We start from the raw sequence: 57671 nt of genomic DNA, 5'->3' as shown, positions 1-57671 counted from the left end.
ACGGCAGGCAACAATTCGAAGACATCGAGCGTCCTTGCGGAACGGTTAGTTGTCCCTGCCCGCGGGCTTGCGGCCACGAGGAGGGCCGGACCAGACCGTGATCGCGGGTCGGTTCGGCAAGAACATCGAGCTGGTTACGCCGGCGATGGCCCCCTCACCACCACCACCCTTCAGGCAATCGCATCGGCAACCCAACAGAGGACTCTAAGCACCGAGACTGAGGAAGCCCTGCACGTGCTCCACCGGCGAGGATGCCGATTGCGTCTTTTCCAGCAGAAACCGGAATACGATCAGGCCCACGCGGCACAGCGCTGCTGCGGGATGTCATGGCCAAGGGTGCTCATGGCCTGCTGCGCCGCAGTGATCGGTGGTTGCTCGGCCTGCGATCAGAGCGCATGCGGTCTGCCGTCATTTTTCATGTGGCGAACCTCACGCAGCGCTCCGATTACCTCTCTCGGCAAGAACGGTTTTGATAGCCATACCCCCGTCCGGAATATATCCTCTGCGTCGCGCTTTGCAGAGGCGGAACAAACGATAAACGGCACCCCACGTTCCTTGAGTGCAAGCGCAACATCGCTGCACCGGCCATCTTCTAAAAAAATGTCGATCAAAGCAACGTCGGGGGAGTGGGCGGTCAGCCAAATTTTTGCGTTTTGGCGGGTTGTGAAAGTGGAAACGGCCACAAAGCCCGCTTCAGCGACTATCTGCTCGAGATCAAGTGCGATAAGCGGTTCGTCTTCCAAGATCAATATCGAATGTGCACCTGGTCGATCCATGATTTAGCCCATAAGCCGACAAGGCAACCTATCCCCACCGGGGCAACGCAACAATACCGCGGGCGCCAACTGTCCGCTTTCGCACAATTGACGCCGACCGATTGTAATCCACGGATGAGGGTGGTTTGAACTACCGGCCCCTGCTCTGCTGAAATGCTTTTCAGCCGACCGTGTCAGGTAACCGCGCCATGTCAGCGAACACGCCGACCGAATGGCCGCACTTAATCCCACAGAGTTCCTTGAATCATTCAGCCGTCGGTCAATAAGGGAGGTTTGGCGACGTTCAACGATCTGCTGGTTTTGTTGGACTAGTCGTGCCGACGACGATGCCGACGCTTGGCACGATCGTACGCTGCTTCGGCGTGTCGGCAGGCTGGCAAGCCGGCCGAAACAGTTGACGTTCGGCAAGTCCCGCCGGCCAATCACCTTCGCTGACCGCATGGCAGCCGAAGCATCGGCACCGATGCAACCGGCTGCTCTCCGGCTACCGTCCGGTTCGAACCCGTCCGTTCTTCCCGGCACCTGGACGCCGTAACCAATATTGCAAGACGGCGACGGTGTTCGAGGAGGGCCCACGCCTCATCGACGTTTGTTGCCACTGGACATCCGAATCCGCAATCACAAGTAGATGCACCGTTTCACACCGACTGGATGTGGGGGTTCACGCCGCGGTTCGCGCCCCGTCATATTCTTGAAGCGTTTGCCACGAACCGGAGGCAGGCCTAGGTCGTCCATCCGAGGAGGGTTCGCGCGGCAAAGAGTTCGCGGTTTTCCGATGAGCGAACTTCATCGGTTGATTGGCGATTGCTCCCGCTGTAGGGTTTGTTTCGCGCCTAGACATGCCGCAAAGGTTAACGAGGAATTGAGATGGCGACCGGTACTGTGAAATTTTTCAACGATGATAAGGGATTCGGCTTCATTACTCCCGAAAATGGAGGAGCGGACGTGTTCGTTCACGCGTCTGCATTGCAGCGAGGGGGCTCGCTCAGAGAAGGTGACAAGGTCAGCTTCGAGCTAGGCCAGGACCGCAAGACTGGGAAGTCTAAGGCCGAGAACGTCACCGTGCTTTGACTGCGGGTTCCGCGCGCCACCCGGACCAAGAAAATCGATCCGGCTATCGCGTCAGAGATCTGCGGGCTCACTGACGATTCCGGCTTTTGATCTTTGGCTGTTGATGTGCAGGTCGGATTTGCCCGCTTTCGCCATGGCGAGACCAGATTTGAGCGCGGTTGGTTCGCCGGCGACGTTTGGCAACGGCGGCTGCGACACTGATTTTCTCGGGGCCCGCTATGGTCTTGGGCAACTATCAGCTTCCTCCCGCACAACGGGCGCCCTCGGCAATCAACGCTGCGGGTTATCGCGGAGCGCAGAATATCGCGGGAAGCCAAGCGCTGGCGGCTTCCCGCGGCCATGTGTTCCTGCCTCAGGTCGGTTCGAGGAGGCGCCGAGATTCACCTCTAGCTGGCCCAGATTTCGTGCACGCGTGTTGCTGGTGACCCGCGATAACGCAACCTGTGCGGACAAGAAAAACCCACTTCGCGCGCAACCGGGGAAACGGCTTCAGCGATCACCAAGCTGCGCTCCGATAAGGAACGATGTGCGTCGCGGTCGCCATTTTGCGCGACCCATCGATCCGGCCTGCGGCGCACCCAAATCGACGCGGCTGTATTTGGCCGCTGCCGGCGGCGACCAAAAAAACGCGATTGTCTCGATCAATCCTCTAGCGATGATCCCCACCAATATCTGGACCATGTTTCAAGGATTCAACCTCCTCCACCATCCGATCCCTGGCGGCATCATGAACATCTGATGCCACAGCCATCGCCTTCTCAAAAGCTTCTGACGCAGCCTCCTTGCCCTGATCAAATGCATCCACTGCCTGCGTGGTCACATTTTTTTTCAGTTTGTCAGAGGATTCTCCCAGTGCACTGTCTTCCTGTTCGGTGGGAGGAAGGGCCGCGCCAATTGCCGCGCCAACCGCAAACGCCAATGCCCCTCCTACGAGCGGTTGATTGCGGAAGTGGGTGATAATTGTGCGATTAAGGTCATCGACCCGGTGCTGAATTGTCGCGGCAGCGGCTCCGGAACCTTGAGATATCGAGCTTGCGAGGCTCGACGCCTTTGCGCCAGCTTCGCCAACAGCATCCTTGACGCTCGACCAGGCTTGCGAACCCCATCCAGTAGCTTGATCAAGGATTTTTCCTGACTCATCGAGTATGCGTTCGATCTGTCTTCCACCAGCATCAACGAAGCCGCGATACATATTGCCGGCCTCATCCACGAAGTGCCCCGCACGGCGACCCTCGGCATCCGTCAGTGCCTTGAATTGCCGACCGGTTTCATCGGTGAACCGGCTGTATCTCGCCCCATCTTCCAGGACCGCCGGACCGACCCGGCGAACGTCGCCTTTTGCGGGATAGAGTGGATACGCATCGGCGCGCTCGGAGGTGGACGTGTTCAGCGAGGATGACGTACTCCCCTGCTTTGCCATAAGCCAGGCCAGGCTGACACCCATCAATGCGACCGGCAGCGGATTTGACTTTATCGCCCGGCCAAGATTGCTCACATATTCTCCGCCCCCACTTGCCTTTGCGTAGGCAAGCATTTCGTCCAGCATTTGCCCCGGCGACATTCGGTCCTGAATTGCGCCGATACGTTCTTCAATTCGCTGGCGATCGACATCTATTTCTCTCTGGATGTCGGCGGAGGTTTTTTCGACAGAATGGTCCATCACATCTTCTCCTTGACGACGTTCATGTCACGGCGCAGTGATGCGGTCGTCCGATCGAGATTCAAGCTGGATCCCCGCAAAACCGCGAGGCCTCGCGCGACCAGTGCCCAGGCAACTACGGCGACAAGCAAGCCAACAATCACCGCCGCGGCTGCGTCCGCGTTCACCTCGGTCATCCCCTGATTGACCATGACTGCTGCAAGCACCCCGACAAGCGCACCGAGCAGAACGCCAATCGCGCCAATTGCCAGGACAACACCCGCGAGCAGCACTTCAATGCCGCCGATCGCTTTTGAGAGCTTCTCCGAAACCTCGGTTTTCGCGAGGTCTATCTCTTTGCGAAGCAATCCCGTGACGTCGGAAAACAAGCCGGTCACAAGTTGAGAAAGTGGAGCATCGTCATTTGGCTTAACCATTGATTTGCCCTCCCGTTGCGATCTCGGAAGCTCGGCCGGACTGAGTGTCCGATGGTATGATCGTCGGCCCGGTCACATCGGTCTCCTGGCGGGAGCCGCGCTTCGCAGAGGCCATGAGAAACCGACTGGCAGCGAGGCCCGCGATTGCCGCCACACCGAGAAAGGCGAGCGGCTGCCTGCGCCCGAAATCTTCAGCCATGCCGGCAACCTCGCCTATATCCCGATCTTCGATCTCGTTGGCGATCCTTTGAATGCTACCGCCAATTTGCCTGGCGTACCGGCCGACTTGGGGCTGCTCGCCGCGTTCAAGTTCGGCGCCGACTTTTTCGAGTGCGCTCGCGATTCCGCGGGCTTGGCGCGCGGCGAAGTTCGTCTGTGTTGAAACCGACCCCTTCACCTTTGCGACCGCTGCTTCAGTGCCGTCCTTGATCATACCCCGAGCCGCATCAAGGTCGTCAGCGACTTTGTCTTTGAGTTCGCTGAAGCCCATTGTTGTAGCAGCGGAGGGGTCGTCAGAAGTACTGTTTCTGTTTTCGGGGGACGGAGCTGATCCGCCGGCTGGCAAGAAATCCTCAGGCATCGTGTCTTCCTCCACTTTAATTAGCGGCCACTTAACTTAGCTGGCAGAACTTGCACGTGGAGGAATTGTTCCCGAAGGGAGATCAAAGGCCGATCAGAAGAGGCGCGACAGTTGAGACAGGGAGGAATGCTTCCACCTGGGCTTGTTGCAGGGCACTCATTCAGCGTTGCCTGCGCCTTCACTGACAGGTCAACGCGGCAGCGCTGACGCGGGTTGCGATCCCAAGTCCGGACAGAGTCCATCTCTCCTGGAGTCGCCGCCACCAACTCCAGGAAAAGGTGTCAGTCCACCGGCGGCCCGATCGTGTCGGCGACGTATGCCCCCCGTTCGCCCATTGGCAAGGGTGCTCCGGTCGTCGTGTCGCGGGCCGTCTGGTGCTCCAGTTCCGCGTTCAGCTCCGCTCCGACGATCAATGCGATGACCGAGATCCAGGTCCAAACCATGAAGCCGATTAACGCGCCCAACGCCCCATAGGTCGCTTGATAATCCGCAAATGTTTCGAGATAATAGGAGAACAGTATGGAGGCGGCCAGCCAAAGGAGGGTACTGAACACGGCTCCCCAACTCAGCCATCGAAACTTCGCGGGCTCCCGGCTTGGGCCGTAGTGATAGATCAGGCTGATCCCCCCAGCGACCAAGATCAGCAGGACTGGCCACCGCAGGAGGCGAATTAGGGTTTCCTGCCAACGGTCCAGCCATATGTAGGCAAGTACTGCCGGAACACCTCCAATCGCCGCGATGAGAATCGCCGCGAAGATCAGCGCGCCGAGTGTAAAGGTCAGTGAGACCAAATTCAGTCTTACAATTCCTCTTTTTTCGGCCTCGCCGTAAGCAACGTTCATGGCATCGAAGATCGCCTTCATCCCGCTGTTTGCACTCCAAAGCGCTATAGCCAGCCCCACCACAAAGCTAATGCTAAGCGACGATGCCTTCTGTTGGACAAGCACGTTGAGCTGGTTAAGGATGATGTCGAATGCCCCAGGCGGAAGTATATCCGAGATGAACTCTATCTGTTTCGCCATCGTGCTCGGGTCCGCTATGATACCATAGAGCGAAACAAGCGCGCCGAGAGCGGGAAAGAGTGAAAGCAGAATATAGAACGTCACTCCCGCGGCGATCAGCGTGACCCGGTCCTCGCTCACTTCGCTAACCAACCGCCAGAATACGTCTCTAAATCCTTTGGCCGGGATCTCATTTGGTGTGTCGGCGTCCCGCCCCCTCGCCCGGTCTTCTTCGGAAGCGGCCCCGGAAGTGTTTCGGTCATTGACATCCATTGCTTCGGCCTCCTTCACAAGCGAATATAGCGCCATTCGGCTTGGCGGCCATCTTTCGGGCGCCTCCGCTCCCAGGTGATCGCGGGGTGATTGTTCTTCCAGCAGGACCTCCACGCAATTCCCCCGGGCCCTTCGCATCGCAAGCTGAAGGATGTGGGCGCCGGTGGGCATCTCCGGCGAAGAAATCGTGCCTCCCCTCAAGCTTGGGAAAAACAATCAGACGCTTATTGCAACTCCTTTCGGAACTCATCCCGTCGCTCATGGATGCTGGCAACAACCTTACCCATAGGGATGCCCATGCTGATCAGGGTCGCTTCTGACAATTGGAGACTCGCCTCAATTGTTTCCGGCACAGCGTTCGTTACGCCCATAGCGTAAAGATGCCGGGCATGAGTAGCATCCCTGGCGCGCACGACGATTGGCAGGTCGGGTCGCGCTGCCCGAACAATTTCGATTATGCGGTCCGTGGCATGATCATCATTAATCGTCACAATGAGCGAACTGGCTTCTGACAGCCCACATATCCTCAGGAAATTGTTGTTGCGAGCATCGCCGAAAAACACGGCGTTCTCCTTGCGCCTTTCGCGAGAAACCAGCGCCGGATCGGCGTCGATCGCCAGGTATGCCAATCCATGGCGTTGCAACATACCGGCAACCACCCTACCGACGCGTCCGTAACCGACGACGATGCCATGTCCTGTCATTACATCAGGCATTTCGTCTAACTCGGGTCCATGCTCGGTTTTGGAAATCGCTCTCGCCAGATGTTCTCCCAGTGTGGCCAAGAGCGGCGTTAGGGCCATGCTGATTGCCACTACTGTTAAAGCCATACCGGACACATGAGGCGATACGATACCGGCGGCGGCACCCGCTCCAATGCCAACGAAGGCGAACTCTCCGCCGGCGGCCAACAGCATCGCCATCTCAATTGCGCTCGGCAGAGCGAGACTGAATAGCCGAGCGAGCGGCGCCAGCACGATGACTTTGACTATGAGCAATATGCACAACAGTGAAATGATCAAGCCTGGTGTCTTGATGAATTCGACTATGTCGATTGACATGCCGACGGTGAAGAAAAAGACGCCCAAAAGGAGGCCTTTGAAGGGTTCGACAATGGCCTCGACAGCTTTGCGAAATTCCGTTTCCGACAGGAGTATACCTGCAACAAACGCACCCATTGCCATGGGTAGCCCAAATAAGGCGGCCGCGAAGCCGGCCCCCACGACGATGAACAAAACGGCAGCCAAGAAAACCTCTGAGGAATCCAGCGATCCCACAAGATGAAAAAGCGATCTTAGAAAAACTCTGCCAAACAGAACAATCATTCCGAGCGAGGCGGCGGCTTGCAGCAAGGCGATTCCGAGAATGGTGGCAACATTGGTGCCGGTGTCAGAAGCAAGGATACCCACGAGTAACAGCAGCGGTACGACCGCAAGGTCTTGAGCGAGAAGTACCGAGAAGGTGGCGCGCCCCGTGGTCGTGGACATGCGCCGCTTGTTGGAAAGCAATTCAACCACGGCGGCAGTCGAAGAAAGGGCCAGGCTTAAACCGACCACCAATGCCTGCTGTGTACCCACACCGAACAAGACCGCGATCAATGTAAGGATGGCTGCCGTGATCACGATTTGCAGGCCCCCAAGGCCAAATACAAGCCGATGTAGAGCCAGAAGCCGGGACAGCGACAGTTGGAGCCCAATCAAAAAAAGCAGAAAGACAACGCCTAGTTCAGCAATGCCAGCAACGTTGTTCGGTTCAACGATCGTTATCCAGTAGAGAAAAGGCATCTGGTCCATGGCGGCGCCAAGCCCCAAGGGTCCCAAAAGTGCACCCAGGGTGAGATAGCTGATAATCGGATTCGCGCCCAACCTGCTGACGACGGGGACGATCACGCCCGCCGTTGCAAGGACAACCATGACATCGCTGTAGATACTCAGATTGATCGAACTGGCCAACGCCGCCCCATATGTATCAGATTCAGCTGCGGTAACTTTTCAGTAGAGATATTCGGCGTCACGAGAGCAAGAGGTATTTTTTGCCTTTGCCGATCCATTCTTGGTCTCGAGCTGATCTGCGGGAATAGCGCTTTGCTAGCCCCAGGGCCCGCAATGTTCGGGCTTTAGGGCCGCACCGGATTGGATCATCGCCACGTCCCCGGAGGCGGCGAAACCGGTCACGAGCCGCTTCCAATCCCTCATTCGGAACCGTGGACGTTCTCGGTGGACCGACGTCGCAAGGCGCCGCTTGCTCATCCCAGCGGCGGGAAAGAAAGGCAGTTCTATCGAGCGTCCCACATGACTTGGCCTCAAATCGCAATGCGTGCGTAAGCTTCGAGTGGAGCGTCGTTGGCGCGCATGAGATCCTGCATGAGACACGTCATTGCGTGCTCAATCTCGGGAGAGGTAAGGGGCGTAATTTGCCCTGGATCATTGGCGAGATCATAGAGCCGTGTTTCACTTTCAAGGAGCGCTCCGGGGCCATAATTGTCGAACATGGGTGACCGCTCGTTCACCGGTACTTTGAGGACGGGCGCTCCCTTCGTGAAAGGCATGGGCTCTACAAGCAAAGCTCCAGCGAGTTCCTCCGGCGTGAAGCGCTCCCAGATGTGGGTCGGCATCAGTGTGTACTGGTAAAGCTCCTGGGAGCGAGGGTTGGGCGGAAACCGGTGATAGGTATAACGTCCATCCGTCACGTTGATCGCACCGCCGAAATAGCCGAACAGTGCCCCTTGCCGCAGCGAGCGATCGGCGTCGAGCACCGCCAGGAGCGAGTGGCCCTGCATCTCGGCAACGGTCGGCACGTCGAACAAGTCGAGGAATGTCGGCGCGAGATCGATGGTCTGGGTCAGAGCCGACCGCCGGGTGCCCGCGCTTTCCGGCCGGCGCGGATCGTGGACGAAGAGAGGAATGTGCACGATCTCCTCATACATGTTCATCCGGTTCTTCGCCCAGAAATCGTGCTCCCCGAGAAGAAAGCCGTGATCGGTGGTGACAACAAGGGCGGTATCTCGCCAAAGGTCGTGCGCATCGAAATAATCGAGAAGCTGCCCGATGAGGAAATCGCAAAGCGCGACGACAGCGTAGTAGTTGGCGCGCAGTTCCTCGCACTCTTCCGGCAATTCGTCGACGCGGCCGTAGCGTGGCCAGTCGCGAACCGGACCGTTCCAGCCCGTCCTGAATCCCTCGCGAAACCGCTCGGGCGCAGTGAAAGGTTCGTGCGGATCAAACGTTTCGATCTGCAGAACCCAGTTGTCAGCAGCCCGGTTTCGCTCAAGGAACTCCAGTCCGGTGTCGAAGCAACGCACCGACGGGAACTCGCTCTCGTCCTTGATGAATTCGCGGTTTACGATGTTGCGGCGAAACTTGTCGCGTGCGGACTGGCTGAACTGGCGCTCATGATACATCTGGCACAGGCGGTCCCATGGCGGCTGTACCATTGCTTTCCAGGGATCGCCTTCTTGCCCACGGATGAAATCGTAGCTGTCATATCGGGTGTGATACGTGGCGCCGCCGTCCTCGAAATAATGGAAGTGGTCGGTGACGAGGTGGCTGTAAGACCCGGCCCGGCGCAGCAACTCGGCAAAGGAATTGTCGAACGGCTCAAGCGGCCCCCAACTCCGGTGAAGGAAGCTGAGCCGCCCGGTCTGCAGATCGCGGCGCGCCGGCATACAGGGCAGGCTGCCAACATAATGGCGCTCGAATGTTGCGGTGTGCTCCGCCAACCGGGAGAAATTGGGCGTTGGCACCCGCCGTCCCCCGTAGGGGGCGAGCACGTGTCGGTTGAGCGAATCGAAAAGTACGAAGACGGTCTTCATCGATCTCGTCGGTCCATTTTGAATTGCCGAATGCACGTCGGTGCAGCTATCGACCCGCCCCGGGGCTCGAATTATTGGTCCGCGTCCGGGGTCAAGAGCAGCCCTGCCGCCACGCGCCACGCATTCATTCACCGGCAGCCCGTGGCAGCGCGTCGCGAAAGGCGCCTTGCATTTATTGTCGTCAAAAACAACGCAGCCGCAAGCGGCTCGTCAATATCCCACGAGGAGACGTGCCGGGCAATTCCGGCCAGAAAATTGGGGCGTCGATGTTGAACCCAACTCCATTAGTCGAAGCCATCGTCCGGCAAGCGGAAACGAGCCTTGTGCGGACGAGATTTTGGCATTTCGCGACGCGCCTCGATTCTGAGGTCCGGCCGCAAATATGGCCGGGAGTCAACACGTTCGCGCAATGGCTTTCACCGCCTTGACGCGACGGAAGAAGCGGTTGTCGGCTAACTCCAGGAGACTGCGCCGGTGCGGCCCGCGCGCTTGGCGAGCATGGCGATGAACGGCACATCGTCACCCGAGACCGTGTCGATAAGTCCGTCAGCAATCCATTGCACCAGCGCAGGCAAGGGATCGCGTCCTGCGCGCCAGTACGGAGCGAGCGCGTCGGGGCGAGGCACGTGGACGCGATTGCTGAACCCCGCTTCATGCAACGCCCTCGCATCGTCGGCACAGAACATGTCGAGTTCGATCGAGACCGAATTCGCACTGCATGCCCTCAACACTCCGACAAGGTCGGCGTGGCGGGCGTGGGTGATGGCTTCGGTCCTCAGGTGTAGGTGGCGCTCGACCGCCCGTTTCAGCAACACGTGATCGAAGCTGATGACAATAACGCGGTCGAGGGTGCCCGTTGCTCGCAGCAATCCCTCCACGCGATCAACGGCGATGTCAGGCCGCTCCGCCTCCTTGATCTCGAGTACGATCCCCATATTGTCCCGCTTTGCCCAATCGAGCGCCTCCGCTACGGTCGGTATTTTCGTTCCGGCGAAAGCGGGATGAAAGCAAACCCCTGCATCCAGTCTGCGGATCTGCTCGAGGCTGAGGTCGGCTGCAAAACCGTGGCCGTTAGTCGTTCTGTCGACGGTCAGGTCGTGCAGGACGATCGGCTCACCGTCTGCGGTCAGGACGACGTCGATCTCCACCGTGGTCGCCCCCGCAACCTTTGCGGCTTCGAATGCCGGCACCGTATTTTCTGGGTAACGGAGACTGTAGCCGCGGTGTCCACAAACATGGACGCGTCCTGTTTCGCGGGCAAGGAAATTGAAGGCCATTTTCATCCTCCATCAGTTGGTTGGCTTTGCTACCGGCGCGCTTTGATTGTTTCGCGAATGACGAGCTCGACCGGGAAGTGCACGGAGATAGGCGGGGAGTCTGGTTCGGCGAGACGCCGGTTGAGAATCGATATGACATCCCGGGCAATCCGTTGAGGATCCTGCCGCAGAGTCGTTAGACCATAGGAGCTCCATGCGGCCATGGGCACATCGTCGAAGCCAATGACCGATACATCGTTGGGTACGTAAAGACCCGCCCCGCGAATGTAATCGAGCGTGCCGAATGCCATAAGATCATTCACGCAGAAGACCGCGTCGGGAATCGGGCCGCACGCCAGCAGCTGCCGCGCCGCCTCTTTCCCGCCATCATAGTCGGCGCGGCTAGCCCGAACGATTTTCGTCTCGAATCCGGACGCGGTGGCAAATTCAGCGAAGGCGTGCTCGCGGGCGGCGAGACTGAGGCACGGATTTGCCCTGTTGACGACTGCGAAACGAGAGCCTCCGGCCAGCCGCAAGGCCTCAAAGGCCTGCTGCGCGCCGTCCCGGTCATCGCAATGGACGCTGTCGAGGCCGGTCTCGGCCCGATTCACCACGATAAGCGGCTGTCCGTTTCGTCGCGTGAGCTCGACGAGACTGACTGGCGGTGAGCCCGAGAGGAATACGGTCGCTTCCGCGCGATAGCGCAACAGCTGGCGGCTGGCATTCGCAACATCGTCCGCCGTGGACCCGATGCTGATGATCACCGGGACATTGGAGCGCTCGATCAAAGCGTGCGAGATAGCTGCAACCAACTGCGCCTGGAATGGAGCGTCGGCATCGGAGGTGACGAGTCCGACCAGCCGGCTTCGATTGGCGAGAAGCCCGCGGGCGAGATCGTTGACCTGGTATCCGAGTGCCGCGGCTGCCTCCCGCACCTGTGCCAGCGTTGCCGGTGCGATGCTTGCGCCAGGGGTAAAAGCGCGCGAAACCGCCGACCGGGACACGCCTGCACGCTCGGCGACGGCCTGCGCGCTCACGAAGCGGCCCTGGTTGCTGTCTCTGGTATCCGACACCGGCTCAACTCCGCTGGACATTCCCCGAAACGCATTCATAATCGTGTTGCACAGCATTGCAACAATCAATGACGGCACGATAAAAATACGTGTCGCGGCTGGGAGAAACCAAAATGATTCACTGGAAAATCGCACCTGCTGCGCTTGTGAGCGCGGCATTGATCGGTGGCAGCGCGGTCTACCTTTCGGCGACGCCGCTGCTCGCGCAAGAAACCGTTCAACTCGAGCTATGGTCGCGTCAGGATCCTTCGGGGCCGCTGCGTCCCGGCAACGTGATCAAGGCTGCCGAGCGGCTGAACAAGGAGCTCGCGGCTGAGGGCTCTTCGAAGCGCGTGGAGGTTGCCGTGCGCGAGAGCCCCGCCAAGGGCTTCGACGACGACGCACTACAACTTCTCAAGGTATTCGGGATCGGCGAAGGTCCGGATATATTCATCGCCGCGCACGAATGGATCTGCGCCTTCCAGGAGGATGGATTCGTTCTAAAACTTGACGACTATATCGCCAAATACCCTCAGCATTTCGGCACGATCTTTCCGTCGCTTTGGTCATCAGCAAAGTGTCCCGACGGCACCTACGCAATTCCGCAAGACGCGGAGGCGAGGATGTTCTTCTACAACAAGAAGCTGTTGCGCGAGGCCGGTTACGACACTGCCTTTGTCGACGCCATGCCGCAGCGTGCGCTGTCGGGTGACCTGACGATGGATGAGGTGCTTGCGATCGCCAAGCAGGTTGTTGACAAGACAAAAGCGCAATACGGTGTCCTTCACCGGCCGAACAAAGGGCCGGACTACATCATGGTCTTCCAGGCCTATGGCAGCGACTTTGCCGATCCGGAAACCGGCAAACTGCTCCTCGAGCGCGACAAGCTCGCTGCTGCCTTCGGTTGGTTCGAGCGCGGAGTGAAGGATGGGGTCATCCCTGCCAACAACACCGCGATGGAATTTGATGCTCTGCGCAAGGAATTCTACACCGGTAACGCAGCGTTCTGGATGTACGGCATCTGGGATCTGGGGAGCGTGGCATTCCCGACCTACGGGCTGCCGCAAGACGAAAAGGCGTTTTCCGCGGATTGGGGCTGGATTGCAGCGCCGGCACCTGAAAAGGGTGGTTCACCGGTCAGTCTGACCCATCCGATCGTTTATGCGATTGCTGCTGACACGAAGGAACCGGAGCTCGCCGCCCGCCTGGTCGGCCACGCCTCGGCGGCCGACCTGAACACCGATCACGCGGTCACAACGACGCATCTCGGCATCAAGCCCGAGCAACTAGAAGATCCACGCTATGCCAAGGCCTGGCCGCTCGCCAGGGCAACCGAACTGCTAAAGATCACCAAGTTCCTTCCTAACAACTCGCAGTTCGGGGATCTCAACGGCATTATCTATGCCGCAATACAAGGCATAGAATCTGGGCGGTTGTCAGCGCAGAAAGCAGCCGATTTCGTCATCGAGGAGGCGTCGTCCACCCTCGAGGACGTGATCGTCAAATAGGTTCAATCTGTCTCGCGACCGTCGACCTGGCGCGCTGGGTCGACGGCTGCGAAGTCCGCCGGGCGAGCCAAACGATGACGACGATAGAAGAACAACTCATGATCGAGAGGCGCGGCCATGCGGCCTCGGTGGCGCGCAGGCGCACGAATTTTGTGATCTTTCTCGGTCCGGCGATCGTCCTGACTGTCCTCTTCTTCGGTGTCCCCGTGATCATCGATATCGCAGTATCGTTCACCGACCTCAGTCGTTCGCTCCGCATCACCGAGTTCACCACCGAACAGTACGAGAAGGTCTTTCGTACTGACCGCCGCTTGTCGCAGGTCATAGGTCTGACATTCATTTACGTCTTCGGCACGCTGGCGATCTTCAACGTCACCTTTGGCCTGATCCTGGCCATCACCACGACCGCGATCCGGAATGCATCCGGCAGCTTCTTCCGGGGGGTGTGGCTGCTGCCGCGGATGAGCCCGTCCGTCCTTTACATTCTGCTCTGGCTGTGGGCGGTAAGCCCCACCGAAGCCGGTCTCGTAAACCAGGTCCTCATGCAGGCGTTCGGCCTCGACGCGCCGCTCGATCTGCTAACCTCCGCGCCAATCGCGCTTATCATTATCTCAAACGGGTTCATCGGCGCTTCGATGGGCATGATCATTTTTACCGCCGCGATCCGCAGCATTCCCGAGCACCTGTTTCACGCTGCGGCAGTAGACGGCGCGGGAACGTTCGCAACGATCCGCTTCATCACCCTGCCGGCGTTGCGCTGGCCGATCAGCTTTGTGACGATCTACCAGACATTGTCGCTGCTGGTCAGCTTCGAATACATCCTGCTCCTCACCAAGGGCGGGCCATTCTACGACACGACCGTATATGCGCTTTACGTGTACCGTCGCGCCTTCGAGAGCGGACAATACGGCTACGGAGCCGCGCTGGCGCTTTTTCTCATCGTCATTGGCGTAGTTGTCGCACTGCTCGGCTGGCGCTTCTTCGATATGGAGCGACTGCTGCAGCGCCCCCGTATCGAGGTACATTGAGATGGCCGCGCCGGTGATCTCCACTGCGTCCGTGGCGGCATCGGAATCCGCAGTCCATTGGGATGCTTTGGCGGCGCGAGCGCGGGCGGTCCGGCGCAGCAAGGCCGTCGTTCTCTACGCCTTCCTCATTGCCGTGTCGCTGCCGATTGTCCTGCCCTATTTCTGGCTCGTCACGATCGCCTTTTCGGCCAAGACCGGCGTCGCGGAGACGGCGGTTCTATGGCGTTCGATGGCCGTGTTGGTGCCGACCGTCATCGCCTTCTGGCTCACTGCCGCGGTCGCACAAAGCCGACGTCACACATGGATCGGCATTGCGGCAGTCTCCGCGATCGGTGCCTTAGCCTTCGCCTGGCTGGTTGGTCCGGACCTGCACCTTGGCAACTTCATCTTCCTGTGGGAGCCGGACTTTGCCTCGGTGGTGCGGTCTCGGGTCGGGGAAATCAAAGGCGCGGTGCAGTTTCCAAACGTCTGGCATGCATTTGGCAATTCCATCCTGATCGCAGGGGCGCAAACCGCCATTGTCGTTACCGTCGCCTCATTGGCGGCCTACTACCTGTCGCGCTTCCAGTTCCCTGGCCGCTCCTCGATGCTGCGCTCGCTGCTGGTGCTTCACGCTTTCCCCGTGCTGACGCTGATCGTGCCGATGTTCCTGATGCTTTATTGGATCGGGCTCCTCGACACACTTTTCGGTGTCATCCTTGTGCTTGTCGCGTTCGAGCTGCCGTTTGCGATTTTCATCATGAAGGGCTTTTTCGACGCAGTGCCGTGGGACATCGAGATGAGCGCACTGACTGACGGCGCGTCACGGCGACAGGCATTCGCGAGGGTCGTGCTGCCACAGGTGAGGAACGGCATCCTCGCCATCGCTGTCTTCACCTTCATCCGGGGCTGGGAAGAGTACATCTTCGTGTTCACGTTCCTGATCAGAAACAGCAATTGGACAATGAGCCTTTACATGTACTGGGTGCGCGATGACGTCATGGGTGTCGACTACGGCGTCGTATCTGCGGTTGGAGTCTTCTATCTTGTCCCGAGCCTCATCCTCTACATGGCTGCGCAGCGCTATCTGATGCAGATGTCGATCGGCGGCGTGAAGGGGTGATGACAATGGCGAAGATCGAATTCCGCAACGTGGTGAAGCGTTTCGGCGCCGTCGAGGTCATCCCGGAAATGAACCTTGTCATTGAGGACGGCGAGTTCGTAGCACTTCTCGGCCCCTCCGGATGTGGCAAGTCGACGAGCCTGTTCATGCTTGCCGGCATCTACCTTCCGAGCGGCGGCGAGCTCCTCTTTGATGGCCATGTCGTCAACGAGGTCGAGACGCGCGACCGCAATGTCGGTATCGTCTTTCAATCCTATGCGCTCTACCCGCACATGAGCGTACGCGACAACATTCTGTTTCCGCTGCGCTTCAAGAAGACGCCGCGCGACGAAGCACTCGCCCGAGTGAAGGCCGCTGCAGACCTTGTCCGGGTCTTGGAACTACTGGACCGTCGCCCGAGCGAGCTTTCCGGCGGCCAACAGCAGCGCGTCGCCCTTGCGCGCGCCCTCGTGAAGGAGCCGCAGCTGCTGTTGCTGGACGAGCCGCTATCCAACCTCGACGCTTCGCTTCGCCTTTCGATGCGGACCGAGCTCAAATCGTTGCAGGCGCAGCTCGGCGTGACGACGGTTCTCGTTACGCACGACCAAATCGAGGCGACGACCATGGCTGACCGCATTATCTGCATGCGCGCCGGCGAGATCGAGCAGGTCGGGACACCGGACGACCTCTATCTCAGGCCCTCGAGCCTGTTCGTAGCGGGCTTCATCGGCTCGCCGCCCATCAACCTCCTTTCGGGCGAAGCCGAAGGCGGCACTGTTACAGTGAACGGCGCCAGATTTCCGGTCGAGGGCGCGTCGGGGTCGCTGACTATCGGGCTGAGGCCCGAACATCTCAGATTTGGCCATACTGGCTTCAGCGGTCGTATCGCACAGATTGAGCCGATGGGGCGCGAGATCCTCTATGTCGTCGAAACCGGCATGGGCGCCGTTCGTGTGCTTGAACAGGGTTCGTCCCCCGCGCATTCGACAGGCGAGCAGGTAAATATCGGTTTTCTTTCCGAGGATTCGCTTGTCTTCGACACGGCGCGAGAGAAGCTGATTGCGGGGGCGCATGTCCGCGCACCGACTTGACACGACCGAGCGACAGCAATCCCTTAACTCGTGGCGGAGAGGAGAGCGCGGCCGTGCTTAAGACAAGCAACCACACGTCGAGCCCTCCGGTGGCAGTCCAGGGACCCTGCGGCCCCGTCCGGCTCAAGTGGCACAAACTGCGAACGAACCTCTCCGAGGCGCCCTTCAAGCGTTCCAATCTCGCCCTCGGCTGGCAACTCGGCGCTAGCCTCGAGGTTGACATTCTCGCCACAGCCGATGGCCGCTTCGCGGTTCTCCACGATCCGACACTCGGTCCTTCGACGACTGGCCACGGCCGTGTTCCGCGCACGCCGATCGCCGCGATGAGGGGTTTGTTCCACCGGGACGCTGCGGGCACCCCCGACCCCGACGCGCCGGTCTTGTCGCTCGCCGACCTGATAGCCCCGCTGCGGACGCGGCGAAGGGCCCCATCAGCAAACCTTCAACTCGACCTCAAGCTGCTCGAGGGATACTCGCTTCCCGATTCAGCGATCGCCGATGCGGCAGCCGCGGTCGCCGGGCTGGAAGACGCCATCGTCGTCGGATCGCACCATCTGAATGATGCACGTCGTCTCGTCGCCGCCATTCCAGGAGCCCGGCTCGGCTATGACCCGATGCTGGCGGTGTCGCGCCAACCGGGTCTGCGCGATCCGGAGCAGTTGCTGCGTCATTTGGAGCGACGCGGAGCCGGGGTGAGCCTCGCCTACCTCCGGTTCGATGCCATCGTTGCGGCGGAAAAACAGGGCTTCCCCCTCGTTGCTCGCCTGCTCGATCTTGGCATCGAGACGGACGCCTGGACGGTCAATCCCGGCAGGGATATGAATGACGCGATCCTGCGGACACTGGTAGAGGCAAAGGTGCGCCAGATCACAACCGATGTTTCAAGCGCGATCTTCGGCCTGGTCCGTGCGCTTTGAGAAAGTCGCTGCTGTGGGCCGGCCGTGGAGTTAAAACCGTGCACAGTGTCAATCTCGTCCTGACTTACCCACGGGTCATCACCAAGTAGATAGATGCGTTCATTTTGGTCATCATTGTCCAAACGACATTAGCCTGCGGAGCGCGCGTCCAACAACGCACCTTCTGCGTGAAGTGCTTTTACAATGGCATCAGCGTCGGCTGGCTGCATACCGGCCAGGTTCATACGCCCGGAATCCGCCAGGTAAATCCCGTGTTTCAATCGCAGCGCCGCAGCCGTTTCCTTCGACATAGCCAAGTTCGAGAACAGACCACGCTGCGTGGCGATGAAAGCAAGATCTGGATGGGCGGCGGCAAGTTCTGCGCGATTGCCGTTCACGCGAGCGCACATTTCCTGGAGCTCCGTCTTCCAGATTCCAGTCAATTCTTTGCTCTCCAGAATGGCACGAACAATTGCCGCGCCGTGATCAGGAGGCATCGACCAATTGACACGGGCCAAAGAAGCCATGTTGGTGTCGGCAATGTACAGGTCCATGGAATTGCGGCTCGCAAGATAAAGCGCGCCGACGCGCTCGCGGTAGAGGCCGAAATTTTTGTCGCAGGAATAGGCAACCATAGCCTCGTCGACCGAGTCGAGAATGAACCGGGCGGGCTCTGCGTCTTGCTCCAATCCATCGCCAAGACCTTGGTAAGCGAGGTCGATGAAGGGGACGAGCTTCTGCTCGACCAGGAGCGCGGCGACCTGCTTCCATTGCTCGGCAGTAAAATCGATACCCGTAGGGTTATGGCAGCAGCCGTGAATAAGGACGACATCACCTGCAGTGGCCGATGACAGTGCCTCGACAACGCGAGCGAAGTCGATCTTCTGCGTCGCCAGATCGACGAAACTGTAGTCCTTGACGGCCAACCGAGCGGATCGAAAGATCGGCGCATGGTTCGGCCAACTCGGGGTTCCCAACCAGACCTGAGCATTTGGATTGGCAGCAGCAACCAGCTCGGCGCCGATCCGCAAGGCTCCACTTCCGCCAGGCGTCTGAATGCCGACGATACGATCGCCCAAGTTTGGTCCGGCGCCGAAAATAATCGGTTTGAGCAAACTCACGAAAGATAAATCGCCTTGCGGACCGAGGTAGCGTTTGCTGTCCTGCGTTTCAAGCAGATACGCTTCCGCCAGCTTCACGGCGCGCATGACCGGCGTCCGCCCGTGTTCGTCACGATAGACGCCGACGCCCAGGTCGACTTTGTACTCACGCGGGTCAGCGTGAAATGTATTGATAAGTGCCAGAAGGCTGTCGGCTGGTTGCTCTTTGAGTTTATCGAACATCTTGCACCTGTTGAGGATTCTGGTGTGACAATAGCCTTTTGGGGATGACGTTTCCTTGCATATTTTGCCTCTTTGGCGCGCGGTTATGCATGAAATTCGATATATGATGCTCTGATATGCAATAATTTGGCCTGCAATGTGCACCGCCGCGCAATGCTCGTGGAGGCTCGATCGCCTGCGGAACACATCGAAACGATGCTGCCGTCTTGCCCCCCGGGTCACTCACACATTCGCCAGCCCCTCCGGGCCCATGCAGACGAATCCAGCACGCAGTTGCACGCTTGAGGCAAAAATTTGGACAGATTCGCGGGTCCGCTTTCTTCCTGGCCTCCGGGCATTGATGCTGAAAGTATGCGGCGACCATCCTGCGTGAAACGGGGCGGTACAATCGTCATTTCTGCTTGCCCAGATCAACAAACCAGGGCGACTTGCGTCACGCCGGCTTCAGCCCGTCTTGCCCATTCGACCGGACCCCACGCTCGTTCGCATCGGAGTTTCTTTGATCGGGCGCGGGGACTTCGAGGTATCTGCTGATGCCAATGCGGGCGTTGGTGAACATGCGGTCAGTGCCGAGATGATCCGCGAGCCCGGACGATCGGATGTAGTTGAGGACGTCGGGGTTCAGGCCGGCGAGCCAGACCGTCACGCCCGCTTCCGCAAAGCGGCGTTCGCCCTCCATCATTACCAATAGCGCAGAATACTCGATGTCGAAGACCCGACTGAGGTCAAGCATCAGAACCCGAGGCTTGTACTGGGCTACGAGTTCCCGGACTCGATCTCCCACCTGCTCCGCATTGGCGAAGAACAGCCGGCCTTCGGGACGCAAGATTAGGAGGCCGTCAAACGTCTCGTCGTCCGGGTGCTCGGGAGACAGCGGGCGCAGCACGTCCTCGCCCCTCTTTCGGCCGATCACGTGGACCCGCGGGTTTGCCGCCTGGCTGGCAAGCCCCAGCAGCGACAGGATTATGGCCGCGACGATACCCTGAAGCGTGCCGAATACGAGCACGCCAAGGAAGGCCGCGAGCGCCCACCCAAACTCCATGGTGCGGACCTTGCGGATCGCCGCGAACTCGAGGGGCTGGATCAGGCCGATCGAGTAGACGATCACGATAGCGGCGAGCACCGCGTGCGGCAGGAGGCCAAGCGCCGGCGCCAGAACCAGCATCGTCGCAGCCGAGGCAGCCGCAGTAACCAGCGACGCCTTCTGCGTGCGACCGCCGACCGCGCGGACCACAGCCGTCTGCGAGGTCCCGCCGCCCGCCGGCATTGCTCCGAAGAGGGCGCCGGACAGATTGGCCGCGCCGGTAGCCAGAAGTTCGCGGTTGGACCGGATCGGCGGGTCTGACGGGAGGGCGAAAGCGCGGCCGGCGGCGATTGTCTCGGTGAAACTCATCAGCGCGATGCCGATCGCCCCGGGCAGCAACTGCATGACGAGGCCGAGGTCCAGCAGCGTGAGCGACGGCAGCGCCTGCGGAATATGGCCGACCGTCGCGACCCCTCCGGCGGAGAGTCCGACGAGCCAGGAGACAGCAATGCCGGCGCCAACCACCGCGAGCGGGGCCGGCGAATGGGGCCAAAGCCGCTCCATCGCCAGGAGCACGATGAGGGCCACTCCCCCGATCGCCAGGGTGAGCACCGACGATTCAGGAAGATGCTGCGCAACGCTCAGCACATCGCGAAAGAAACCATCCTTGGTGATGTGGATTCCGAATAGTTTCGGAACCTGATCGAGTACGATCACCAGCCCGATCCCGGCCTTGAAGCCTGTCAGCACCGGCGCGGAGATGAAGTTCGCGACGAAGCCGAGGCGCAGGACCGAAGCGGCGACCAGCAGAACGCCCGTCAGCGCGGTAAGCGTCGCGGTCGCGACGACGAGCCCGGAGGGGTTTCCGTCCGGAACGACCAGGGCGAGCTGCGCCGCGACGAGGATCGCCAGGGTCGTCGTCGAACTAACGCTGAGTACCCGCGATGTGCCCAGAATGGCATAGACGATCATCGGGATGAAGGCGGTATAGAGTCCTACGCTAACCGAAAGGCCCGCCACTGTCGCATATGCCATGGCCTTCGGAATGACAACGGCCGCCGCTGTCAGGCCCGCGATGACATCTGGGCGCAATCCCGTCTCGGTCTGGTCACTGGAGCGCGAGGCGTGTGCTGGCTGTGTCATCAAGTCCCCTCCATTGTTCTGCGCGCGGACGCGGGCTTTCGCGACGGGCGGCATGATGCCGTCAGCACCGTGAGAGCGCGCCCACCCTTCGCGTTGCCGCCAGGAAGTCGCGCTCCAGAAGCGCGGCCGGACGGGCGCCGGGAGCGGCTCATCCGCCCAGGGCAATCGCTACAGCGACAAGCATCATGCCGATCGTCACCATCAGAAATCCCGTGCGCCATGGCCTTCCCACTTGCCGGCCAAAGGTGAAACCGGTGAGGAACAGCATCACGACGGCGACGATGTTGGAAAGCCTGAGGGCGAGCGCCACGTCGGTGAGGAGGAAGGGCGCCACGACCGGGAAGACACACAGAAAGACGAGCAGGAAGACGCCGAGGGCGGCCAGATAGTCCTCCCGACCGAACCGGGATTCGAGGGTTTCGGGCGGTAGACCGCTGAGATGAACGCCGATGCGATCCAAGTCGGATGCAGTCAGTGCCGGCAGGACGGCAGGAGGGAGATGATCCGCGACGATCGCGCGCGCAGCCGCAGGGCTTTCGGCATCGCGGATCGCCTGTATGGTCGCGGCCGCCAACCGGTTTTCCCCGCGCACGGCCATCAAGTACAGGATGGCATCGATGATGGCCCAGGCGAGGTTGCAGCCCAGCGCGCCGAGCAGCATGGCCTGCACGTCGGCGCGGCCGACCCCGGTTGCAGCGAGAGACAACGTGAAGGTCAGGACCATGATCAGGCCGAACAGAACTTCGCTGGCGCGCGCCACCGGGTCGAGCACCCGTCGGGATGTGGCGGTCCGCACTGTCGCAATTTCGCGCCTCTTCGCGGCCGCCGGAGGTGGATCATCTTTTACGGTCATGGCGCTGGTGGAAGCAGGAAGAGGGTTAGCGCAAAGATCGCATAGACCATGAGGATCATTACGCCGACGAACCAGGCGGAGCGACCGCCGTTCGTCATCAGCGCAGCCGCCATGGTCGCGATCAGCATCATCACGATGGCGCCCGGCCAGAACTGCAGGCTCATCGGTTCCGGCCCGATGACATAGCTCAGGAGCACAAGGAGCGGCGCCACGAAGAGTGCAATTTGCGCGGCGCTGCCGAGCGCAATGCCGACACTGAGGTCGAGGCGGTTCTTGGAGGCCGCCGAGAAGGCGGTCGTCATCTCGGCGGCGGCGCCGACGATAGCGACGACAACGAAACCGACGAAGGCTGGCGACATTCCCAGTGTTCCGGCCGCGATCTGCACCGAGGACACGAACACCTCGCTTACGAGCGCGACGAGGACCGTCACCAGCGCGAGGGTGAACAAGGCGAATTTGATTGGCCAGGGCTCCTCATCCGCCTCACCATGGCCGGCACTTGCGAAGACCTCCTTGTGGGTCTTCAGGGAAAACACCAACGAGAGCCCATAGCCAACAATCAGCAGGCCCGCGAGCCCCAGGCTGAGGGGCTGGGTGACGGCTTGCCGTCCGTCCATCTGGGCAACGAATGAGGGCACGAGCAGAGCCACAGTTGCGAGGAAGAGCAGGCCGGACTGGACGCGGGCGGTTATGCGGTTGAATTCCTGCTCGTGGTACTTGAGACCACCGATCAGGAAGGACCCGCCGAGCATGAAAAGAGTGTTGGTGACAATAGCGCCGGCGATCGAGGCTTTCACTAAAAGGTATTGGCCGGCCTGAAGGGCCGCCAGCGCGATGACGAGCTCGGTAAGGTTTCCGAGTGTGGCGTTCAGCAGGCCACCGACCGCATCCCCGGTCCGCGCCGCCACCGACTCCGTCGCCCGGCTGAGCAGCGCCGCCAGGGGGACGATTGCCAATACCGAGAGCAGGAACAGCAACGTATGCCGGTCGGGCCAGAGGCGCTCGCCCGCGAGAACGACGGGAACGAACACCAGCAGCCAGAGCAACGGGGACGTTCGCATCTCGTTCAGGGCACGATCCATTGCACGCCACTCCGTTCCCCAGCCGGTCGGGGACGCAAAAGGACCTCGAACCGGGCAACTAGAAGTCTCTGTTCTGAAGCGGTCGGAGCCCCTGAAATTTCAAACAGGCCATCTCCTCGAACGGGAGTTTTGCGTGGCGTTCCAAGGCCCTGACTTGCCGACGAGAAAAGACCCTATCACAAAAGAGCGGGTCCGTCTTGATTGGCACGAGTTCTGCTCCGTCCATCTGTCAGTCTTGATCCGGTGGTTTGGCTCGCAGCGTGGCCTGGGCCAGGGCTGTCACCGCCGCCACGAATATCCCGATCCCCGAAAAGATGTAGCCTATCGTGAAGATCTTCCCGATCGCGGTCTGGGGCGCGATGTCGCCGTAGCCGACGGTGGCGATCGTTACGACCGAAAAGTAGACCGCATCGAGCCACGACCATCCCTCGACCGTCCGATAGAAGACCGTCGCGACCACGATCAGCGTGACGACGAGCTGAGTGCCGCCTTGCACCTCAGGTTGACCGAACGCGTGGCGCATGCCTCGAAACAGGCGGCGCAGGTTGTCGAAGGGACGCAAGATGAGCTCCTGGGTGTTTGCCACGAGGAAAGGCTCGACTGCTGGCAGTGAAGCCCAGTACTGCAGAGAGATCAAGCCCCTTCCTGGCGGTGGCAGAGAACAGATATCAAGATCGACACGCGCGATGGGCCCAAGTCGCATTTGTAAGCCACGCCCGGGCCTCCGGTTTCGCGCGCCAAGCGGCAGACGAGACTTCGTCTCGACCGACAATCCCCGCACAGGAATGTTTTTGCTGTGCGCGAGGGAAGGCTGTCGTCAAGCATGGTGGCGAACTCACCCGCCTGGCGGCTCGACGGGAGCACCGGCCGGTCGCGCTGGCGCAAGAGCGGGCCCACCATTTATGTGCACCCCCTGCTATAGAAGAATTTCTCCACCGCTTCGAGAGCCTGCTGGGAGTACTCGGCCGGGTTCAGATCGCCAATCAGATCGGGAAGAGCAATATCTGCGTTTGCCTGGTCGATATACTCCTGGAGAAGAACGCAGCCCTTGTCGTCACGAACGAGGCGTAACGCGATAGCCTCCGCAAAGCCGGTGCAGTACCCTTGCTGCGATGGATCCTTTGCATTTCGACACATGGCTTGAAGTTGGGCGAAGGTCGGCTCTTCGGCGCGTGCAGAAAAAATCTGACCTGAAAGCAGCGAAACAACGGAAAGAAGAGCTGTCGCTGAAAGTATCCGCTTGCGCATGATGATCCCCCAGAAGCGTGGTTGACTCAAAGCCGACTTTCCCAGGTTTCTGCCTCGAACTTATAGAACTGGGAGTTTAGTTCGGCGATTGCCTAAAACAAAAGTTGGTACTAATATTTGTTTCGCAGTTTCGGTGTAGTCCCAACCGGACTTCAGATTTGCCCGTCCACATCGGCATCACGTTCCCGTCGCTTTGGTACGCCCAGTTCGTTTACAATTCCGCTTTCTTGCAGGGGTGAGGTATACCGAAGTCACAAGTGGTAGATTCCGACCAATATAGCCAAATTTCAAGGGCTTGGACAGCGCGTCCTAAAGAGGATTCCGTCAACTATCGCGGTCGGAGTTCGTCGTCGGTTCGCGCAACTGTTAGAGGGACAAAATGGCCGCGGAGATAGAGCGAAAATACCTCGTGTCAAACGACAGTTGGCGCAAGCACGCCTCCCAAGGCGCCGCATTCAGCCAAGCCTATCTCACCGCGAACAAGAAGCGGACGGTGCGCACCAGGACGATCGATATGGCGCGCGCCGTGCTTACGGTCAAATTCCGAACGAGTTCGTTGAGGCGAGAGGAGTTCGAATACGATATTCCCTATGTCGATGCCCTGGAAATGCTCGCCTACGCCACCGCCCTGGTTGAGAAAACCCGCTACAAGGTGCGCTACCTCGGCTATGATTGGGATATCGACGTCTATAACGGCGCCAACGAAGGGCTCGTTCTCGCGGAAATCGAACTTGGCAACGAGGCCGACCAACCTCCCCGCCCGCCGTGGCTCGGTCCGGAAGTGACCGGAATTTCGGCATATTCCAATCGAACACTCGCGGTGCCTCCGCACCCCGACGAACTGCTCCGGTCAGCACGGGCCAAGCAAGGCAATCTGGCAGGACGCGTGTTGTAGCCAATGCAAATCAAGTCCGCAGAATTCGGCCGACACCACTTCGCATTGTTGATTTCTGTCACACTCAACAACCGTACGGTTTTTTGGAGCAGGTGGACGACCCACGGCGTGACGGAGTGGAAATGAAAGCCCTTGGTAGCTCCTGCAGAACGTGCCGATCCTTCTAACCCAGGAGATGTTCGACGCCATGCCAGCCCTTTCCATCATATCCAGCCTCAAAGGGTATCGGGCCGAATGGCTTCGGTATGACCTGACGTCAGGGCTGGCTATCGCGGCGGTGGGGTTGCCCAGTGCGATCGCCTATCCAGCCCTGGCTGGGTTGCCGCCGGAAGTCGGCATATATGCGAGCATCATGTCGGTTCTGGGTTACGCGCTTCTTGGCTCCTCGCGGCAACTCATCGTGGGTCCGGACGCTGGCACGGTAACGGTGCTTGCTGCGGTCCTGGTTTCTTTCGGTCTCACATCGACTGCCGAAAACGTGATGGCTTCGGCGGCCTTAGCCGCGATCGTCGGCCTCCTGTGCTTTCTTGCAAGTTTCCTTCGGCTCGGCTTTATCGCGGACCTCCTGTCGCGTCCGATCCTGACGGGCTTTATGACAGGCATCTCGCTGTCGATCCTCGTCGGGCAGATCGGCCGACTGACCGGCGTCAAGATCGAGAGTGACGGGCTGATTGGGCCGCTTGTCGAAATCGTTTATAAATTGGACCTGATCCACTGGCCTTCCCTTGCTCTGGGCGTTGGACTCTTCGTCCTTCTGCGGCTTTTGAGCGCATGGCGTCCGTCCATTCCCGGACCGCTTGTTGCCGTGGCACTCGCAATCGCCCTATCATACGCGTTTGATTTTAAGGCACTGGGGATAGGCGTGGTTGGCGGGGTTCCGTCCCGGCTTCCGTGGCCAACGATACCGGCTCCGCGCGGTGTCGCCATTGATGACCTCCTTTTGGGCGCGGGGGCAGTGCTGATCATGAGCTTCGGCGCTGGCATCGTGACCGCGCGCAGCTTTGGCGCCAAAAACAGATATCCGGTTGACGCAAATCGCGAACTCCTCGGGTTCGGTGCGGCCAACCTGGCTTCGGGATTGTGCGGCGGCTTCGCTGTGACCGCCTCGGATTCCCGTACTGCAATCAACGATCTCATGGGCGGAAAGACCCAGTTGGCGGCCGTCTTCTCGGCTGTCGCCCTGGCACTCACAGTCCTTTTCCTTACCGATGCGCTGGCCATCCTGCCCACCCCCGCACTGGGGGCCGTCCTGGCATCGGCAGCTATAGGCTTGATCGACCTGCGAACCCTGAGGGACTTATGGCATATCAGCCGGATCGAGTTCTCTTTTGCGCTTATGAGCATGGCGGGAGCGCTTGGTCTCGGGGTACTGAAGGGAGTGATCGTCGCCGTGGTTGCAACACTTTTCTATCTCGTGATGCAGGGAATGAGGCCGCGCGACGCATTGCTGGGTTGCATTCCAGGACGCGACGGGTTCTACAAGCTTCATCGCTATGCGCAGGCGATGCCAGTTCCGGGGCTGGTGATCTACCTTCTCCAGGGCAGCCTGCTGTTCCTCAATGCTGATTACGTCAAGAGCCGGATTGAGGATATCTTTGCAAAGTTGGGGCCGGATACCAAAGGGTTCATCTTCGACGCAGGGGCGGCCGCCCAGATCGACAGCACCGCGGCCGTCATGCTTGATGAGATACGGGCATTGGCGGAGAAGCGGGGCATGAAATTCGCGATCGTGGAACTGCATAGTGAACCGCTGGACGTGCTGGAACGTTCTGGCGTTCTTGCCAAAATAGGCTCCGCCATGATTTTCGAGGATATGGAGGAGGCTGTGACGGCGCTGTTGGCAAATACTGACTCACACAGCCCTTCCTCAGTCGGAGCAGAATCCCGGTGAGCGCCGGCGAGGGCCCCGTGAAGGACTTTCCGCCAGTGACAGGTCCGCTTCCAGCGGCCGCTGCATGGAGAGATCGCTTTAACTTCTGATCCGGAGGTGCTGTCATGCAGGAAATGCGCAGCAGGAGTGGCGGGCAACAGCAGGTCATCGAGACAGCGCTGGCATTGTTGCTTGTTTCCGCGCTGCTGGCGGCAACCTTCTGGGTATTGCTGCCATTTGTCGGTGTCGTAACCTACGCGGTGATTCTCGCCACGGCGACGGCAGCGCCGTACGATAGGATGGTTGTTCTTCTCGGCGGAAGGCGTCGTCTGGCTGCCTTCAGCTTCGGCGCTATCGCTGCGGCCATCACGATCGTGCCGCTTATTTATCTCTGCTCTGCCGTTGTCAGCCATGTCGATGTTGCCGACGCATGGCTGAGAGAGGCCAGTGCTCGCAGGATCCCCGATCTACCGGGGTGGATTTCAAGTCTCCCGCTGCTCGGACCAAAGGTGACGCAGATATGGCAGGAATTTCAGGGTGGCGGACTGGCCTTGTTGCAACGATTCGAACCCCAGCTCGCCGCCGCGGGACGCTGGCTTCTCAATCTCAGCGCAGGTCTTATGATTGCGGTCCTCGAAATATTCGCAGGGATCATCGTAGCCGCGATGATCCACGCGTCGCGCGCGCGGGTAGTCGGCTTCGTGTCTGCCATTGCCGAACGTATAGTTGGCCCGAGAGGACTGGTCCTGCTCAATGCCGGGGGGAAAGCCATCAGGGGCGTTGCGATCGGCGTGATCGGAACAGCTCTGCTTGAAGGGGTGCTTTCCTGGATCGGCTTTGCCGTGGCTGGTGTTCCCGGTGCGATTGTCCTGGCGGCCGTTACGTTTTTCCTGGCCGTTATCCAGATCGGCCCGCTTCTGGTCTGGCTGCCGGTGGCAATCTGGCTTGGTTCCCAAGGCCAGACGGGATGGACAATCTTTACTGTCGTATGGGGCATTTTCGTTCTTATGGCGGCGGACAATGTGGTCAAACCGATGCTGATAGCGCGCAGCGGCGAGCTGCCGCTGCTGGTACTATTCGTCGGAGTGATCGGTGGGCTGGCGGCCTGGGGCTTTACCGGCATGTTTATCGGCGCGACGACGCTGGCCGTCCTTTGGACCGTGCTGCAGACGTGGATCAGAACCAATGGTGAAGTGCACCCGATCGGTTGAACCTTCGTAGCATTCACTTGAACGTCGCAGGGCTTTGGCCGATCTCCAGCGACGCGCGTCAGACATGACGATCAATGGACTCTGTAGCTATTTGAAATTGCTCGATATTTTCCTTGAATCGATTTTGATTTTTAAGAACTTATGCGGCGCCAAATGCAGTCTTGTCGACAAGCCCGGACAAGCGCAATGTCCGCGTCGTCAACGCCAAGCGCTTGGCGTCAGCGAAAACAACATATCCCTTTGCAGCGTTTCCTGCCGCCGCACCCAGCGACGGCTCTCAACTCAAGCCGAGCTAATCCGTTGCCACAGTCCACTTGTCGTCCGGGTCGAAGCGGTCGATGAAGGGCACGATCGCCTCGGTGCTCGGACCAAGGTCCCGTTCGTAGACGATGCCCTGCTGATTGACGACGAATGTCTTGACACCGGTCTCGGCATATTTGACCGGCCAGGCAATCAGCGCGAATCCTGCGATCATGTTGCCGTTGATGACATAGTCGTATCTGCCCCCGGCAATGTTGTCGCCCTGCGAGGTCAATATGCGGAATCGGTAACCGAAATAGCCCTCCCCGGCCTTAGCCTCCTCCAAGGCGGCCTCGCTGATCGCGTCGCCGACCGGACTTTCGCCGTCGCCCTGGTCCGCCGGCCAGTAGAGGCCGTCGGTCTGGGCAGGGCTACTGATTAGCTTTTGGGCAAACTCGAAGACGCCATCCGCGTCCCGATCCGTGGCGGCATATTCCTTCTGTGCCTCTACATAAGCGCGTGCCGTCTCAATCGCCTCGATCTCATTCTCACCGACACGGCGATTGACGATCTCTTCCAGTCCTACATAGGTGTCGAACGCCCATTTGCCGTCCTCGCCTTTGGTGAGCGGAAAAGGCAGGGGCCAGAGGCGGTCGCCGATCTCGATGATCTTGCTTCCTTCGAGATCGCGCACGACAACGTTGCGGGACGCCCCCTCACGGATGAGCGCAAATGTTTCCATCGCCCCCTCGCTTGCCTTGAGCTTCATGGCGTCCAGACCCAAAAGCCGGGCCAGGCCATCGAAGTCATTGGCGGCAAGCGCCGACTTGAAGGCCTCCACCGCCTTCGAGGGATCGTCGAACGCGGGAGAGTCTTCCGCCGCGGCATAGGCATCGATGCTCGCCGGAGCCGGTGCCTGCGCCAGAGCGTCAGGAAGCGGTGCAACGGAGAGTATGAACGACACCGCCGATCCCATGAGAAGAGTGTGAATAAGCTTGGTCATCATCGTGCTCCCGTCGCCCCCTCAGCGCCTACCGCCGCGCCCGCCACCACCACGCCCGCCGCCACCGCGGGCCATCGGCCGGCTGCCCCCGCCGCGGCTTACATGGCTGCGCCCGCCGCCGCGATGGCCGCCGCCCATACTGTGGCCACCACGTTTCGACGATGCCACTTCCCGCCGCCCGGAGTTGACGTTGCCGAGGCCGGACGGTTTTCTCGAGCGGTTCTGCGCCTTGGATGCCATTTTCTTCTTGCCGGCTGGTCGATTGACGTTGGGCTTTTTGCCCTTGGAACGGTTGACATTCGACTTCGACACGTTGGGTTTCGCCTTCGCCGCCGTTCTCCCATCGCCGGCGCGCGCGGTTGGCCGAGGCTGGGCCTTCAGTCCTTCGAGCGTGCTCTTGCGTACGTCCTTGATCTGGCCGCCAGCGGCGCGCGCCTGCGGTCGATCGCGATTGATGGCGGCAGCGCGGTTGCGGATACTGTTGTCGCCCTTCGCCTTGATGTTATTCTTGATGTTCGTGCGGTCGAATTTCTGCAACTGGTCTCGGTCTAGATTGAGCTTGCTCCGGTCGACATTTTTCCAATCGATGTCGTTCCACTTCATCTTGCCGTCGAAGTCGACGTTGTTGAAGCACTTGTTGCAATCGACATCGATGTCGCCGTCCCAATCGCCACCCCAGACACCCCAGTCGTCCCAGTCGACGATGGCGCCGAAGATCGCGCCGCTGACGGCGCCGGCGAAGAAGGCCGCTCCGGGATAATAATAGGAGGGATAGGGCTCATCGTAATATCCGATCGGCGCCGGCACATAGTCCGGTTCGTAGAGCATCTCCGGCGGATATTGAGGAACATAGATCGTTTCAGGGTTCGCCGGCTGGATGATGATGTTGTCACCCTCTTCGACCACCTTCATCTTGTCGTCCGACTTGATGATGTCCTTGGCGAGCGCCTCGTCGCGCAATTGCTGGATTGCGATCAGCACGTCCTTTTGCTGATTGGTGATCGCTTGACCGAAGCTCTGCGTCCAATCGAGATCCTCGCTCATCATTTTGACGATTTCCGGGTAGTTTAACAGCGAGATCACGCTGCCGTCCCAGCTTTCCTTGGGCTTGAGATCGGGCTTTTTCGAGCGCGCTTCGAGAAACCGCGCCGCCTCGACGATTTGCAAGGGATAGAGCGAGGCGGCCGAGACCAGCGCCACCAGTTCGTCTGGATAAAGCGCGATGCGGGAAACCAGAACCTCCAACTCGTCCTCGGTGAGCGGCTCGGGCGCGGCAAGCTCTTGTGTGGGCGGGACTAAAGCTGCCTTTTCCTGAGCTAGCGCTACGCCGCTCGTTGCAAGCATCGCTAGAATGATCACCGCGGCGCGGCAGACCAAAACGATCCGCTCTATAACCATTTTCTTTCCCCCAAGGTGAACCAATTCGGCACAGGTAGGCTCTCATGGCTACAAGACGCCAGTCTCGAACAGGGCGGGCGACGGTCGCCGGCCCGTTGTCCTGCCGCAAACCACGGCTTGTGCTTGTTGGCCTTTGCGGCCGCGAAGTTCCTCACAGTTCCTGTAGTGCAGGGTGGCGAGGCCACGGAGAATGCAGTGATCACCGCCTGATTTTGTGGAACATGCCCCATCATTCGAATCCCTCCCGGGTGTCGGCAACTTCCCTTTCCACCGGCAGTCGACGCCAGTCCGTTGCCTTTAAGCACTCAAGCGTCGTCTGGGGCCCAGTTCAGGAAGAAACCCACGTCACCTGGCACGCCACCAGGGAAGTTGATGATCATCGCTTTCATCTTGTAGCCTTGAGGCTTACCGAATGTCTGGTATCGTTCGAAGAACTCCTTTGCCTTGCCTTGAAGGGTCTGGGGCCAGTCCTTGTCGCCGCTGTTGATAGCTCGACCGCTGTCGGTGCACAGGTCCGAAGGAAAACTGTAGACCATCGCTTCGAACTTGCCGTCCTTCACGGCATTTGCAACCAGCCGGCGGACAACCGCGATTTCCTCTTCACTCACATGCTTTTCCAGGAAGTCCCCAGCAAAATCAGCATGTTTCTTCTCATCCAGCGCCTTGAGCTTTCGCTCCTTCTCCATTTCCTCCATCTCCCGCTGGAGAACCTGCATTCGCAAGTCTTTGGCACTTGGAGGCGCTACATTCGGATCTAAGTCTTTTTTGTCGTGCATCTTGTTGCTCCACTATCAAGTCTAGAAGATCAAGAAATATGGTGGGATCGCGTTCGGGTTGTGTAGTTTCGGTATTTTACGAGGGGACCGCCACCGACGGCGATATTCAACCCTCCGATTCAGCGCATCTTGCTCGTAATCAGATCTTGATTTGATTCCGCATCAAGCGAGCCCTCCCGCGCTCTCGAAATGCTTCACTTTTATTGTATTTACGAACACGATCGGAGGACGTCGCGATGCCGAACTTCGTGTGCGTGGCGATTGGCCCGCAAGACCTTTGGAAGAAGACTGGCGGTGGCCGACGTGAAAGCCACCGCGCCCGCACAATGGATAAGAGACCTTCTTATGATGGGCGTTTGCATCGCATCTCTTCTCATGATCATACGAAAGCGGATTGAAGCATGCTCCCAAGGCGATTGTATTGCAAGAATAAACGCCCAACTCGACGACGAGGGATCCGGACTCGTAACAGCCACCAGATCACGGCGGCAGTGAGACCGATTGCGGGCAGCGTCGCGCGATACTACCTTTGACTGAAGTCCTGTCACGTTCGTGGATTTTGGCGCCAATTATGATAGAATAAATAGCCTCTCGGAAAGAACGGAGAATTGGCGTTTGGAGACGAAGTACAATGCTTCTCGCGAGGGACATTGTAGTTTCACAGCCAAGCTAAATCCGAGAACTCAGTGTCAGCTCAAGACGTGCATCTATCTTAAACCCCAGCCTCTCGCTCCATCCGCGTGAAATTGGTGCGCGGTGTTGGTTGAGCAAGCCCGTTCGACGCGTCCGATCGGCTGGGTAAATTCCCAACGGGGATTTCGCACGTTTTTCGCGCCACTAACGGTTCGAACTATTGAGCGTAGTAAATTTTAGCAGAGCAGAAATCACTCCGTACGAACTGAACAATACAAGCCTTGGCTCAACAAAGGGGAAAACCAAATGAAACTCGACGTGGACTTTGACAAGAAGCGCAAATTCCCGGTCGGCGAAAGCGGTCAGGTGAAATTTCGGTTTCGGGATATTGCGGTTGAACCCGGAAGTTCTGTGTCGCTCAAGAAGGACTTCGACCCGAACTTTACGGGCGGCTATGATGACAAGTCCGGGGCGCTGGAGCAGGTGGCCTCGAATGTCCAGCGATTGTCGGAGATGCAGCAAATACTCTACGCTCAGGATACCTATGCGATCCTTATTATCTTTCAAGCGATGGATGCCGCGGGAAAGGATGGGGCGATACGGCACGTAATGTCAGGCATCAACCCGCAAGGCTGCCATGTCACAAGCTTCAAGTCGCCATCGGCGGAAGATCTCGATCACGATTATCTCTGGCGGGCCTCCAAGGCTTTGCCTGGGCGTGGGATGATCGGCATATTCAACCGGTCTTATTACGAGGAAGTCCTAGCTGTCAGGGTGCACCCCGAATTCCTTGCCAAACAAAAGTTGCCTCCAGAAACCCGAAAAGGGAGTATCTGGCAGGGCCGCTTCAAGGAAATCAACAACTTCGAAAAGTATCTCTGGCATAACGGGACGATCGTTTTGAAGTTCTTTCTCAACATTTCAAAAGACGAGCAAAAGAAGCGGTTTCTCTCGCGGATCGACGAGCCCGACAAGAATTGGAAATTTTCCACGGCGGACTACGAGGAGCGGAAATACTGGGACGATTATCAGAAAGCCTTCGAGGATATGCTGGAGAACACGAGCACCGAGTGGGCTCCGTGGTTTGTTATTCCGGCAGACAACAAATGGTTTGCCCGTCTTGCCATATCCGTGGTGGTATCTTCCGCCCTCGAACGCCTTGATCTGAGCATGCCGGTCGTCGATGATAAACAGAGGCAGCGACTGGAAGGAATCCGGGACCAGCTTTTGGCAGAGCAGGACTGACCACATAGAGCGGGAGGTGGTTGGCCTCCTCGTCAGGTTCGATTTTCGAGGACCGCTCGAGGACCGATGATGTGCGGGATTTGTCGCAATCTACTCACCGTGAGCCTCGGCTGTTCTACAGCCAACCTCCCGCGAAGCCAGCTCGACGCAGCCCGGTCACGATTGGCTTGCACCGGCGCACGATATTCCAGAGCAGGCCAGTCCGGTAGTTTTCGATCATCAGTACGACCGGGCCCTGGTCTATGCCGAAATGATAGGGGCTGACCCACCATCCCGTATCGCTGTCTTCCATCGCGTATGTTTGGTTGAATGATGGCTTGAACCCGTAAAGACGCGTCATTCCCAAATGCATTTTCGCAAAGGCCCTGACCGTCGGAATGACGATCTCCGGCGCAAAAGGCAAAGAAGCCACGACGACCCATGGCGACACAGTGCCGTCGTCCGGTCCGAAGGGCGCGCCGCGGGCGATATAGTCGAAGTATTCCCTTTCGACGCCACCGATCGTCTTCTTGAACCAGCCTGGTCCGTCGCTTGCGGTGAATCCCCAGCAGTGTTCACCATAGCCGGCAAAGTTCATCGGATTGCGAATGGCATATTCCTGCTGCACGTAGGTCGCATGCCGGCTGTTCCGGAAGTAGTCGCTGTCGTGGTCGCGCATGAATTCGTCGCGGATACCGTGGAAATCGATCCACATATGCGAGAGCTGGTGGGTAAAGAGCGGTCCCGAGTAGAGCAGTTCGCGCCCGTAGATGTTTCTCCATTCGTAGCTTTCGGTATAGGCGGAATAAGCCTCGGGCGGCAGTGGGTGGGTCGGCGACCCCAGCCCGAGAATGTAAAGTAGCAGGCCCTCGTCGTATCCGCGCCAGCGATAGGGGATGAACCCGCTTTCTGGGCGCCATCCGTGGGTCAGAGTAAGTCCGTGATCGCAGGCCCAGTTCCAGTCCGCCCGTTCGTAGAGCGCAGTAGCAAGCTGGCGTATTTCGACCTCATCGGCAGTCTCGCCGTCAAAATAGGTAGCAACGGTCAATGCTCCGGCGAACAGGAAAGCTGAATCGATGGTGGACAATTCGCACTGCCAGACCCGACGTCCCGTCTCCACATCGAGGAAATGATAGAAGAAGCCCTTGTACCCCGACGCGTCAGGTTCCGGCCCCTGGGGGCATCCCAGCAGAAATTCCAGTCGCTTTCGGGCGATCTTGGCTGCAAACTTGCGGATTACGATGCCGCGCTCCACGATGACCGGAATCGTTGCCAGCGCCATCCCGCATGCGGCGATACTCGCCGGAGCATCGAGCTCAGTCTTATCGCGAACAAGCCCATTGTCGGGATTGGTGCAATGAAGATAATACAGCAGCGTGGTGAACTGCAGCCGGCCGAGGTCCTCTTCGGTCGGCATCCGATGCAGCTCAGGGTCTGTCGAAAGCATTTGAGGCATATGTCTATCCAAGGATTACGCGCACGTCGTGAAAACGGCCGTCACTAGTGAGTTGCACCTTGTGATCGGTAAGCGGTTGGTCATCCAGGAAAACCGAACGTACTCCTCCGCAGACGCCGGCCTTGTTGTCCACGTGGATGCGGTATGTGGCCGACCCATGCCGGTAGTTCACCTGATACTCCGGCCAATATGTCGGAACGCATGGGTCAATCGAGAGAAGCTGGTCTTGTCTGCGAAAACCAAGGATGGCCTCTAGCGCCACACGATACAACCAGGAGGCCGACCCCGTATACCACGTCCAGCCACCGCGTCCGGTATGTGGCGGCGCGCCGTAGACGTCGGCGCTGACAACGTAAGGCTCGACCATGTAATGCTGCGCGTCCTGCATCGTCGAAGCGTGATTGATCGGATTGATCAAGCTCCAAAGCTGCAAGGCCCGGTCGCCGTCGCCTTGAAGCGCAGTGGCCAGCACAACCCAGGCTGCCGCATGGGTGTACTGACCGCCATTTTCCCGTATGCCAGGAACATAGCCCTTGATGTAGCCGGGCTGCAGCGACCCCTTGTCGAATGGTGGGTCGAACAACTGGATCAGCTTATCCTGCCGGCGCACAAGCCGTTGGTAGACCGCGCTCATCGCCTTCGACGCGCGCTCCTTATCGGCCGCGCCGGAGATGACCGCCCAAGCCTGAGGGAGGGCATCAATCTGGCATTCGTCGTTCGACGACGATCCAAGAGGCGCGCCATCGTCAAAATAGGCTCGGCGATACCAGGCGCCGTCCCAGGCATGTGTTTCCAATGCAGCGCGCAGACCTTCAGCTCGTTCGAGGCACGACGTTGCGCATCTGAGGTCCCCACGCAAAGACGCGATCGTCGCGAATGATTTCAGTACAGTGAGAAAGAACCAGCCGTTCCAGACACTTTCGCCTCTACCTTGTGCCCCGACCTTATTCATACCATCGTTCCAGTCGCCCGTTCCCATGAGCGGCAGGCCGTGCCGCCCGAGCCGGAAGCCATGCTCCAGCGCACGGATGCAGTGTTCGTAGATGGTACCGGTCTGCTTGCTGACGTCCGGCTTACCGAAATCCTCTTCCTGGCCCTCTTTCAGGATCGGTGATGTGATGAAAGGCACGTGCTCATCGAGCAGGCCGGTATCGCCGGTGGTCGAAACATAGTGGTGAACCACGAAAGGCAGGAAATAGAGGTCGTCGGTCATGCGCGTGCGCACCCCGACACCCGATGGAGGATGCCACCAATGCTGTACGTCTCCCTCGGTGAACTGGCGCGCGGCGGCTCCCAGAATATGCGAGCGTGTTTCACTCGGCGCACTGTGGACCAATGCCATCACATCCTGCAGCTGGTCCCTGAAGCCGAAGGCGCCACCGGACTGATAGAAGCCAGAGCGCGCCCAGACGCGACAAGACAGGACCTGATACAACAGCCAGCGGTTCATCATCAGATCGAAGGCGGTGTCGGGCGTCTTGACCTCGATTGCCCCCAGGATACCATTCCACTGGTGAGAGACGATGGCAAGGCTGTCTCGCGCGCGTCTTGGCTCGGCATATTTCCGCACGAGGGCGCGAAGCTCGTCGTGGCTATCGGCCTGCCCCAGAACGAAAACGACCTCTGCGCTTTCACCTGGCGCCAGGCGAATTTCCACCATCAGCGCCGCGCAAGGATCACCCAGCGAACCAAAGCATCCTGCCAAGTCAGATTTTCCCATACCCGCAGGCTGCGATACGGAACCATAGGCCCCCAGAAACTCTGAGCGATCACAGGTTGCCGAGCGCGCAATCTGGTTTGCCGCGGCAAATGCCAGTTTTCCGGCAAAATCATCCGCCCAGGCGCGCTTCGCAACGACCGCTCCCGATTGAAGATCACGTTCGCAGACGACCTGCATCGTCGCGTCTTCACGCTGTATCCCGAGGACCCACTCGGCAAAATACGTCGCCGTCAAATGGCGTGCTCGCGCTCCGTCGTTGCGAAGAGCAAGGCGCATGATCTTAACCGGATCCGTCGAGGAAACATGCACCGTTAATTCCTGGTGCAGGGATCGGCTGTCGCTTTCGTATCGGCTGTAGCCCTGCCCATGTCGAACGGTTACGACCGCCCCTTGTCCCAGTGGCAGGGGGGTGGGTGACCAAAGTTCTCCAGTTTCCTCGTCCCGCAGGTAGACGATCTCGCCGGGCGGATCCGAGACTGGATCATTCGACCAGGGCGTCAGCCTGTTTAGCTGGCTGTTGCCGGCCCAGGTATAGCCCAGGCCGCCATCGCTCGTCAGGCACCCGAATGCAGGATTGGCAATCACGTTACACCAGGGCGTCGGCGTCAGCGATGCCGCGCCATCCACCACGATGATATATTCGCGGCCGTCCGTGCTGAATCCCCCGAAACCGTTCCAATACAGCAAATCCGTGTCGGTCTCGGCGGGGCGCTTCGTGGCCGTCTCGCAGGAACTAATTGCCATTCGAGAGGAGAATGATGCGTCGTCTTGTCGTGTTTTGAGCTGGTTCGCCAACGAGCCTCGACTGTTCGAAAAAACGGTGTATGCCGCAAAGGTGATCGCATCGATGTCATCGTTTGGAACTCCGACTGCCGATAGCAGTTGGATTCCTCCCGGCTTACCGACCAACGCGGCTTGCGGGCCTGCGTTCAGCTTCTTTGCCAATCGCTTGGCATCGTTGCCGTCACGCTCGTCGAGCAGGACGAGGTCGAAACGCAACCCTCGGTGGGAGATGAACGCGTGGGCCCGTATCACGTCGCGAACGAGCGACTTGTCCCCGATTGCTTCGATGCGCGCCAGCACGATCGGAAGGTCGCCGGAAATTCCGTGAAGCCAAAGAGCGTCTCTGCTGGGAGGTTTCTTTCCGAGTGCGGATGCGTCCCGATGCCCCGGATCAATGAACACGATACTTCCGGCCAATCGGTTGAACAGTGCAACGTCCCGCGAGGTCAGGTTCGAATCCTCAAGTTCCTTGCGGTAGCCTTCCGCGGCGTCGGAAAACGCTTTGTCGGCCCCCTCGAGACTTGAGTATCGCCTCGCGATCGCCTGTGCCATCGCTTCGCTGTCAGCCGCGCCCGTAGCAAATGCGACCCGTTCCATTGCGCCGGGATCAAGGTGGATGGCGGTTCGCAGGCAGAAGACGGGGTCGAGAACGGGGCCAGCCGTCCCGGAGAGGCCCGCTGCACCGCCCAATGCCAAAGGGTTGGTAATCGTGCGGCCCCGGCCGAGGAACTTGAGCCGATCGGTTTCATATTCGACCAACTGACCACCCGGCGCACTCGACGAGACATGAACTGCCCAGACAGGCTGCTCTTCAGCGCTGCGCGGTCGGCGTCTCGCAAATAAGGCACCAGTCCTATGATCAAACTGCGTTTCCACAAAAAGGTTGGCAAAGGCCGGGTGTGCCCTGTCCGCCCGGCGGTTGTTCAGACAGACTTCGGCATAGCTGGTCAGCTGTAGGCTTCTCGCGGTGGTGCCATGATTGGATATCTTGAGTATCCGCACTTCCGCGTCGATATCGGGCGCGACACATGCTACCCAGGACACTTCTACGCCGTCGGCCAGACAGCGGAATTCGGCCCGATCTCCGTAAAAGACGCTCTCGTAGATATTGTCAGGTCGATAGAGGGGTTGCTTGCCGATGGACCAAATTTTGTTCTGCGCCCGATCTTCGATGTAAAAGAACTGTCCCCAGCAATCGCGCGTAGAATCCTGCCGCCAGCGGGTAATGTCCAGCTCTCGCCACGACCCATAGCCAGCCCCGGCCGCAGTAAGCATGACGTTATAGCGACCGTTCGAAAGCAAGGCTATGGCAGGGCTCGGAGCCATTGCGTCCGCAAGCCCACCGTGTTGCCCGGTGTCATGCGCGCCATAATCACTGACCGAACCCACCATCACGCGCTTCTCTTTCGAAGATGCGCTGGCCCTCCACTATGGCGACTGCTTGCGGCCTAGCTTAGCCTCAATCGCCGACATGAAAAATTTGGACCGCGCGATTTCCTTCCAACTCCTGTTACGCTTTTCTCTTAGATATTGTCCCCTTCAGTAGAGGTTTTCCGGGCCACTCCTGCAGCGGCTTTTAGACCCCACTTCCACCCGATTATCTCAGGCATGTCATCGCCGTACTTCTCGATGTACTTGCGATGCTCGATCAACTTCGAATGAATTGCCTGCTTGAAGTAGGCGGCGCGGGCGCCGAGTTGCGGCAACCGGTCAATGACATCCTCGACAAGGTGGAAGCGGTCAAGCTCGTTGAGAACCACCATGTCGAAGGGCGTGGTTGTGGTGCCTTCTTCCTTATAGCCGCGAACATGAAGGTTACCGTGGTTCGCCCGGCGATATGTGAGCCGATGGATGAGCCATGGATAACCATGGAAGGCAAAGATGATCGGCTTATCTTTGGTGAACAGAGCGTCGAAATCGAGGTCTGTCAGTCCATGGGGATGCTCTTCCGCAGGCTGGAGCTTCATCAGGTTGACGATGTTGATGACCCGTACTTTAAGTTCCGGCAAGTGTTCGCGGATCAACTGAACCGCAGCCAGCGTCTCCAGGGTCGGAACATCACCACAACACGCCATGACGACATCGGGTTCGCAACCCTTGTCATTGCTCGCCCATTCCCAGATGCCGAGACCTTCGCTGCAGTGCTTGACCGCCTCGTCCATGGTCAGCCATTGCGGGGCGGGCTGCTTGCCTGCGATGACCACATTGACGTAATTTCGACTGCGCAGGCAGTGATCCGTCACTGACAGCAGGGTGTTGGCATCCGGCGGCAAGTATACGCGGATCACGTCCGCCTTCTTATTGACGACATGATCGATGAAGCCCGGGTCCTGATGACTGAAGCCATTGTGATCCTGCCGCCAAACGTGTGAGCTAAGGAAGTAGTTCAGCGAGGCGACGGGTCTCCGCCACGGGATTTCATTGCATATTTTCAACCATTTGGCATGCTGATTAAACATCGAGTCGATGATGTGGATGAAGGCTTCGTAGCAGGAGAAGAAGCCATGGCGGCCCGTCAGGAGGTAGCCTTCCAGCCATCCCTGACATTGATGTTCACTGAGAACCTCCATGATGCGGCCGTCCGGCGAGAGATGGTCGTCATCCGGATAGATTTCCGCCATGTAGCAGCGATCGGTCACCTCCAGTACATCTTGCCAGCGGTTGGAGTTGTTCTCGTCCGGGCTGAACAGCCGGAAGTTCTTGCTCTCCAGATTCAACTTCATCACATCGCGCAGGAATTTGCCCATCATCCGCGCAGACTCCGCCGTTGTCGCTCCAGGGCTGGGGACCGAAACAGCATATTGTTCGTATTCGGGCAGCTTCAATTCACGCAACAGAAGGCCGCCGTTGGCGTGCGGATTGTCGCTCATTCGGCGACGGCCTGCAGGAGCCAATGCAGCCAGTTCGGAGTTGAACCGGCCTGCTTCGTCGAACAGCTCCTCGGGCCGGTAGCTTTTCATCCATTGCTCAAGAATGCGGATGTGTTCCAGCTTGTCCATCTCGCCCATCGGCACCTGATGCGAACGCCAGTAGTCTTCGCATTTCTTGCCGTCGATCACCTTGGGGCAGGTCCACCCCTTTGGCGTTCGAAAGACAATCATTGGCCATGCGGGGCGTTTCATATTGCCGTTCGTGCGCGCATCGGTCCAGATTTTCTGGATTTCGCCTATGACAGTGTCTAGCGTGCCGGCAAGTATCTGATGTACATCCTCCGGATCATCCCCTTCTACGAAATAGGGCTCGTAGCCCATGCCCTCGAAATACTTCCGCAGTTCGTCCTCGGGAATGCGGGCGAGGAAGCATGGATTGGCGATTTTGTAGCCGTTGAGGTGGAGGATCGGCAGCACGCAGCCGTCGCGGGCAGGATTCAGGAATTTGTTGCCGTGCCAGCCGGTCGCGAGTGGTCCGGTTTCAGCCTCGCCGTCGCCGACGACACAGGCGACGATAAGGTCGGGGTTGTCGAAGGCCGCCCCATAGGCGTGGCTCAAGGCATATCCGAGCTCGCCGCCCTCATGGAGGCTGCCCGGTGTTTCTGGGGCAACATGGCTCGGGATGCCGCCAGGAAAGCTGAACTGCTTGAAGAGCTTTTTCATGCCCTCCGTGTCCTGGCTGATGTTCGGATAGAACTCGCTGTAGGTGCCTTCCAGATAAGCGTGAGCAACCAGCGAAGGCCCACCGTGGCCGGGACCGATCACGTAGACCATATTGAGATCGTCGCGCTTGATAGCCCGATTCAGGTGAGCATACAGCATGTTCAGGCCAGGCGACGTTCCCCAGTGCCCCAGCAAACGCGGCTTTACATGCTCGCGTTTTAGGGGTTCCAGCAGCAGCGGATTGTCGAGCAGGTATATCTGGCCAACAGAGAGATAGTTGGAAGCCCGCCAGTAAGCATCGATCAGCCGCAATTCCTCCGCTGACAGCGGACTTGCTGATGGTGTCTCCTCTGCCGAACGTTGTTGGATCTTTGCCGTTTCAAGCGAAGCCATCGCAGCCTCCTATTGAAGTCCGTGTTACATCAACTGATCCAAGGCCGCAGATTAGTCCAAAGTGGCACTTGGCCTTAACTTATTGCAGTCTCATTACGATTCGACCGTCAATCTTCCCTTCTTCCATCCGCCGGAAAATATCATTGACGTTTTCCAGCTCGTCCCAGGAGAAATGAGGAACAACCTTGCCTTCTGCCGCAAATTGCAGAGATTCCTCGAGGTCCTGACGCGTTCCCACGATCGAGCCGCGTACGGTGATGCGTTTCAACACGGTCTCGAAAACTGGCAGTGATATCTTTCCGGGAGGAAGGCCGACGAGAGCCATCGTTCCCTTCGAGCGCATGAACCCGAAGGCTTGTTCCATCGCAATCGGCGAAACCGCCGTGACAAGTGCTCCATGTACCCCGCCCGTGGCCTTCTGGACCTGCTCGATCGCATCCTTGTCCTTGCCGTTGACGGTGATGTCGGCGCCAAGTTTCTTCGCCAACGCCAGCTTGTCCTCGAATATGTCAGCGGCGACTACATGCATACCCATCGCCTTGGCGTACTGGACGGCCATGTGACCTAGGCCGCCCACCCCGGAAATGGCTACCCACTCGCCAGGGCGAACCTCGGTTTCTTTCAAACCTTTGTAGACAGTGACGCCGGCGCATAGCACCGGTGCCGCCGGTCCGAAATCTAGGCTGTCCGGCAAGCCGGCTACGAAATCAGGATCAGCAAGACCGAACTGCGCGAAGGTCCCGTTTACGGAATAGCCGGTGTTCGATTGAGAGGCGCACAGCGTTTCCCAACCGGTTCGGCAATAGGGGCAATAACCACAAGTGCTGTGCAGCCAGGGCACGCCGACGCGATCGCCTTCCTTCACCCTCTTTACGCCTGCTCCCACCCCGGCGACGAACCCGACCCCTTCATGCCCAGGTACGAAGGGCGGATTAGGCTTCACCGGCCAATCCCCGCTTGCCGCATGAAGGTCCGTGTGACAGACGCCGGTCGCCTCATACTTCACGAGGATCTGTCCCTCCCTCGGACTTGGAACCGCCATGTCCTCTATGATGAGTGGCGCCCGGAAGGCTCGGACAACAGCCGCTTTCATTCTCTGTGCCATGAGTTGGCTCCCTCCCTTGTGCAATGTCATGCACCGCGCCTGCGAAACCACCCCGACTTGGGAGATGGAAATGTTCAGTTACCTGTTCCGCCCTCCGGACAAGTTTGCGAAAAGTGCTCGACAACGCTTCTCACGCCTCGAACGCTTTCTGCGACGACCCGCGCGGCTCTCCTGCATTCCGCGGTCTCGACGTTGCCCCAGAGATGCACCGTACCGTCGGCAACGGTCACCTTCACGCCGAGACCTTCCAGACCGGTGTTCTCTCCGAGCCGCGTCACGATGCTGCGCTGAATGCCCTCATCGCCCGACGCCGTTTCATCCAGATCGGCCGCTAGAATCGCCCGGAGCAGGTCAGCCCGGCCGACGATGCCGATCAGTTCACCAGCTCTCACGACGGGAACACGCTTTATGCCGTGGTCCTGCATGAGTTGTGCGACTCGTGTAAGTGACGTTTCCTCATCGATTGTCACGGGGTCACGCGTCATCGTATCGCCGACCTTCCATGAAGTGCGTTTAACATAGGCGTCAGCTCTCACTTCGGCAGGCATTGCGGTGTCGATGGGCGCAAACGCTCTGCCGCCGAGTTCCGTTCGGCGGATCAGGTCGCCTTCACTGATGATACCGAGGAGGTGCCCGTCGTCGTCAACGACCGGGATGCCGCTGACGTGATTATCCAGCATGATCTTACAGGCATGCTTGACACTGTTGTCGGGGGATACTTTGACGATCTTCGTCGTCATTACATCTTTGGCGAGCATCTCGACTGCAACTCCCTCATGGATTTCAGTACCGACCTCTGCCAAGCGACATTAAACCTGTTGTGACAATTCGACAACCAACTCGCGACCGCGAATATCTATATTTGTCCGAGGGCGAATTCTGTATAGAACGTTTAATATTTCCGGCCGCGTCCGAGTTGGGTGTTTCCCCTTGCAATGCAAACGCACTGGGAGCAGTCTTTGAGGAGCTTTCGTACGATCCTGGGCAATGCGATGCAAACCTCCGCTACTAAAACGCCCTTTATTATTGCGCGGGTGCGGTGACTTTCGCTTTGCCGGAAAACATATCGCGGGTGGTAGACGGCGTCGCTTCAATACGGGATCTAATCAGGATCTGATTGCAGGCGGTATACTACTCTTCAAGTGCTTTGGAGCATGTCGGGGTCTCACGATCGCCATGCGTTCATCTCTAGGCACCTTGCCGTTGCGACAAGCAGATCGCGGCGAACGATGCGCAGACACGTGGACCCTCGGAGGGGCGTTTCAATCAACAGGAGTCTTGGATCAATGGTCTATCTATCTGCCCTGCGAATAACGTCCAATATTTCAACAAGAATTTGCTTTTTGATTTGCGTAACAATTGCCTTTTTGCTTCCGTTTATCATCCTACCCGTTTCGGAAACCTATGCGAACGATCCATTGGAGGATTTTCCTTTTCTGATAAGCTGTGAATACAAGGGCACGCATCACGCCTTCTATTTTTCGAAACTGGGCTCAGACGGCGTCGCTACCTACATCAACCCAAGCAGGCTTGCGGGAACAATAACTGTAGGCGGGACTGCTAAAACATTGGGCGAACCGATCGGGGGAAGCTGTTTGGGCAAAACACTTGAGCAGCTACGGGCGTCGGGGCAAGCCAGCGATCTGAGGCGCTAGTTGTCCAGTCCCGGAGTGGGCATTGTTGATCCTGGGTCCTGGAAAAGGATGCATGCGCCCGCACGACGCCGCCTCTGCAGGCCGAGGTCCCGTTCGTAGACGATGCCCTGCTGAATGACGACGATGTTTCGGCACCAGTCTCCGAGTATCTGACCGCCATACGCGCCATCGGTTCCTATGTCCGGTACCGCCGGCTGCCGTTCACCTCTTTCCCGACGATTTCCCTGATAATCGTCAAGGTTTCCCTGGCCGCTTCCTTCGGCGGCAAGGCCGTATCTGCAACATTGCTCACAAGTTTAGTCATGTCGTGATCGATCTTCTTTTCAGACCAGACCTTACCTTTTGCAACAGTGATGTAGACGGAGTAGGCGTGGTGCATGGTTCCGGGCCGTTCGCCTATGACGTGGAGTATCCCCCGGAAACTATTGGGTTCTGACGTCTCGAAGAGCACTTCTCCGATCCGATAGCCGGCCCGGACCCTTCCGCTGGTGACGAGGATGTTCTTGTCGCTCACAGAGACGCCGGCGTCGGCAAGCAATCTGCGCATTTCTTCGAGGTAGGGCCCAAGATGTCCGTCGTCCATGATGGCCTTTGCGTTCAAGCCATCGGATATGACGATCTGGCCCTGGGGCGGATCGTCCCCCCACGAATCCCTCATTCTTTCAAGTTCGGCAATCGCTTCAGGGCTCAGTATTTCACCCGTGCCTGGATGGGCGATATAGTCGTTGCGGTCCTGCGATAAGGTTCGGACCGGCACGACAGCAGGGATGGCAGCGACAAATTCGGGCGTAAGCTCGGCCCAGAGAGACTGTTTGGCGTCGTCGTATAACCCCTTGACCTTGGCCGCGAGCTGTGGATTCAGATCCCATATATTCTCGCCGTGTCCGGTCGCCAGGTCGACGCCTCTGCCTTCAACTTCCTGCATTTTCTGCCGGCCTTCGGCATAGACGGCGTCCTTGGACCGTGTTTCACCCTTGGCAAGACGGTACTGGTAGTACACCCAGAGCGGGTCGCCATAGTTCACGGTATATTTGCTGTCCTCATCAACGATCCCGATCCGCTTGTAGAAATCCCACATTGCATCGTTGACTTTGAAGCCGAATTTTTCCCTCAGCCGGACGTGATCCTGAAACGACGTCGTGAGATAGCTCAACATCGGATCGCTTTTTGTAGGCAGCGCTATCAGGTAAACAGGATTGGCCGGCATGATCTGGTCCTGGCACCAATCCAGATCTTCCAGGCTGACCGTCATATGCAGGGTAGTGCAGATATCCAGACCGATGGTCAGCCCATGGAGTTTGCCCATGGCAATGTCTTCGAGGCAGCACCTTACCAGTTGTTCGCGACTCCCGAAGACCTCCGGCCCAATGAATCCGGCAACATCGTTGATATGAAGCCACGCGCCCCTGGGCTGCACCTTTGCGAGTTCTATTCCCACGGCCCTGCTGAAGCCATACTTTCGGGACTCGAGGACCATCATATCGACGCCGTTTGCTGCGCCGTTTGTAAATTCGGAGCCCTGCCCGGTTTCGAAGTAGAGCCCGTATCTTTCCCCCTTTTTGGCGCGCGCATACTTCATGATCTTCTCAATCGTAATATCAAAGATCTTGTTGCAGTCATCTGTTCCAGCAAGGCTCTGGAACATCGTGGCGACCGTTCCCGGATAACCTTCGCTCACGTCGGCCTGGACATCGATATGGGCAAGAACACACCAGGGAATCGTCTCGTTCAACTTGAATGTATCGACGACGTCCTTGAGCGCCTGTTCAACCGCAGCGACGCTCTTGACCGTGCTGTCGACAGGATTGGTCCCGATAACGATGTCGCCCGTTGCATAGGAAAATGCATCGAAAACCTGCCAAACCACATCCTCTGGATGATCTGTAGGAGAATTGGGCTGGATTCGAGCACCCATGTATCCCTTTGCCCCCATCTTGGTACCCGGCAGAACATTGAAGATTTTCTGACCCAATACGATGAGCTCTTCGTTGCTCATCAGTTTTGGGATGCAGCCGATCGTGTCGCTGGTCAGGCCGTTCATGATGCCTTTGATCCGGGCCTCTGGCTCAGCCAACAGAAATTCCTTCAACTGGCCCATGGTCCAGTCCTTGACCTTTGCGTACTGGGCCTGGTCCGTGGTCTGCCAGATCAACCGTTGCAGGTCGTCCTCAAAAAGCGGGTGCTGGTAGAGATCTCCGATCTTCGTGTTTGCCAGAAGGGTGCGCGCATTTTTCCGCGTTGCCTCATCCACGGCCGCTGCTCCAATGGCTCGATCTCCCTCCTTGAAGTCATTCGCAGCGCCGACCACCTGCTGGTACAGTGTTTGATCAAAACCCCCCTTTTCCCGGCGTATATACGTAAAGATGTCCTCCCCCGGCCCGACCTTATCGACCGCAATCGTGCTTTGCTCAGCCGCCTTGGCGGCATCGCTGTAGCTTGCGAGAGCGCCGGCGGCAGCCCCAACCATTACGAGGAGCTCCCGTCTAGAGAGCCCTTCCTGTCCCTTCGACAACAAGCCCTTATTCATGGCGATTTCCCTTTTTGCAGGAGATCCGTCGTGCCACCTGCCTGTCGGCAGAGACGCGATTTAAAACCCCGCGCCACTATCTGGCTTGGGGTCATTCACAATCCTCTAACAAGTCGATTGGTCGTGCCGTTACAAAGACTAAGGGTGCCAAATCCAGTCACATTGCAGCCCCGCATGCCGGCCGTATTGAGCAATGAAGTGGTCGCCGAAGAAGTTCCGGAGCTGGCAAGCTTAATGATAGCCTTACGCGCAGGCGCTGTCACTTGGTTTGAAAGTCTTCGCCGCGCACCGGTACATTGTTCCGATGATGCGCATCGTTCTCAGCAAGAACACTCGCTTAACTGACGAGGAGTTCTAGTTGTTCTAATGAATGAAAACTACCGGACGGCTCTGACCTGGAGTATCATGCGAAAATGCCGACCGATTGTGACCGGGCTGTGCAGGGCAGATTCACTGGGGCTTGCTTTAGGTTTTCGCCCCGAAAGCGTCTCCAAAAAATCGAGACCTTTTTGGCCTTTGCATATGGGAAGCGCAGCACTGCGGTGTCCGGAAAGCTTTCCTGTCGAATTTCGTCGCAAGTGCTCGAACCGCCGGACTGGTATGCGCCCACAATGAATGCAGGGATTTGAGGTCTGTTTCCGATTACCGATCATCTATTGCAGGGAAAAGGATACACTCATGCGCAGGATGTTCGCCTATCTGACGATTGCGTCATTTTTCTCGACGTCGGTCTTTGCCGACCCTGCAATCTTGACGGCAAATGTGAACTTCCGAGCGGGCCCGGGAACGAACTTCGACGCCTTTGGCCTCATTTCGCAGGGTGAGCAAGTCGATATCAAGGAATGCGATTCCGGCGGCACGTGGTGCGCAGTGACCCATTCAGGAAAGAATGGTTTTGTCAGCGGCAAATACCTCAATCAGTCCGAAGCAAGCGCGCCTGCCTGGCCCCGAATCTTTACCGCCGATACCGGAGCGACGCTCACGTTGTTTCAACCTCAGATAACCGATTGGCCGGATTTTACCCGGCTCGAAGCTTTGATCGCCACGGAATTGAAGGTAGCGGATGCCAAGCCGATTTACGGCGTTATCGGCGTGTCCGCCAAAACCGTGGCTGATGACGAAACAGGAAATGTCATTCTCACCGAGATCAAGACCACCCGCTTGGATTTTTCAACGCTTGAGCGCAAACAACTTGCGAAGCTAGCGCTCGAAATCGGGAAATTTTTGCCGACGGATCCGATCACGGTCTCCCAAGAGCGGCTGACGGCGAGCATGACGGCCTACAAGCGGCTTGCGAACGTCAACGGCATCAAGGCCGATCCGCCACCGATTTTCACCAGCGAAACGCCGGCAATCCTCGTCCAGACGAATGGCAAGGCCATCCTCGCGCCAGTCAAGGGCGTGAAAGGCCTGTCCTTCGTCGTCAATACAAACTGGGACATTTTCAAGGTCGATGCAGAGAACGCCTATTACCTGCGCGACGGAAAGAACTGGCTAAAGTCAGCCAGTCTGGATACCGGCTGGATCGAGGCGGTTGCCGTCCCGAGCCTCGTCTCCAGCCTGCCCGACGATGAGAATTGGAAGGAAACGAAAGCAGCGCTTCCGTCAACCGCTTTTGTCGACAAGGCTGTCCCCAATGTCTTTTATTCGGCAACACCGGCCGAACTGATGATTTTTGACGGCAAGCCGGTACTCGAGCCAGTTGCTGGGACGGGCCTCGAATGGGCATCCAATACGACAAGCGGTGTCTTCTACCACACGGTCAGCAAGACATGGTACACGCTCTTATCCGGCCGCTGGTTCTCGTCGGCCTCGCTCGACGGCCCCTGGACCTTCGCCACGCCCAATTTACCTGAGGACTTCCTGAATATTCCGGACGATGCGCCATATTATGCCGTTCGAGCTTCCATACCTGGTACCTCGGAAAGCGCTGAGGCGCGCCTGAAGGCCAGCATCCCGAAACTGGCGCGGGTCTCGACCGACGGATCGGTGAAAGTGGACGTGAGCTATAGCGGCGATCCGCAGTTCGAAACGATCGAAGGGACATCGATGTTCTATGCGGTTAATTCGAACGAGCAGGTCATAAAGGTTGGCGAGAAATACTTCGTGCTCAAGGACGGGATCTGGTTTGTCGGCGACACACCAACGGGGCCTTTTGCTGTCGCGCGCGCCGTCGCAGACGAGATCTATACGATCCCGCCGTCTTCGCCGCTCTATAACGTCACCTATGTGCACACCTACGACACCGAAACGGATGCTGTCTGGTATGGTTATACGCTCGGTTATCTGGGAACCTATCTGGCATGGGATGCCCTGGTCTGGGGTACAGGATGGTACTATCCGCCCTATTGGGACTACGATGACGGTGACAATGACGACTACTGGCCGCCCTACTATCCTGGCCCCGTGAGCTACGGCGTGGGTGCTTTCTACAACCCCGCCTACGGAACATTCGGGCGCTACGGCTATGCCTACGGACCAAATCGCGGCATCGTCGGTGGGGCGGCCTACAATCCAAGAACAGGGACATACATCCGTGGCGGTGTGGCTGCAGGCCCGGATGGTGCGAGAGGGTTCGTCTCGGCCTATAATCCCCGCACGGGCAATGCATTTGCCGCCAAGGGCGGACAAAACGTCTATGGTTCGTGGGGCAAGGCGGTCGTCAAGCAAGGCAGCGAGTTTGCGCGTGTAAGCGGCGGTTCGACAGGAACGGCGGGCGGATTGCGTTGGAGCAATACGCAGGGCAACAGTGGCTTCATTGTTGGTAGCAAGGGGGGAGATGTTTATGCCGGACGCGACGGCAACGTCTATCGCCGCGACAATGGCCAATGGCAGAAGCACACCCGGGATGGATGGCAACCGGTACAGCGGCCGGCTGGCGAAAATTCGAAAAAGCGCATTTCAGCCGACGATCCGCAAGCAACACAGCGTATCCAGAACCGCGCCGAAAATAGACCTACTCCCCGACGCACTCAGCAGCAACGCCAAGTTCGTGAACGAGCACCCGAGCATCTTTCATTTGACCGAGCAGGGCGCCAGTTCGGCAATCAGAACGAACTTAGCCGCAGCTACGGACGCCTTCCGCCAGGCGGCGGAAGTTTCCAGAACTTCGATCGCGGCGGCTCAAGGAGCAGTGGATTCCAGGGCAGTAGCGGGCGCGGGGGCAGTGGCTTTCATGGCGGCGGTGGTCGTGGGGGAGGTGGATTTCATGGTGGTGGCGGCGGTCGCGGCGGTGGCGGGCGCGGTGGCGGCGGCCGTGGGCGGTGACCGCCGCGAAAGCAGCAGGTGCAATCTATTCTGCTTATCGGCGCAAGTGGATCTGCCCCGTGTCACGACGGCCGTTGCCACGCACGAGCATGTCGTCCCCTCAACATCATCCGGTGGTGGAGTGTATTACGGCACTGCACTCGACTTAGCACGCGCAGATCATCAACAAGGGCAAACCTCTCGGCTTGTTGGGTAGCAGCGGCTCGATCAGGCGCCATTCAACGTCTACCAGGTCATATCAGCTCATGGTGAGCCCTGAATCACGATGGTATGTGAAAGCAGCCAGTCGGCAATGCCCTCTTCTTTGCCATTGGACGCGCACGCGGGAACATTCTTGAAAGCCGCCGGTCAATTCATCACGCTAGTACCGAGTGTGAAGAAGGCGATGTGCAGCGATCGGGGTGGTGGCGCTACGGCTCACCTGCTGCGGCTGCTCTCCATAATAGCGATCGAGGTCACATAAGGGCAAATGTCACGACAGCCGCCGCGCATAATTGCAAGACAGGCATAGACAAAATCGTTCCGTATCAGATATTGGTTGTGGCGCGTCATAAATACAGTCGGGGGAGTATAGATGTCGACGTTTGCTTTCGAACAGGATGGCGAAACGCGCCGTACCTCACGCAGTTTTTACCGGGGAGCAAACACGAACTTTCATCCCACCGATGCCTCGCTGAGCAAGCCGAATGCCGTCGATGAGTACGTCATGAAGGGCTGGAAGCCGGCCGAGAAATTCGTGACCAAAACAACGCCCATCGTTGCCTTTGGCTCGTGCTTCGCAACCAACATCAGCACCTATCTGCACGACCGTGGCTATAACGTCCTGAATAAGCGCGACAACAAAGCCTATGTCACGAAGATGGGTGACGGGATGGTCAACACCTTCGCGATCCTTCAGCAGTTCGAGTGGGCCTGGCTGAACAAGCATCCCACTGCTGACGTCTGGCAGGGAAAGAAGGGCGAGGATTACGCTTACGACGAGAGCATTCGTCTGGAGACGAAAGAGCTGTTCGATCAGGCCGAATTGTTCATTATAACGCTTGGCCTGTCCGAACTCTGGTACGACGAACCGACGGGGGAAGTCTTCTGGAGAGCGGTACCCGCGGACAGCTACGACCCTCATCGTCATAAATTTAGGGCGGCCAGCCATGCCGAGACATTGGCAAACCTGCGTTCGATCTATGGCTTGATCCGGCGTTTCCGTCCGAATGCCAAAGTCCTCTTCTCCGTCTCCCCCATCCCGCTGACGGCGACCTTCCGTGCTGTCTCCTGCATGACTGCCGACGCGGTTTCGAAGGCGACATTGCGAAGCGCATTGGACGAGTTCCTGACGACGCATCAAGACGAAGGAAAACTGTTCTACTTCCCGAGCTATGAAGCCGTCACCCGGATCTATCGCAACCAGTGGGGTGACGACCGCCGCCATGTCCGTTCCGACGTGCTGACGTTCAACATGAAGATGTTCGAGCATTACTATTGCGCTCCCGGCATTACGGAGAGCGAAATGATCGATGCCTATAATCATGCTTGGGAGATGGACCTGCGCAAGGGCGAGACCATGCGCAATCGCGATGCCGTCTCTTACGCTGAACACCGGGCCATCAAGAAGGAAGCAAAGATCAACGCCCGTCTCGAGGCCCGCAGGCTGGAGCGGGAGCAAATCTTCGTCGAGCGGAGGCGCCTGAAAGAACTTGAAAAAGCGGCTGCAAACGAGAACAGGCGGAAGAACCTGAAGACCGTCGGGACGCGCGCACTCAAGTTGGTCGTTGGTATTGCTGCGCTCGACAGCGCCATCAATTGGGCGGCTTTTGCTTTCGCATCCTTCTAAAATCATCGCCGTCGATGAGTGTAGAAAGGGGAGCGGGACATGACGACGGTGGCCAAATGGCGCCCACCACGGCGCCCGACGCACCGACGGGGCCCAAGTCTCCCACGAGGATGCTTGCCCGGCACTGCCGAGAATTTTAAGCTGTTGGTAGTGAAAGGGCGGGGGAACGGCATGCCGCTCTTGAACAGTAGTCAAATTTTTGACGGCTCGTCTCGAGAGGGTGGCGCGTGCAAAGTTGAGTTGACCGCTTTCGATGGCGAGGCGACACTCCACCAGGAAGGCAGGAGAGAAAAACGATGGACGAGCCAGACAGGTGGCGCCACATGGCAAGCGCGCCGAAAGACGGCAGTCGGATCCTCGTCACGGTCCGCCCCTCTGAACAGGGGCCCGCGGAAGTTGACCTCGCCTACTGGTCGAAGGGCGATCAGTTTGGCGCAGAGGGTTGGCGCGCCTCAGATTCCTCACCGGGCTGCGTCATTGAATATGCCGAGCCGGAGCTGAAATGCTGGATGCCGATGCCATCCGCCAATCGCAGCCGTGCATCCATGCCCTTACCCTGGGAAGGGGACGACGCCGAGGAGTTCGGCGGGTTGGGAATCTAACTGACCCGATCGGACGTGATGTACTCGGCACCTAACCGAAATTGAGGACTGATGATTTAAGAGGCGCAAGGCGCCCAAAGGATGTGCAAGTGCATGCACTTTTCGCGGTGGGCAATGTGCCTCCTCAATGAATCACGCAAAATCAACTACTTAAAGTTTGGCACGGCCTTTGCTTGTTAAACTGCAGAGTTGGTGGCTAGGGTTCCGGCGTTTCGACAAGCGTGCTGGTCCGAGAGCTGCCACCGGTTGGGGAGACATCCCGCCGGGTGCACGGCGGGACAAAAGCCCGGGAGACCTCGTTAGCCAAGGGATTGGCGGCGCGATGGTCCATGCCGATCCCTTTTTTGAAGAAAAGCAAAAAGGGGAAATGCGATGCAGAATTTTTCGAAAATGCTCTCGATCACCGCGCTTGCCGCTTCGCTGGCGGTCGGCATGACGTCAAGCGCCTTCGCTGCACCAAAGACCGATTTCAAGGTCGCCTGGTCGATCTATGTCGGCTGGATGCCGTGGGGGTACGCGGCCGACAATGGAATCGTCAAGAAATGGGCCGACAAATACGGCCTCACGATCGAAGTCACCCAGTTCAACGATTACGTGGAGTCGATGAACCAGTACACCGCCGGTGCCTTCGACGCCGTCACGCTCACCAACATGGACGGTCTCTCGATTCCGGCGGCCGGTGGTGTCGATACGACGGCCGTCATCGTCGGCGACTTCTCCAACGGCAACGATGCCGTCATTCTCAAGGACAAAGCGAGCCTTGCCGACATGAAAGGCCAGAACGTCAATCTCGTCGAGTTTTCCGTCTCGCATTATCTGCTCGCCCGGGCGCTTGAAAGCCTCAAGCTGACAGAACAGGATGTGAAGGTGATCAACACCTCGGACGCCGACATGGTCGGCGCCTACAAGACAGCCGATGTCTCGGCAGTCGTCACCTGGAACCCGCTCGTTGCGACCATTCTCGAAGATCCGACGGCCAAAAAGGTTTTCGACAGCTCGCAAATCCCGGGCGAAATCATCGACCTGATGGTCGCCAATACCGACGTGCTGAAGGACAATCCGAACTTCGGCAAGGCGCTCGCCGGCATCTGGTATGAAACCGCAGCGCTGATGACGGCAGATACCGACGAGGGCAAGGCGGCACGCGAAGCGATGGGCTCTGCATCAGGAACCGATCTGAAGGGCTTCGAAGCCCAAATCGCCGCCACCAAGCTATTCGACAAGCCCGCCGACGCGATGGCTTTTACGGCGTCGCCCAGCCTGCCGAAGACGATGGACCTCGTGCGCAACTTCCTGTTCGAAAAGGGATTGCTCGGCAGCGGAGCGGCCTCGGCCGATGTCATCGGCATCGAAATGCCTGATGGCAAGGTTCTCGGCGACAGCGGTAACGTCAAGCTGCGCTTCACCGAGACCTACATGAAGGCCGCGGCTGACGGTTCGCTCTGAGCGTTGCGCCGATCGGCGGTGCGGGTTTACCGCGCCGCCCTCTTCCCTCCATCAACGGAGCCATGTCATGCGCTGGATCAACACCAGGCCGAACCGAGGCGCACAACTTGCCCTCATGCTTCTGCCCTTCGTCCTGCTTGTTGCCGCCTATGCGGCGGGTTCGGCGGCACGGCTGGCGGAAAATGCCAATGACAAGCTGCTGCCCGGCCTCACGGGCTTTGCCGACGCCGTCAACCGGCTGGCGTTCCTGCCGGATGCGCGCACAGGCGACTATCTGCTCTGGTCCGATACCGCCGCAAGCCTGATCCGACTTTTCGCAGGTCTGGGCATTTCGACCGCGACGGCGCTGCTGATCGGCATGGCGATCGGCATGCTGCCCTATCTTCGGGCGCTGCTCGCCCCCTTCGTCGCCGCCGTTTCCATGGTGCCGCCGCTTGCGCTCTTGCCCCTTCTGTTCATCGTCATGGGGCTTGGCGAAGCTTCGAAAATCGCACTGATCACCATCGGCGTCGCGCCGACGATGATCCGCGACCTGGCGTTGAAAGTGCTGGAACTGCCGCGCGAGCAGATCGTCAAGGCGGAAACGCTGGGCGGCTCCTCGTGGCAGATCGCCCTTCGCGTCGTGCTGCCGCAGATCCTGCCGCGGCTGCTCACTTGCGTCCGGCTGCAGCTCGGTCCTGCCTGGCTGTTCCTCATTGCAGCGGAAGCCATTTCGTCAGATTCCGGGCTCGGCTACCGCATCTTCCTTGTCCGCCGTTATCTGTCCATGGACGTGATCTTTCCCTATGTCGTCTGGATCACCCTGCTTGCCGTTCTGACCAACTTCGTCGTCGACCGGATCCGCATCGCCGTCTTTCCCTGGTCCGAACTGGAGAAACAGGGATGAGCGAACTGATCATCGACAGCGTCTGGAAGGAATATGGCGATCAGATCGTGCTGGAGAACGTGTCGTTGACAGTCGCGTCGCGTGCCTTCGTCGCGCTCGTCGGCCCCTCCGGCTGCGGCAAGTCGACCTTCCTGCGCATGCTTCTTGGCCAGGAACGACCCACCAGGGGTACGATCCTGCTGGATGGCGAACCGCTGCCGGCTGAACCAGGTCCGGATCGCGGCGTCGTGTTCCAGCGCTATTCGGTCTTTCCGCATCTGACGGTGCTCGGCAATGTCCTGCTCGGAAAGGAATTGATGGCCTCGAAATACAAGGCAAAGCTTTTCGGCCAAGCGCGGCGGTCGGCGATCGACGAAGCTCGGCAACTTATCACTGAAGTTGGCCTTTCCGGCGCAGAAACAAAATATCCGGCACAGCTTTCCGGAGGCATGCAGCAACGACTGGCTTTGGCGCAGGCGCTGATCATGAAACCCAAGGTCCTGCTTCTCGACGAGCCGTTCGGGGCGCTCGATCCCGGCATCCGCGCCGAGATCCACACGCTGATGAAGCGGTTATGGAATGAAACCCAGATGACCGTCGTCATGGTCACGCACGACATGAGGGAGGCCTTCACGCTCGCCACCCGTGTCGTCGCCTTCGAGCGGCCGCGCGACCGGCCGGAGGAGAAGGAGCGCTACGGCGCCACGATCACACGGGACATTTCCATCTGGCCGCCCCGCCGCGCGGGCGAGCTTTCGTACTTCAGCCCTGACCGGGACGGCCCGGTCGTCTTGCAGGGTCCTCGCCGGGACGACCCCTCTTCCAGCCCGTCAGGAGATAGATAGCCATGCATGTCAGACGTTCCGCAGAGGAAATTGCCGCCAACCGGCAGCGTTACGAAGAACATCAGAAGAAAGGATTGGAGTTCACTCCCAAGGCACTTCCGACACCGAGCCCCCTTCCCGCGCCAGCGATCGAACCAACAGCAATCATCCATCGGGAAACGATCCCCGGCGGCTGGTACTGGTCGACCCGTTTGAATCGCGGCGAAGCCCTTCGCATCGAGCAGCAGGACGGCGCCTCAACCGTTGCGCTGATCGCCTGGAACGCGAATGATACCAGCGAGAGGCTCAATCTGGTCGATACCGTCAAGGTTCAGTGGACGACGGCGCTCGGTAAGGGCCGGGTGATCTTCTCGGACATGGGCCGCGTGATGTTTTCGATGATCGAGGATAGCTGCGGTGCGCATGACTGCCTGATGGGCGGATCGACGGCAGCTTCGAACGCCGCCAAATATCGAGGCGCAAAGACCCGCAACACGCGGGACAACTTCATCCTGGCGGCCGGCAAGATCGGCCTGGATCGCCGCGATATTCCGGGCGTGCTCAACCTCTTTGCGCCTGTCCGCATCGACGACGACGGTGGTTTCCACTGGCAAGGCAAGATGTCCAACAGTGGCGACTATGCCGAGATGCGCGCCGAGATGGACATGCTCATCTGCCTTTCCACCTGCCCGCACCCGCTCGATCCCAATCCGGTCTATGCGCCCGCGCCGGTGAGCGTAACTCGGTTCCGCGCCGCCGTTCCGGCTGCCGACGATCTTGCCCGCACGGCAACCGCAGAGGCCGTTCGCGGCTTCGAGAACAACGCCATAATGCAGGCTTGAGGACGGCGAACCATGACCGATTTCATTCAGACTTCCCCGGCACGCACCATAGAAAATGCCGCGCAGGATCATTTCATTCCGGCCGAAGCGCCGTGGTCCGGCCTGGTGCGCAAGGGACAGACGATCCGCATCGAAGACAGCTACGGCCAGCAGGCCATCGACACACTGTTTTACAAGGCTGATGATTTTTCCGAGCGCTATTCCAATCAGGACACGATGCGGGAACAGGGCGCAGCCTATGTCGGCACCGGCACACGGATCATCTCCAACGAAGGCCGCACGATGCTGACGATGACGGCCGACAGCTGTGGCCGCCACGACACGTCGGCTGGCGCCTGCTCCTGCGAGAGCAACACCGTGCGCTTCGGCCACGGCACCAAATACCTGCACGCCTGCCGCGACAACTTCGTGATCGAGGTGACGAAACACGGAATGAGCAAGCGCGACATCGTGCCGAACATCAACTTCTTCATGAACGTGCCGATCAGCCCCGATGGCAAGATGACGATCGTCGACGGCATCTCCGCGCCCGGTGACTTCGTCGAGCTGGTGGCCGAGATGGACGTGCTCTGCGTCATCTCCAATTGCCCGCAGATCAACAACCCCTGCAACGGCTTCGATCCGACGCCGATTCGCGTGCTGATATGGGACGCCGCACCGGACGCCGAGGCATGAGCATGTTCAAGAAGGTCCTCATCGCCAACAGGGGCGAAATCGCCGTCCGGGTCATCCGGACATTGAAGAAAATGGGCATCGCCTCAGTCGCCGTCTATTCCGACGCCGACCGCTTTGCCATGGCAACACGCCTGGCTGACGAAGCGATACGCCTTGGCCCGTCGCCCGCTACCGAAAGCTATCTCAACGTTGATGCCGTCATTGCCGCCTGCAAGGCGACGGGCGCAGAAGCCGTGCATCCCGGGTACGGCTTTCTATCGGAAAACATCGGCTTTGCCGCACGGCTGGCTGCCGAGGGCATTGCCTTCATCGGCCCGCGACCGGAACATCTTTCGGCGTTCGGGCTCAAACACACGGCTCGCGACCTGGCCAAATCCAGCGGCGTGCCGCTTCTGCCGGGCAGCAGTCTGCTGGAAAGCGCGGAAGAAGCGCTCACAGCTGCCGAAATTGTCGGCTATCCGGTGATGCTGAAATCCACGGCCGGCGGCGGCGGCATCGGCATGCAGTTGTGCGCGGATGCCACGGCGCTGCATGCTGCCTTCGATAGCGTGCAACGCACAGCGCGCGCCAGCTTCGGCGATGCCCGTGTCTATATCGAACGCTTCGTCGCCGATGCCCGCCACGTTGAGGTGCAAATTTTTGGCGAC

General features: G+C 58.8%; 44 protein-coding genes, 1 pseudogene and 1 riboswitch (1 of these 46 cut by a window edge). Of the genes and pseudogenes, 20 read left to right on the top strand and 25 right to left on the bottom strand.

All coding sequences use genetic code 11. The features are described from left to right. Window positions 1-386: 386 nt before the first annotated feature. Window positions 387-743, bottom strand: coding sequence for a response regulator (locus A3AY_RS35085; RefSeq protein ID WP_162709244.1), 357 nt, complete (start codon window positions 741-743; stop codon window positions 387-389). Window positions 744-1643: 900 nt separating this feature from the next. Between A3AY_RS35085 and A3AY_RS0111650 the strand changes: the two genes are divergently transcribed. After that, complete coding sequence (locus A3AY_RS0111650) at window positions 1644-1847, top strand: cold-shock protein (RefSeq protein ID WP_018325858.1); 204 nt, start codon at window positions 1644-1646, stop codon at window positions 1845-1847. Between the two features lie 649 nt (window positions 1848-2496). Here the strand turns inward: A3AY_RS0111650 and A3AY_RS0111640 are convergent. The 8 genes from A3AY_RS0111640 to A3AY_RS0111600 all read right to left on the bottom strand — a co-directional run bounded on the left by A3AY_RS0111640 (window position 2497) and on the right by A3AY_RS0111600 (window position 11974). Then, on the bottom strand, window positions 2497-3507 hold the full coding sequence (locus A3AY_RS0111640) for a DUF3618 domain-containing protein (protein WP_018325856.1): 1011 nt from the start codon (window positions 3505-3507) through the stop codon (window positions 2497-2499). Then, complete coding sequence (locus A3AY_RS0111635; RefSeq protein WP_018325855.1) at window positions 3507-3923, bottom strand: phage holin family protein; 417 nt, start codon at window positions 3921-3923, stop codon at window positions 3507-3509. Before A3AY_RS0111635 ends, A3AY_RS0111640 begins: the two co-directional genes overlap by 1 nt. Continuing rightward, window positions 3916-4503: a hypothetical protein gene (locus tag A3AY_RS0111630; protein ID WP_026203354.1), complete on the bottom strand. Its 588-nt coding sequence runs from the start codon at window positions 4501-4503 to the stop codon at window positions 3916-3918. Before A3AY_RS0111630 ends, A3AY_RS0111635 begins: the two co-directional genes overlap by 8 nt. A 281-nt stretch (window positions 4504-4784) precedes the next feature. After that, window positions 4785-5777 (bottom strand): YihY/virulence factor BrkB family protein, encoded by a 993-nt coding sequence (locus A3AY_RS0111625; RefSeq protein ID WP_040668560.1) that lies wholly within the window; start codon window positions 5775-5777, stop codon window positions 4785-4787. A gap of 224 nt (window positions 5778-6001) precedes the next feature. Next, window positions 6002-7729 carry a cation:proton antiporter domain-containing protein gene (locus A3AY_RS0111620; RefSeq protein ID WP_040668557.1) on the bottom strand — a complete coding sequence of 576 codons (1728 nt, stop codon included), beginning with the start codon at window positions 7727-7729 and terminating at the stop codon, window positions 6002-6004. Between the two features lie 350 nt (window positions 7730-8079). Beyond that, window positions 8080-9588, bottom strand: coding sequence for a sulfatase (locus tag A3AY_RS0111615; RefSeq protein WP_018325851.1), 1509 nt, complete (start codon window positions 9586-9588; stop codon window positions 8080-8082). 452 nt (window positions 9589-10040) lie between these two features. Then, complete coding sequence (locus A3AY_RS0111605) at window positions 10041-10865, bottom strand: glycerophosphodiester phosphodiesterase (protein ID WP_018325850.1); 825 nt, start codon at window positions 10863-10865, stop codon at window positions 10041-10043. Between the two features lie 29 nt (window positions 10866-10894). After that, a complete protein-coding gene (locus tag A3AY_RS0111600; RefSeq protein ID WP_085995026.1) occupies window positions 10895-11974 on the bottom strand; it encodes a LacI family DNA-binding transcriptional regulator in 1080 nt (359 codons plus the stop codon). Between the two features lie 56 nt (window positions 11975-12030). Here A3AY_RS0111600 and A3AY_RS0111595 point away from each other — a divergent pair, with 56 nt between their 5' ends. The 5 genes from A3AY_RS0111595 (at window position 12031) to A3AY_RS0111575 (ending at window position 17521) form a co-directional block, all read left to right on the top strand. Next, window positions 12031-13404, top strand: a complete 1374-nt coding sequence (locus tag A3AY_RS0111595; protein WP_018325848.1) for an ABC transporter substrate-binding protein — start codon at window positions 12031-12033, stop codon at window positions 13402-13404. A gap of 74 nt (window positions 13405-13478) precedes the next feature. Next, window positions 13479-14432: a carbohydrate ABC transporter permease gene (locus A3AY_RS0111590; RefSeq protein WP_018325847.1), complete on the top strand. Its 954-nt coding sequence runs from the start codon at window positions 13479-13481 to the stop codon at window positions 14430-14432. A gap of 1 nt (window position 14433) precedes the next feature. Beyond that, window positions 14434-15534, top strand: coding sequence for a carbohydrate ABC transporter permease (locus A3AY_RS0111585; protein ID WP_018325846.1), 1101 nt, complete (start codon window positions 14434-14436; stop codon window positions 15532-15534). A gap of 5 nt (window positions 15535-15539) precedes the next feature. Then, entirely contained in the window at window positions 15540-16604 is a 1065-nt protein-coding gene (locus tag A3AY_RS0111580; protein WP_026203351.1) for an ABC transporter ATP-binding protein, read from the top strand. 53 nt (window positions 16605-16657) lie between these two features. Further along, window positions 16658-17521, top strand: a complete 864-nt coding sequence (locus tag A3AY_RS0111575) for a glycerophosphodiester phosphodiesterase (RefSeq protein WP_018325844.1) — start codon at window positions 16658-16660, stop codon at window positions 17519-17521. Window positions 17522-17649: 128 nt separating this feature from the next. On the opposite strand, the gene A3AY_RS0111570 is transcribed toward A3AY_RS0111575, so the two are convergent. The 6 genes from A3AY_RS0111570 to A3AY_RS0111535 all read right to left on the bottom strand — a co-directional run bounded on the left by A3AY_RS0111570 (window position 17650) and on the right by A3AY_RS0111535 (window position 24193). Continuing rightward, a complete protein-coding gene (locus A3AY_RS0111570) occupies window positions 17650-18843 on the bottom strand; it encodes an amino acid aminotransferase (RefSeq protein WP_018325843.1) in 1194 nt (397 codons plus the stop codon). Window positions 18844-19276: 433 nt separating this feature from the next. Further along, window positions 19277-21010: a SulP family inorganic anion transporter gene (locus A3AY_RS0111565; RefSeq protein ID WP_018325842.1), complete on the bottom strand. Its 1734-nt coding sequence runs from the start codon at window positions 21008-21010 to the stop codon at window positions 19277-19279. 148 nt (window positions 21011-21158) lie between these two features. Beyond that, a complete protein-coding gene (locus tag A3AY_RS0111560) occupies window positions 21159-21806 on the bottom strand; it encodes a VIT1/CCC1 transporter family protein (protein ID WP_040668535.1) in 648 nt (215 codons plus the stop codon). A 53-nt stretch (window positions 21807-21859) separates the two neighbouring features. Beyond that, window positions 21860-22945 carry a calcium/proton exchanger gene (cax, locus tag A3AY_RS0111555; RefSeq protein ID WP_018325840.1) on the bottom strand — a complete coding sequence of 362 codons (1086 nt, stop codon included), beginning with the start codon at window positions 22943-22945 and terminating at the stop codon, window positions 21860-21862. A 229-nt stretch (window positions 22946-23174) separates the two neighbouring features. After that, on the bottom strand, window positions 23175-23582 hold the full coding sequence (locus A3AY_RS39115) for a potassium channel family protein (RefSeq protein WP_018325838.1): 408 nt from the start codon (window positions 23580-23582) through the stop codon (window positions 23175-23177). A 263-nt stretch (window positions 23583-23845) separates the two neighbouring features. After that, window positions 23846-24193 carry a hypothetical protein gene (locus A3AY_RS0111535; RefSeq protein ID WP_026203349.1) on the bottom strand — a complete coding sequence of 116 codons (348 nt, stop codon included), beginning with the start codon at window positions 24191-24193 and terminating at the stop codon, window positions 23846-23848. A 379-nt stretch (window positions 24194-24572) separates the two neighbouring features. On the opposite strand from A3AY_RS0111535, the gene A3AY_RS0111530 reads away from it, so the two are divergent. The 3 genes from A3AY_RS0111530 (at window position 24573) to A3AY_RS0111520 (ending at window position 28169) form a co-directional block, all read left to right on the top strand. Continuing rightward, window positions 24573-25088 (top strand): CYTH domain-containing protein, encoded by a 516-nt coding sequence (locus A3AY_RS0111530; RefSeq protein WP_018325835.1) that lies wholly within the window; start codon window positions 24573-24575, stop codon window positions 25086-25088. 187 nt (window positions 25089-25275) lie between these two features. Beyond that, window positions 25276-26979: a SulP family inorganic anion transporter gene (locus tag A3AY_RS35080; protein WP_234913146.1), complete on the top strand. Its 1704-nt coding sequence runs from the start codon at window positions 25276-25278 to the stop codon at window positions 26977-26979. A 104-nt stretch (window positions 26980-27083) separates the two neighbouring features. After that, complete coding sequence (locus A3AY_RS0111520; RefSeq protein WP_018325833.1) at window positions 27084-28169, top strand: AI-2E family transporter; 1086 nt, start codon at window positions 27084-27086, stop codon at window positions 28167-28169. A 292-nt stretch (window positions 28170-28461) separates the two neighbouring features. On the opposite strand, the gene A3AY_RS0111515 is transcribed toward A3AY_RS0111520, so the two are convergent. The 3 genes from A3AY_RS0111515 to A3AY_RS0111505 form a co-directional block, all read right to left on the bottom strand. Further along, entirely contained in the window at window positions 28462-29412 is a 951-nt protein-coding gene (locus A3AY_RS0111515) for a DUF2950 domain-containing protein (RefSeq protein ID WP_026203348.1), read from the bottom strand. 21 nt (window positions 29413-29433) lie between these two features. After that, window positions 29434-30756, bottom strand: a complete 1323-nt coding sequence (locus A3AY_RS0111510; protein ID WP_420830269.1) for a DUF3300 domain-containing protein — start codon at window positions 30754-30756, stop codon at window positions 29434-29436. Window positions 30757-31115: 359 nt separating this feature from the next. Continuing rightward, window positions 31116-31586: a hypothetical protein gene (locus A3AY_RS0111505; protein ID WP_018325830.1), complete on the bottom strand. Its 471-nt coding sequence runs from the start codon at window positions 31584-31586 to the stop codon at window positions 31116-31118. 939 nt (window positions 31587-32525) lie between these two features. On the opposite strand from A3AY_RS0111505, the gene A3AY_RS0111500 reads away from it, so the two are divergent. After that, a complete protein-coding gene (locus A3AY_RS0111500) occupies window positions 32526-33464 on the top strand; it encodes a polyphosphate kinase 2 family protein (protein ID WP_018325829.1) in 939 nt (312 codons plus the stop codon). A gap of 115 nt (window positions 33465-33579) precedes the next feature. Here A3AY_RS0111500 and A3AY_RS0111495 read toward each other — a convergent pair whose 3' ends face one another. The 5 genes from A3AY_RS0111495 to A3AY_RS0111475 all read right to left on the bottom strand — a co-directional run bounded on the left by A3AY_RS0111495 (window position 33580) and on the right by A3AY_RS0111475 (window position 43251). Next, window positions 33580-34899 carry a glucoamylase family protein gene (locus tag A3AY_RS0111495; protein ID WP_026203345.1) on the bottom strand — a complete coding sequence of 440 codons (1320 nt, stop codon included), beginning with the start codon at window positions 34897-34899 and terminating at the stop codon, window positions 33580-33582. Between the two features lie 4 nt (window positions 34900-34903). Then, entirely contained in the window at window positions 34904-38794 is a 3891-nt protein-coding gene (locus tag A3AY_RS0111490; RefSeq protein WP_018325827.1) for a GH36-type glycosyl hydrolase domain-containing protein, read from the bottom strand. A gap of 131 nt (window positions 38795-38925) precedes the next feature. Next, entirely contained in the window at window positions 38926-41388 is a 2463-nt protein-coding gene (locus tag A3AY_RS0111485) for a phosphoketolase family protein (RefSeq protein ID WP_018325826.1), read from the bottom strand. A 79-nt stretch (window positions 41389-41467) separates the two neighbouring features. Continuing rightward, a complete protein-coding gene (adhP, locus tag A3AY_RS0111480) occupies window positions 41468-42493 on the bottom strand; it encodes an alcohol dehydrogenase AdhP (RefSeq protein WP_018325825.1) in 1026 nt (341 codons plus the stop codon). A 74-nt stretch (window positions 42494-42567) separates the two neighbouring features. Continuing rightward, window positions 42568-43251, bottom strand: coding sequence for a CBS domain-containing protein (locus A3AY_RS0111475; RefSeq protein ID WP_018325824.1), 684 nt, complete (start codon window positions 43249-43251; stop codon window positions 42568-42570). A 528-nt stretch (window positions 43252-43779) separates the two neighbouring features. Between A3AY_RS0111475 and A3AY_RS37745 the strand changes: the two genes are divergently transcribed. After that, window positions 43780-44148 carry a hypothetical protein gene (locus tag A3AY_RS37745; protein WP_083925954.1) on the top strand — a complete coding sequence of 123 codons (369 nt, stop codon included), beginning with the start codon at window positions 43780-43782 and terminating at the stop codon, window positions 44146-44148. Between the two features lie 175 nt (window positions 44149-44323). Here A3AY_RS37745 and eutB read toward each other — a convergent pair whose 3' ends face one another. Next, the gene (gene eutB / locus A3AY_RS0111470; protein ID WP_026203343.1) at window positions 44324-46675 is read right to left on the bottom strand and encodes an ethanolamine ammonia-lyase subunit EutB; all 2352 of its coding nucleotides are present in this window, start codon (window positions 46673-46675) and stop codon (window positions 44324-44326) included. 687 nt (window positions 46676-47362) lie between these two features. Between eutB and A3AY_RS41050 the strand changes: the two genes are divergently transcribed. Further along, window positions 47363-49942, top strand: coding sequence for an SH3 domain-containing protein (locus tag A3AY_RS41050; RefSeq protein ID WP_018325822.1), 2580 nt, complete (start codon window positions 47363-47365; stop codon window positions 49940-49942). Between the two features lie 71 nt (window positions 49943-50013). Here the strand turns inward: A3AY_RS41050 and A3AY_RS41430 are convergent. After that, window positions 50014-50174: pseudogene (locus A3AY_RS41430) on the bottom strand (IS5/IS1182 family transposase); the annotation flags it as partial. A gap of 342 nt (window positions 50175-50516) precedes the next feature. Here A3AY_RS41430 and A3AY_RS0111455 point away from each other — a divergent pair. The 8 genes from A3AY_RS0111455 to uca form a co-directional block, all read left to right on the top strand. Next, window positions 50517-51770 (top strand): GSCFA domain-containing protein, encoded by a 1254-nt coding sequence (locus tag A3AY_RS0111455; protein ID WP_018325820.1) that lies wholly within the window; start codon window positions 50517-50519, stop codon window positions 51768-51770. Between the two features lie 296 nt (window positions 51771-52066). Continuing rightward, entirely contained in the window at window positions 52067-52372 is a 306-nt protein-coding gene (locus A3AY_RS0111450) for a hypothetical protein (protein WP_018325819.1), read from the top strand. A gap of 185 nt (window positions 52373-52557) precedes the next feature. Further along, window positions 52558-52667: riboswitch (guanidine-I (ykkC/yxkD leader) on the top strand. Between the two features lie 77 nt (window positions 52668-52744). Continuing rightward, on the top strand, window positions 52745-53818 hold the full coding sequence (locus tag A3AY_RS0111445; RefSeq protein ID WP_018325818.1) for a putative urea ABC transporter substrate-binding protein: 1074 nt from the start codon (window positions 52745-52747) through the stop codon (window positions 53816-53818). 67 nt (window positions 53819-53885) lie between these two features. Next, window positions 53886-54704 carry an ABC transporter permease gene (locus A3AY_RS0111440; RefSeq protein WP_018325817.1) on the top strand — a complete coding sequence of 273 codons (819 nt, stop codon included), beginning with the start codon at window positions 53886-53888 and terminating at the stop codon, window positions 54702-54704. Continuing rightward, window positions 54701-55528, top strand: coding sequence for an ABC transporter ATP-binding protein (locus tag A3AY_RS0111435; protein ID WP_018325816.1), 828 nt, complete (start codon window positions 54701-54703; stop codon window positions 55526-55528). The genes A3AY_RS0111440 and A3AY_RS0111435 overlap by 4 nt, the downstream gene beginning before the upstream one ends. A 2-nt stretch (window positions 55529-55530) precedes the next feature. Continuing rightward, window positions 55531-56349 (top strand): urea amidolyase associated protein UAAP1, encoded by an 819-nt coding sequence (locus A3AY_RS0111430; RefSeq protein ID WP_018325815.1) that lies wholly within the window; start codon window positions 55531-55533, stop codon window positions 56347-56349. Between the two features lie 12 nt (window positions 56350-56361). Beyond that, window positions 56362-57024, top strand: coding sequence for an urea amidolyase associated protein UAAP2 (locus tag A3AY_RS0111425; RefSeq protein WP_018325814.1), 663 nt, complete (start codon window positions 56362-56364; stop codon window positions 57022-57024). 2 nt (window positions 57025-57026) lie between these two features. Continuing rightward, window positions 57027-57671 carry the start of an urea carboxylase gene (gene uca / locus A3AY_RS0111420; RefSeq protein ID WP_026203342.1) on the top strand. The gene runs 2895 nt beyond the window's last position, so only the first 645 of its 3540 coding nucleotides appear in the window; the start codon lies at window positions 57027-57029; its stop codon lies off the right edge, out of view.

The organism is Rhizobium giardinii bv. giardinii H152 (assembly GCF_000379605.1).
GTDB classification, from domain to species: domain Bacteria; phylum Pseudomonadota; class Alphaproteobacteria; order Rhizobiales; family Rhizobiaceae; genus Pararhizobium; species Pararhizobium giardinii.
The sequence above is the reverse complement of the archived record's forward strand: the minus strand, read 5'-3'. Positions and strand labels throughout refer to the sequence as shown.

Coding starts and splice junctions, on each gene's coding strand:
- A3AY_RS0111650 (WP_018325858.1), top strand. CDS start 1,644: ATGGCGACCGGTACTGTGAAATTTTTCAACGATGATAAGGGATTCGGC.
- A3AY_RS0111640 (WP_018325856.1), bottom strand. CDS start 3,507: ATGGACCATTCTGTCGAAAAAACCTCCGCCGACATCCAGAGAGAAATA.
- A3AY_RS0111635 (WP_018325855.1), bottom strand. CDS start 3,923: ATGGTTAAGCCAAATGACGATGCTCCACTTTCTCAACTTGTGACCGGC.
- A3AY_RS0111630 (WP_026203354.1), bottom strand. CDS start 4,503: ATGCCTGAGGATTTCTTGCCAGCCGGCGGATCAGCTCCGTCCCCCGAA.
- A3AY_RS0111625 (WP_040668560.1), bottom strand. CDS start 5,777: ATGGATGTCAATGACCGAAACACTTCCGGGGCCGCTTCCGAAGAAGAC.
- A3AY_RS0111615 (WP_018325851.1), bottom strand. CDS start 9,588: ATGAAGACCGTCTTCGTACTTTTCGATTCGCTCAACCGACACGTGCTC.
- A3AY_RS0111605 (WP_018325850.1), bottom strand. CDS start 10,865: ATGGCCTTCAATTTCCTTGCCCGCGAAACAGGACGCGTCCATGTTTGT.
- A3AY_RS0111600 (WP_085995026.1), bottom strand. CDS start 11,974: ATGCTGTGCAACACGATTATGAATGCGTTTCGGGGAATGTCCAGCGGA.
- A3AY_RS0111595 (WP_018325848.1), top strand. CDS start 12,031: ATGATTCACTGGAAAATCGCACCTGCTGCGCTTGTGAGCGCGGCATTG.
- A3AY_RS0111590 (WP_018325847.1), top strand. CDS start 13,479: ATGACGACGATAGAAGAACAACTCATGATCGAGAGGCGCGGCCATGCG.
- A3AY_RS0111585 (WP_018325846.1), top strand. CDS start 14,434: ATGGCCGCGCCGGTGATCTCCACTGCGTCCGTGGCGGCATCGGAATCC.
- A3AY_RS0111580 (WP_026203351.1), top strand. CDS start 15,540: ATGGCGAAGATCGAATTCCGCAACGTGGTGAAGCGTTTCGGCGCCGTC.
- A3AY_RS0111570 (WP_018325843.1), bottom strand. CDS start 18,843: ATGTTCGATAAACTCAAAGAGCAACCAGCCGACAGCCTTCTGGCACTT.
- A3AY_RS0111565 (WP_018325842.1), bottom strand. CDS start 21,010: ATGACACAGCCAGCACACGCCTCGCGCTCCAGTGACCAGACCGAGACG.
- cax (WP_018325840.1), bottom strand. CDS start 22,945: ATGGATCGTGCCCTGAACGAGATGCGAACGTCCCCGTTGCTCTGGCTG.
- A3AY_RS0111535 (WP_026203349.1), bottom strand. CDS start 24,193: ATGCGCAAGCGGATACTTTCAGCGACAGCTCTTCTTTCCGTTGTTTCG.
- A3AY_RS0111530 (WP_018325835.1), top strand. CDS start 24,573: ATGGCCGCGGAGATAGAGCGAAAATACCTCGTGTCAAACGACAGTTGG.
- A3AY_RS35080 (WP_234913146.1), top strand. CDS start 25,276: ATGCCAGCCCTTTCCATCATATCCAGCCTCAAAGGGTATCGGGCCGAA.
- A3AY_RS0111520 (WP_018325833.1), top strand. CDS start 27,084: ATGCAGGAAATGCGCAGCAGGAGTGGCGGGCAACAGCAGGTCATCGAG.
- A3AY_RS0111515 (WP_026203348.1), bottom strand. CDS start 29,412: ATGACCAAGCTTATTCACACTCTTCTCATGGGATCGGCGGTGTCGTTC.
- A3AY_RS0111510 (WP_420830269.1), bottom strand. CDS start 30,756: ATGCTTGCAACGAGCGGCGTAGCGCTAGCTCAGGAAAAGGCAGCTTTA.
- A3AY_RS0111505 (WP_018325830.1), bottom strand. CDS start 31,586: ATGCACGACAAAAAAGACTTAGATCCGAATGTAGCGCCTCCAAGTGCC.
- A3AY_RS0111500 (WP_018325829.1), top strand. CDS start 32,526: ATGAAACTCGACGTGGACTTTGACAAGAAGCGCAAATTCCCGGTCGGC.
- A3AY_RS0111495 (WP_026203345.1), bottom strand. CDS start 34,899: ATGCCTCAAATGCTTTCGACAGACCCTGAGCTGCATCGGATGCCGACC.
- A3AY_RS0111490 (WP_018325827.1), bottom strand. CDS start 38,794: ATGGTGGGTTCGGTCAGTGATTATGGCGCGCATGACACCGGGCAACAC.
- A3AY_RS0111485 (WP_018325826.1), bottom strand. CDS start 41,388: ATGGCTTCGCTTGAAACGGCAAAGATCCAACAACGTTCGGCAGAGGAG.
- adhP (WP_018325825.1), bottom strand. CDS start 42,493: ATGGCACAGAGAATGAAAGCGGCTGTTGTCCGAGCCTTCCGGGCGCCA.
- A3AY_RS0111475 (WP_018325824.1), bottom strand. CDS start 43,251: ATGCTCGCCAAAGATGTAATGACGACGAAGATCGTCAAAGTATCCCCC.
- A3AY_RS37745 (WP_083925954.1), top strand. CDS start 43,780: ATGGTCTATCTATCTGCCCTGCGAATAACGTCCAATATTTCAACAAGA.
- eutB (WP_026203343.1), bottom strand. CDS start 46,675: ATGAATAAGGGCTTGTTGTCGAAGGGACAGGAAGGGCTCTCTAGACGG.
- A3AY_RS41050 (WP_018325822.1), top strand. CDS start 47,363: ATGTTCGCCTATCTGACGATTGCGTCATTTTTCTCGACGTCGGTCTTT.
- A3AY_RS0111455 (WP_018325820.1), top strand. CDS start 50,517: ATGTCGACGTTTGCTTTCGAACAGGATGGCGAAACGCGCCGTACCTCA.
- A3AY_RS0111450 (WP_018325819.1), top strand. CDS start 52,067: ATGGACGAGCCAGACAGGTGGCGCCACATGGCAAGCGCGCCGAAAGAC.
- A3AY_RS0111445 (WP_018325818.1), top strand. CDS start 52,745: ATGCAGAATTTTTCGAAAATGCTCTCGATCACCGCGCTTGCCGCTTCG.
- A3AY_RS0111440 (WP_018325817.1), top strand. CDS start 53,886: ATGCGCTGGATCAACACCAGGCCGAACCGAGGCGCACAACTTGCCCTC.
- A3AY_RS0111435 (WP_018325816.1), top strand. CDS start 54,701: ATGAGCGAACTGATCATCGACAGCGTCTGGAAGGAATATGGCGATCAG.
- A3AY_RS0111430 (WP_018325815.1), top strand. CDS start 55,531: ATGCATGTCAGACGTTCCGCAGAGGAAATTGCCGCCAACCGGCAGCGT.
- A3AY_RS0111425 (WP_018325814.1), top strand. CDS start 56,362: ATGACCGATTTCATTCAGACTTCCCCGGCACGCACCATAGAAAATGCC.